General features: G+C 66.4%; 51 protein-coding genes, 4 tRNA genes and 1 pseudogene (1 of these 56 cut by a window edge). 35 read left to right on the top strand and 21 right to left on the bottom strand.

The genetic code is table 11. From position 1 onward, the window contains the following. Positions 1-44, top strand: the 3' end of a protein-coding gene (locus AC3WLF_RS26785) for an esterase/lipase family protein (protein WP_492320476.1). The gene continues 1,066 nt to the left of window position 1, outside the view; the window shows 44 of its 1,110 coding nt (coding positions 1,067-1,110); its start codon lies beyond the left edge, outside the window; it ends in the stop codon at positions 42-44. Next, positions 31-1,080: a lipase secretion chaperone gene (locus AC3WLF_RS26780; protein ID WP_492357311.1), complete on the top strand. Its 1,050-nt coding sequence runs from the start codon at positions 31-33 to the stop codon at positions 1,078-1,080. Before AC3WLF_RS26785 ends, AC3WLF_RS26780 begins: the two co-directional genes overlap by 14 nt. Positions 1,081-1,154: 74 nt before the next feature. Here the strand turns inward: AC3WLF_RS26780 and AC3WLF_RS26775 are convergent, their stop codons facing one another. Further along, on the bottom strand, positions 1,155-2,843 hold the full coding sequence (locus AC3WLF_RS26775) for an electron transfer flavoprotein-ubiquinone oxidoreductase (protein ID WP_492320478.1): 1,689 nt from the start codon (positions 2,841-2,843) through the stop codon (positions 1,155-1,157). Between the two features lie 311 nt (positions 2,844-3,154). Between AC3WLF_RS26775 and AC3WLF_RS26770 the strand changes: the two genes are divergently transcribed. The 5 genes from AC3WLF_RS26770 (at position 3,155) to AC3WLF_RS26750 (ending at position 7,646) form a co-directional block, all read left to right on the top strand. Further along, positions 3,155-3,940, top strand: a complete 786-nt coding sequence (locus tag AC3WLF_RS26770; RefSeq protein ID WP_010813116.1) for an SDR family oxidoreductase — start codon at positions 3,155-3,157, stop codon at positions 3,938-3,940. 270 nt (positions 3,941-4,210) lie between these two features. Further along, on the top strand, positions 4,211-4,813 hold the full coding sequence (locus AC3WLF_RS26765) for a TRAP transporter small permease (RefSeq protein ID WP_492320479.1): 603 nt from the start codon (positions 4,211-4,213) through the stop codon (positions 4,811-4,813). Further along, positions 4,810-6,114 carry a TRAP transporter large permease gene (locus AC3WLF_RS26760; RefSeq protein WP_492320480.1) on the top strand — a complete coding sequence of 435 codons (1,305 nt, stop codon included), beginning with the start codon at positions 4,810-4,812 and terminating at the stop codon, positions 6,112-6,114. The genes AC3WLF_RS26765 and AC3WLF_RS26760 overlap by 4 nt, the downstream gene beginning before the upstream one ends. Positions 6,115-6,163: 49 nt before the next feature. Next, entirely contained in the window at positions 6,164-7,192 is a 1,029-nt protein-coding gene (locus AC3WLF_RS26755) for a DctP family TRAP transporter solute-binding subunit (protein WP_492359052.1), read from the top strand. Positions 7,193-7,244: 52 nt separating this feature from the next. Further along, the gene (locus tag AC3WLF_RS26750) at positions 7,245-7,646 is read left to right on the top strand and encodes an acyl-CoA thioesterase (protein WP_340529975.1); all 402 of its coding nucleotides are present in this window, start codon (positions 7,245-7,247) and stop codon (positions 7,644-7,646) included. Between the two features lie 15 nt (positions 7,647-7,661). Here the strand turns inward: AC3WLF_RS26750 and AC3WLF_RS26745 are convergent, their stop codons facing one another. After that, a complete protein-coding gene (locus AC3WLF_RS26745) occupies positions 7,662-8,207 on the bottom strand; it encodes a LuxR C-terminal-related transcriptional regulator (RefSeq protein WP_018310311.1) in 546 nt (181 codons plus the stop codon). 182 nt (positions 8,208-8,389) lie between these two features. Between AC3WLF_RS26745 and AC3WLF_RS26740 the strand changes: the two genes are divergently transcribed. From AC3WLF_RS26740 to AC3WLF_RS26730, 3 genes are all read left to right on the top strand, one after another. Continuing rightward, on the top strand, positions 8,390-9,091 hold the full coding sequence (locus AC3WLF_RS26740) for a CoA transferase subunit A (protein WP_492320482.1): 702 nt from the start codon (positions 8,390-8,392) through the stop codon (positions 9,089-9,091). A gap of 11 nt (positions 9,092-9,102) precedes the next feature. Next, positions 9,103-9,741 (top strand): CoA transferase subunit B, encoded by a 639-nt coding sequence (locus tag AC3WLF_RS26735; protein WP_010813109.1) that lies wholly within the window; start codon positions 9,103-9,105, stop codon positions 9,739-9,741. A 224-nt stretch (positions 9,742-9,965) separates the two neighbouring features. Continuing rightward, positions 9,966-10,349 (top strand): putative zinc-binding protein, encoded by a 384-nt coding sequence (locus AC3WLF_RS26730; protein WP_492320483.1) that lies wholly within the window; start codon positions 9,966-9,968, stop codon positions 10,347-10,349. A 37-nt stretch (positions 10,350-10,386) separates the two neighbouring features. On the opposite strand, the gene AC3WLF_RS26725 is transcribed toward AC3WLF_RS26730, so the two are convergent. Next, on the bottom strand, positions 10,387-10,869 hold the full coding sequence (locus AC3WLF_RS26725) for a DUF411 domain-containing protein (RefSeq protein ID WP_010813108.1): 483 nt from the start codon (positions 10,867-10,869) through the stop codon (positions 10,387-10,389). 10 nt (positions 10,870-10,879) lie between these two features. Next, complete coding sequence (locus AC3WLF_RS26720) at positions 10,880-11,656, bottom strand: 3-hydroxybutyrate dehydrogenase (protein WP_492320484.1); 777 nt, start codon at positions 11,654-11,656, stop codon at positions 10,880-10,882. Positions 11,657-11,861: 205 nt separating this feature from the next. Between AC3WLF_RS26720 and phaZc the strand changes: the two genes are divergently transcribed. From phaZc to AC3WLF_RS26650, 14 genes are all read left to right on the top strand, one after another. Then, positions 11,862-12,743 (top strand): 3-hydroxybutyrate-oligomer hydrolase PhaZc, encoded by an 882-nt coding sequence (phaZc, locus tag AC3WLF_RS26715; protein WP_492320485.1) that lies wholly within the window; start codon positions 11,862-11,864, stop codon positions 12,741-12,743. A gap of 44 nt (positions 12,744-12,787) precedes the next feature. Further along, positions 12,788-13,150 (top strand): RidA family protein, encoded by a 363-nt coding sequence (locus AC3WLF_RS26710; RefSeq protein WP_010813105.1) that lies wholly within the window; start codon positions 12,788-12,790, stop codon positions 13,148-13,150. 15 nt (positions 13,151-13,165) lie between these two features. Further along, positions 13,166-15,385 (top strand): RelA/SpoT family protein, encoded by a 2,220-nt coding sequence (locus AC3WLF_RS26705; protein WP_492320486.1) that lies wholly within the window; start codon positions 13,166-13,168, stop codon positions 15,383-15,385. Between the two features lie 21 nt (positions 15,386-15,406). Further along, positions 15,407-15,483, top strand: a tRNA-Val gene (locus AC3WLF_RS26700). A gap of 361 nt (positions 15,484-15,844) precedes the next feature. Continuing rightward, positions 15,845-17,752 (top strand): threonine--tRNA ligase, encoded by a 1,908-nt coding sequence (thrS, locus tag AC3WLF_RS26695; protein ID WP_454749836.1) that lies wholly within the window; start codon positions 15,845-15,847, stop codon positions 17,750-17,752. 48 nt (positions 17,753-17,800) lie between these two features. Further along, positions 17,801-18,322 (top strand): translation initiation factor IF-3, encoded by a 522-nt coding sequence (gene infC / locus AC3WLF_RS26690; protein ID WP_078195944.1) that lies wholly within the window; start codon positions 17,801-17,803, stop codon positions 18,320-18,322. A gap of 167 nt (positions 18,323-18,489) precedes the next feature. Next, positions 18,490-18,687, top strand: a complete 198-nt coding sequence (gene rpmI, locus AC3WLF_RS26685; protein ID WP_006575466.1) for a 50S ribosomal protein L35 — start codon at positions 18,490-18,492, stop codon at positions 18,685-18,687. A gap of 28 nt (positions 18,688-18,715) precedes the next feature. After that, entirely contained in the window at positions 18,716-19,072 is a 357-nt protein-coding gene (gene rplT, locus AC3WLF_RS26680) for a 50S ribosomal protein L20 (RefSeq protein WP_008650487.1), read from the top strand. A gap of 238 nt (positions 19,073-19,310) precedes the next feature. Beyond that, a complete protein-coding gene (gene pheS, locus AC3WLF_RS26675) occupies positions 19,311-20,342 on the top strand; it encodes a phenylalanine--tRNA ligase subunit alpha (protein WP_010813101.1) in 1,032 nt (343 codons plus the stop codon). 57 nt (positions 20,343-20,399) lie between these two features. Continuing rightward, positions 20,400-22,847, top strand: a complete 2,448-nt coding sequence (gene pheT / locus AC3WLF_RS26670) for a phenylalanine--tRNA ligase subunit beta (protein WP_492359051.1) — start codon at positions 20,400-20,402, stop codon at positions 22,845-22,847. Positions 22,848-22,948: 101 nt separating this feature from the next. Then, positions 22,949-23,359 carry an integration host factor subunit alpha gene (locus AC3WLF_RS26665; protein WP_037024300.1) on the top strand — a complete coding sequence of 137 codons (411 nt, stop codon included), beginning with the start codon at positions 22,949-22,951 and terminating at the stop codon, positions 23,357-23,359. Between the two features lie 116 nt (positions 23,360-23,475). Next, positions 23,476-23,901: a MerR family transcriptional regulator gene (locus AC3WLF_RS26660; RefSeq protein WP_492320488.1), complete on the top strand. Its 426-nt coding sequence runs from the start codon at positions 23,476-23,478 to the stop codon at positions 23,899-23,901. Positions 23,902-23,956: 55 nt separating this feature from the next. Continuing rightward, positions 23,957-24,033 (top strand) — tRNA-Pro (locus AC3WLF_RS26655). A gap of 141 nt (positions 24,034-24,174) precedes the next feature. Next, the gene (locus AC3WLF_RS26650; RefSeq protein ID WP_492320489.1) at positions 24,175-24,486 is read left to right on the top strand and encodes a hypothetical protein; all 312 of its coding nucleotides are present in this window, start codon (positions 24,175-24,177) and stop codon (positions 24,484-24,486) included. Positions 24,487-25,037: 551 nt separating this feature from the next. Here AC3WLF_RS26650 and AC3WLF_RS26645 read toward each other — a convergent pair. The 4 genes and pseudogenes from AC3WLF_RS26645 to AC3WLF_RS26630 form a co-directional block, all read right to left on the bottom strand. Next, positions 25,038-25,313 (bottom strand): annotated as a pseudogene (locus AC3WLF_RS26645) (BrnA antitoxin family protein); the annotation flags it as partial. Continuing rightward, entirely contained in the window at positions 25,297-25,467 is a 171-nt protein-coding gene (locus AC3WLF_RS26640; protein ID WP_492320490.1) for a BrnT family toxin, read from the bottom strand. The gene AC3WLF_RS26640 and the pseudogene AC3WLF_RS26645, both read right to left, overlap by 17 nt. A 199-nt stretch (positions 25,468-25,666) precedes the next feature. Continuing rightward, positions 25,667-26,173 (bottom strand): cupin domain-containing protein, encoded by a 507-nt coding sequence (locus AC3WLF_RS26635; RefSeq protein ID WP_492320491.1) that lies wholly within the window; start codon positions 26,171-26,173, stop codon positions 25,667-25,669. A gap of 43 nt (positions 26,174-26,216) precedes the next feature. Then, positions 26,217-26,477, bottom strand: coding sequence for a hypothetical protein (locus tag AC3WLF_RS26630; RefSeq protein WP_492320492.1), 261 nt, complete (start codon positions 26,475-26,477; stop codon positions 26,217-26,219). Between the two features lie 304 nt (positions 26,478-26,781). Here AC3WLF_RS26630 and AC3WLF_RS26625 point away from each other — a divergent pair, with 304 nt between their 5' ends. From AC3WLF_RS26625 to AC3WLF_RS26610, 4 genes are all read left to right on the top strand, one after another. After that, positions 26,782-27,090, top strand: coding sequence for a DUF6566 family protein (locus AC3WLF_RS26625; protein WP_234788122.1), 309 nt, complete (start codon positions 26,782-26,784; stop codon positions 27,088-27,090). Positions 27,091-27,130: 40 nt separating this feature from the next. Next, positions 27,131-27,364, top strand: coding sequence for a hypothetical protein (locus AC3WLF_RS26620; protein ID WP_492320493.1), 234 nt, complete (start codon positions 27,131-27,133; stop codon positions 27,362-27,364). 91 nt (positions 27,365-27,455) lie between these two features. Beyond that, positions 27,456-27,644, top strand: a complete 189-nt coding sequence (locus tag AC3WLF_RS26615) for a hypothetical protein (RefSeq protein ID WP_492320494.1) — start codon at positions 27,456-27,458, stop codon at positions 27,642-27,644. 102 nt (positions 27,645-27,746) lie between these two features. Continuing rightward, positions 27,747-28,106 (top strand): hypothetical protein, encoded by a 360-nt coding sequence (locus tag AC3WLF_RS26610; protein ID WP_492320495.1) that lies wholly within the window; start codon positions 27,747-27,749, stop codon positions 28,104-28,106. Positions 28,107-28,123: 17 nt separating this feature from the next. Here the strand turns inward: AC3WLF_RS26610 and AC3WLF_RS26605 are convergent, their stop codons facing one another. Together AC3WLF_RS26605 and AC3WLF_RS26600 are read right to left on the bottom strand one after the other, a co-directional pair. Next, a complete protein-coding gene (locus AC3WLF_RS26605) occupies positions 28,124-32,980 on the bottom strand; it encodes an NAD-glutamate dehydrogenase (RefSeq protein WP_492320496.1) in 4,857 nt (1,618 codons plus the stop codon). A 168-nt stretch (positions 32,981-33,148) separates the two neighbouring features. Further along, a complete protein-coding gene (locus AC3WLF_RS26600) occupies positions 33,149-33,703 on the bottom strand; it encodes a MarR family transcriptional regulator (protein WP_492320497.1) in 555 nt (184 codons plus the stop codon). Positions 33,704-34,097: 394 nt separating this feature from the next. Between AC3WLF_RS26600 and scpC the strand changes: the two genes are divergently transcribed. Then, a complete protein-coding gene (scpC, locus tag AC3WLF_RS26595) occupies positions 34,098-35,615 on the top strand; it encodes a succinyl-CoA:acetate CoA-transferase ScpC (protein ID WP_492320498.1) in 1,518 nt (505 codons plus the stop codon). A gap of 81 nt (positions 35,616-35,696) precedes the next feature. On the opposite strand, the gene AC3WLF_RS26590 is transcribed toward scpC, so the two are convergent. The 3 genes from AC3WLF_RS26590 to AC3WLF_RS26580 form a co-directional block, all read right to left on the bottom strand. Then, the gene (locus tag AC3WLF_RS26590) at positions 35,697-36,056 is read right to left on the bottom strand and encodes a hypothetical protein (RefSeq protein WP_479941575.1); all 360 of its coding nucleotides are present in this window, start codon (positions 36,054-36,056) and stop codon (positions 35,697-35,699) included. Positions 36,057-36,375: 319 nt separating this feature from the next. Then, on the bottom strand, positions 36,376-37,353 hold the full coding sequence (locus tag AC3WLF_RS26585) for a tripartite tricarboxylate transporter substrate binding protein BugE (RefSeq protein WP_492320499.1): 978 nt from the start codon (positions 37,351-37,353) through the stop codon (positions 36,376-36,378). Between the two features lie 341 nt (positions 37,354-37,694). After that, a tRNA-Lys gene (locus AC3WLF_RS26580) sits at positions 37,695-37,770 on the bottom strand. A gap of 150 nt (positions 37,771-37,920) precedes the next feature. Here AC3WLF_RS26580 and AC3WLF_RS26575 point away from each other — a divergent pair. Beyond that, positions 37,921-38,829 carry a LysR family transcriptional regulator gene (locus AC3WLF_RS26575; protein WP_492320500.1) on the top strand — a complete coding sequence of 303 codons (909 nt, stop codon included), beginning with the start codon at positions 37,921-37,923 and terminating at the stop codon, positions 38,827-38,829. Between the two features lie 133 nt (positions 38,830-38,962). Continuing rightward, positions 38,963-40,351: an 8-oxoguanine deaminase gene (locus AC3WLF_RS26570; RefSeq protein ID WP_492320501.1), complete on the top strand. Its 1,389-nt coding sequence runs from the start codon at positions 38,963-38,965 to the stop codon at positions 40,349-40,351. A gap of 115 nt (positions 40,352-40,466) precedes the next feature. Here AC3WLF_RS26570 and AC3WLF_RS26565 read toward each other — a convergent pair. After that, positions 40,467-40,542 (bottom strand) — tRNA-Lys (locus AC3WLF_RS26565). 226 nt (positions 40,543-40,768) lie between these two features. On the opposite strand from AC3WLF_RS26565, the gene AC3WLF_RS26560 reads away from it, so the two are divergent. Further along, on the top strand, positions 40,769-41,032 hold the full coding sequence (locus AC3WLF_RS26560; protein ID WP_010813081.1) for a DUF1488 family protein: 264 nt from the start codon (positions 40,769-40,771) through the stop codon (positions 41,030-41,032). A 220-nt stretch (positions 41,033-41,252) separates the two neighbouring features. On the opposite strand, the gene AC3WLF_RS26555 is transcribed toward AC3WLF_RS26560, so the two are convergent. From AC3WLF_RS26555 to folD, 5 genes are all read right to left on the bottom strand, one after another. Beyond that, positions 41,253-43,043, bottom strand: coding sequence for a SulP family inorganic anion transporter (locus tag AC3WLF_RS26555; RefSeq protein ID WP_492357003.1), 1,791 nt, complete (start codon positions 43,041-43,043; stop codon positions 41,253-41,255). Between the two features lie 19 nt (positions 43,044-43,062). Beyond that, the gene (gene hpaR / locus AC3WLF_RS26550) at positions 43,063-43,581 is read right to left on the bottom strand and encodes a homoprotocatechuate degradation operon regulator HpaR (protein ID WP_492359050.1); all 519 of its coding nucleotides are present in this window, start codon (positions 43,579-43,581) and stop codon (positions 43,063-43,065) included. Between the two features lie 86 nt (positions 43,582-43,667). Further along, positions 43,668-44,498 carry an exodeoxyribonuclease III gene (gene xth, locus AC3WLF_RS26545; RefSeq protein ID WP_492320503.1) on the bottom strand — a complete coding sequence of 277 codons (831 nt, stop codon included), beginning with the start codon at positions 44,496-44,498 and terminating at the stop codon, positions 43,668-43,670. Continuing rightward, positions 44,495-46,579, bottom strand: coding sequence for a M3 family metallopeptidase (locus tag AC3WLF_RS26540; RefSeq protein WP_492320504.1), 2,085 nt, complete (start codon positions 46,577-46,579; stop codon positions 44,495-44,497). The genes xth and AC3WLF_RS26540 overlap by 4 nt, the downstream gene beginning before the upstream one ends. 103 nt (positions 46,580-46,682) lie before the next feature. Next, a complete protein-coding gene (gene folD, locus AC3WLF_RS26535) occupies positions 46,683-47,534 on the bottom strand; it encodes a bifunctional methylenetetrahydrofolate dehydrogenase/methenyltetrahydrofolate cyclohydrolase FolD (RefSeq protein ID WP_492351661.1) in 852 nt (283 codons plus the stop codon). Between the two features lie 159 nt (positions 47,535-47,693). On the opposite strand from folD, the gene AC3WLF_RS26530 reads away from it, so the two are divergent. After that, on the top strand, positions 47,694-48,374 hold the full coding sequence (locus tag AC3WLF_RS26530) for a hypothetical protein (protein WP_492320506.1): 681 nt from the start codon (positions 47,694-47,696) through the stop codon (positions 48,372-48,374). Positions 48,375-48,476: 102 nt separating this feature from the next. Here AC3WLF_RS26530 and AC3WLF_RS26525 read toward each other — a convergent pair whose 3' ends face one another. Together AC3WLF_RS26525 and AC3WLF_RS26520 are read right to left on the bottom strand one after the other, a co-directional pair. Continuing rightward, positions 48,477-49,109, bottom strand: a complete 633-nt coding sequence (locus tag AC3WLF_RS26525; RefSeq protein WP_010813074.1) for a response regulator transcription factor — start codon at positions 49,107-49,109, stop codon at positions 48,477-48,479. A 170-nt stretch (positions 49,110-49,279) separates the two neighbouring features. Beyond that, a complete protein-coding gene (locus tag AC3WLF_RS26520; protein WP_492351659.1) occupies positions 49,280-51,865 on the bottom strand; it encodes a PAS domain S-box protein in 2,586 nt (861 codons plus the stop codon). A 423-nt stretch (positions 51,866-52,288) separates the two neighbouring features. Here AC3WLF_RS26520 and aceE point away from each other — a divergent pair, with 423 nt between their 5' ends. Both aceE and AC3WLF_RS26510 read left to right on the top strand, forming a co-directional pair. Further along, on the top strand, positions 52,289-54,976 hold the full coding sequence (gene aceE, locus AC3WLF_RS26515) for a pyruvate dehydrogenase (acetyl-transferring), homodimeric type (protein WP_492351658.1): 2,688 nt from the start codon (positions 52,289-52,291) through the stop codon (positions 54,974-54,976). Between the two features lie 167 nt (positions 54,977-55,143). Continuing rightward, positions 55,144-55,810 (top strand): biotin/lipoyl-containing protein (locus tag AC3WLF_RS26510; RefSeq protein WP_492359049.1); only part of this gene is annotated, 667 nt, incomplete at its 3' end.

The following is a 55,810-nucleotide window of genomic DNA, read 5'->3' as shown; positions in this document are numbered from 1 at the left end:
TCATCCTCAGCCACGCCAACCGGCTGCGCAATGACCAGCTCTGAGCGCTCGCCGCGGCCCTGGCTGGCCTTGATGCCGGCCGGCGCGGCGGCGGCCGCGGTGTACTGGCTGACGATGCCGTCTGGCCCGGTTGCCGTGCCGCAGCGCCCGGCAGCGATCACCACCGCTGCGAGTCCTTCGGCGACATCGGCAGACGCCGGACCCGCCGGCGTGGCTGCCTTGCCATCGCTGTCCGGCGTCGACGTGCCCGCGGGCCCCGAACTCGACGCGCAAGGCAACCTGCGCCTGACGCGCGCGCTGCGCACCTACTTCGACTACTTCCTCAGCGCCCGCCACGACGCCGGCGGCGCCGACGCGCTGGACCGGCTGGTGTACGACGATATCCGCCGCCGCGTGCCGCAGCCCGCGGCAGGGCAGGCGTGGCAGCTGTGGCAGCGCTACCTGGCTTATCTTGCCGAGATTCAAGCGCTGGCGGCGCGCAAGCCGCAGGCGGATACGAACGGCACGCTGGATGCGGCACAAGTGCAGCAGCTGCGCGCGCTGCAGGCCGGGCGCAACGGCGCGCGGCAGCACCTGCTGCCGGAGGTGGCGGCAATCTGGTTCGGCGACGAGCAGGCGTATGACGATGCCATGCTGGCGCGGCTCGACATCGCGGCGCAATCCGGCCTGGATGACGCGCAGCGGCGGCAGCGGCTGGCCGAACTCGAAGCCACGCTGCCCGAGCCACTGCGTGCGGCACGGGAGGCCAGCGCGCGTCCGCAGGCGATCAGCGACACCATCGCCGGCATGCAGGCCGCCGGCCGCAGTGCGCAGGACATCGGTGCGGCGTTGGCGCAGGCCTACGGTGCCGAGGTGGCGCAGCGCTACCAGCAGCAGGCGCAAGCCGGGCAGGCCTGGCAACAGCGCTACGACGACTACGCCGCGCGGCGCGCGCAGATCGAGTCATTCCCGGGGTTGTCGGAGCAGGACCGCCGGCAGCAGCTGGATGTGCTGCGCAGCCAGGCCTTCGGCAATCCCGCCGAGGCGCTGCAGGCCGAGGTGGTCGACAAGGCGATGGCCGCGCGGCGGCAGGCACGATAGCCGCGCTGCATCGCCCAAAGAAAAACGGCACCGGGTTTCCGGTGCCGTTTTTTTCTGCCGCTGGCGCGGCAGGCTTACATCCCGACGTAGTTCGGACCGCCGCCGCCTTCCGGCGTCACCCAGACGATGTTCTGGGTCGGATCCTTTATGTCGCAGGTCTTGCAGTGCACGCAGTTCTGCGCGTTGATCTGCAGGCGCTCCTTGCCCGACGTCTCGTCCTGCACGAACTCATATACACCTGCCGGGCAGTAGCGCGACTCGGGGCCGGCGTACTTGTCCCAGTTGATGTTGACCGGAACGCTGGCGTCCTTGAGCGTCAGGTGCGCCGGCTGGTTCTCTTCATGGTTGGTGTTGCTGATGAACACCGAGCTGAGGCGGTCGAAGGTCAGCTTGCCGTCCGGCTTCGGATACTCGATCTTCTGGCACTCGGCCGCCGGCTTCAGGTACACATGGTCCGGCTTCACGCGGTGGATGGTCCACGGCGGGTTGCGGATGCCCAGCTTGGGCAGCAGCCATTGCTCGATGCCGGTCATCAACGTGGCGGTGGTGCGGCCCTTCTTGAACCACTGCTTGAAGTTCTTGGCCTGCAGCAGTTCCTTGTGCAGCCAGCTCTGCTCGAACGCGGCCGGGTAGGCGGCCAGCTCGTCGTGCTGGCGGCCGGCCTGCAGCGCGTCATAGGCGGCCTCGGCGGCCATCATGCCGGTCTTGATGGCGGCGTGGCTGCCCTTGATGCGCGAGGCGTTCAGGTAGCCGGCATCGCAGCCGACCAGCGCGCCGCCCGGGAACACGGTCTTGGGCAGCGACAGCAGGCCGCCGGCGGTGATGGCGCGCGCGCCGTAGGAGAGGCGCTTGCCGCCCTCGAAGTACTGGCGGATTTCCGGATGCGTCTTGAAGCGCTGGAATTCCTCGAACGGCGACAGCCACGGGTTGGTGTAGTCCAGGCCGACCACAAAGCCGACCGCGACCTTGTTGTCTTCCATGTGGTACAGGAACGAACCGCCGTAGGTGGCGGGGTCGAGCGGCCAGCCGGCGGTGTGCACCACCAGGCCGGGCTTGTGCTTGGCCGGGTCGATCTCCCACAGCTCCTTCAGGCCGATGCCGTAGCTCTGCGGATCCTTGCCGGCATCGAGCTTGAATTTCTCGATCAGCTGCTTGCCCAGGTGGCCGCGCGCGCCTTCGGCGAAGATGGTGTACTTGGCATGCAGTTCCATGCCCAGCTGGAAGTTGTCGGTGGGCTCGCCTTCCTTGTTGATGCCCATGTTGCCGGTGGCCACGCCCTTGACCGAGCCGTCTTCGTTGAAGAGCACTTCGGCGGCGGGGAAGCCCGGGAAGATCTCAACGCCCAGCGCCTCGGCCTGCTGGCCCAGCCAGCGCACGAAGTTCGACAGGCTGATGATGTAGTTGCCTTCGTTGTGGAAGCACTCGGGCAGCAGGGCCGGAGGCGTGCCCTTGGAGCCGGACTCGTTCAGGAACAGGAACTTGTCTTCGGTGACTGCCTGGTTCAGCGGCGCGCCCAGTTCCTTCCAGTTCGGGATCAGTTCATTGAGGGCGCGCGGGTCCATGATGGCGCCCGACAGGATGTGGGCGCCGGGCTCGGAGCCCTTTTCCAGCACGCACACGTTGACGTCGGCGCCTTTCTCCTGCGCGAGTTGCTTCAGGCGGATGGCGGTGGCCAGGCCGGCGGGGCCGCCGCCGACGATGACCACATCGTATTCCATGGCTTCGCGCGGGCCGAACTGCTCCAGGAGCTGTTGCTGATCCATTGTCTCTAACCCTCTATTTCTTTGCTGCTTGCTTGCAATTGTGGGAAATGCGGTGATCGTTTTGCCGAGAACCGGGCCAGCGCGCGGACGGGAGCCGCGGGTGGGTGAGTTGGCAGCGATTTGGGGTCCAAAGACTCCCGGATCGCGCGTTTTCCCTCTTTCCCTTTGCTGGTCAAGTTCTTAGAATCTCCGGCATTGTCCGGGACTCGCCACCCACAGGCAAGGATTTTTTTGGAACGGTCGTTCTTTTTTTTGATATGCTGCCTTCTGCTCCCGAATAGGCCGGAGGAGCTCCCGCACAAGAGGTAATCATGGGTTTGTCGATCAATCTGGAAGGCAAGGTCGCGCTGGTCACCGGCGCTTCAAGCGGGCTGGGCTCGCGTTTCGCGACGGTGCTGGCCGCCGCCGGCGCCAAGGTGGTGCTGGCCTCGCGCCGCACCGAGCGGCTCAAGGAACTGCGCGCGGCGATCGAGGCCGAGGGCGGCAGCGCCCATGTGGTGCGGCTGGACGTCACCGACCCGGACAGCATCCGCGCCGCGGTGGCGCATGCGGAGACTGAGGCCGGCTCCATCGACATCCTGGTCAACAACTCCGGCGTGTCGACCACGCAGAAGCTGACCGATGTGACCGCCGATGACTTCGATTTCGTGTTCGACACCAATACCCGCGGCGCCTTTTTCGTCGCCCAGGAAGTGGCCAAGCGCATGATCGCGCGCGCCAAGGGCGCCGAGCGCAACGGCAGCCCGCTGCCGCAGGCGCGGATCGTCAATGTCGCGTCGGTGGCGGGGCTGAAGGTGCTGTCGCAGATCGGCGTGTATTGCATGAGCAAGGCGGCCGTGGTGCACATGACCAAGGCCATGGCGCTGGAATGGGCGCGCCATGGCATCAATACCAATGCGATCTGCCCGGGCTATATCGATACCGAGATCAACCACCACCACTGGGACTCGGACGCGGGCCAGAAGCTGATCCAGATGCTGCCGCGCAAGCGCCTGGGCAAGCCGGAGGATCTCGACGGCCTGTTGCTGCTGCTGGCATCCGACCAGTCGCAATTCATCAACGGGGCTGTCATCACCGCCGACGACGGCATGGTCTGACCGCCTGATCGCTGACCCGGGGGCGCAAGGCCCCAGCTTCCCGGTTGCGCGCCAAAAGCGCCGTGGGATGGCCGGTTTGCACGCCCCAGGGCTTATCCGGTCCCCTTGGGTGCGCCGTAGTCAGCACACATCAATCATCAAAGAAAATTCGTGCGTGGCGGGCCAGTCTTGGCATAATCCGCCATGTCTGCAGATTAAGTCTTTACATACAAATAGAAAAACGCCGCGGTGGCCGCATGGCCCGAGCGGCCCGGACCGGAGGCCGGGGAGATGGAGCAACAAGAAGAGGCACGGCGCAACGCCGTGCCGCAACACGTCGTCGATTCCGCGGTGATCCCGCAGGCGGCCGACGAAGCGCAGGACGCTGATTTCCGGGTATCGCCCCGCATCGAGGACTGGATTGGCGTGATCGTGATGGTGCTGCTGGTCGGCATCACCTTCGCCAACGTGGTGGTCCGCTATTTCACCGACGAGTCGTTTGCCTGGACCGAGGAGTTCTCGGTCTTCCTGATGATCGTGCTGGCGCTGGTCGCCGGCAGCGCCGCGGTGGCGCGCGACCGTAATATCCGCATCGAATTCTTCTTCGAACGCGGCAGCGAGGCCCGCCAGCTGCGCCTGGCGTTCCTGTCGGCGCTGGCCGTGGCGGTGATGTTCATCGCGCTGGCAGTGCTGGGCGCACGCATTACCTGGGATGAGTACTCCTTCGGCGAGACCTCGCCGGGCATCGGCGTGCCGAGCTGGTGGTACTCGATCTGGCTGCCGGTGCTGTCGGCCGGCATCGCGCTGCGCGCGCTGGGGCTGGTGCTGCGCAACGTGCGCGCGCTCAAGGCGCTGCATGAAGGCAAGACCACCACGACGGAGAAGGCGCAATGACGTTCGTCGCCATCACTTTGTTCGTGGTCTTTATCGGCCTGATGCTGCTGGGCGTGCCCATCGGCGTGTCGCTGGGCCTGGGTGGCCTGGTTGCCATCGGCCTGTCCAACCTCGACACCCAGATGTTTGGCCTGCTGGCCGTGCCGCAGAACTTCTATGCGGGGCTGGCCAAGTATCCGCTGCTGGCGATCCCGATGTTCGTGCTGGTGGGGTCGATCTTCGACCGTTCCGGCGTGGCGCAGCGGCTGGTGACCTTTGCCATCGCCATCGTTGGCCGCGGCCCGGGCATGCTGCCGCTGGTGGCGATCCTGGTGGCGATGTTCCTCGGCGGCATCTCGGGCTCCGGCCCGGCCAACGCGGCCGCGGTGGGGGGCGTGATGATCGCGGCGATGTCGCGCGCCGGTTATCCGGGCTCGTACAGCGCCGCGGTGGTGGGCGCGGCAGCCGCGACCGACATCCTGATCCCGCCGTCGGTGGCCCTGATCATCTACAGCGTGCTGGTGCCCGGTGCATCGGTGCCGGCCTTGTTCGCCGCGGGCATGATCCCCGGCATCCTGGCCGGCGTGGCGCTGATCGTTCCGGCGGTGTGGCTGGCGCGCAGGCACAGCATGGGCGCGATCGAGGCCGCGCTGGCGCGCCCGCCGTTCTGGAAGAGCCTGCGCGAGGCCGCGTGGGGGCTGGTGGCGCCGTTCCTGATCCTGGGCGGCATGCGCGCCGGCTGGTTCACGCCGACCGAAGCCGCCGTGGTGGCGGTGGTCTACGGCCTCTTCGTCGGCATGGTGGTGTACCGCAGCATCGGCATGCGCGACCTGTTCACGATCTTCCAGGAGGCGGCCGAGACCTCGGCGGTGATCCTGCTGGTGGTGGCGCTGGCCGGCATCTTCGCCTATGCGCTGTCGACGCTGGGCGTGATCGACCCGCTCGCGCACGCCATCGCCAATTCCGGGCTGGGCGAGTACGGCGTGCTGGCGCTGATCGTGCTGCTGCTGATGACGGTGGGCATGTTCCTGGATGGCATCTCGATCTTCCTGATCTTCGTGCCGCTGCTGCTGCCCATTGTCAATGCCTTCCACTGGAACCCGGTGTGGTTCGGCGTGGTGCTGACGCTGAAGGTGGCGCTGGGCCAGTTCACGCCGCCGCTGGCCGTGAACCTGATGGTGTCGTGCCGGATTGCCCGGGTGCGCATGGAAGAAACCGTGCCCTGGGTGATCTGGATGCTGCTGGCGATGTTTATCGCCATGCTGATGGTGCTGGCCTATCCGCCGCTGGCGACCTGGCTGCCTGAGTACCTCGGCTACTGATGTTCCGCATTCACCAACAAGAATTGACGCTTTCCCGAGAGGAGATGAAATGAAACGTCGTGCCCTGATGCTCGCAACGGCTGCCGCCATTGCCGCTTCCGCCTTCGCCCCCGCCGGCGCAATGGCCCAGACCTACAAGTCCGAGTACAAGATGTCGCTGGTGCTCGGCCCGGCCTTCCCGTGGGGCAAGGGCGGCGAGATCTGGGCCGACCTGGTCAAGCAGCGCACCAACGGCCGCATCAATATCAAGCTGTACCCGGGCACCTCGCTGGTGGCCGGCGACCAGACCCGCGAGTTCTCGGCGATCCGCCAGGGCGTGATCGACATGGCGGTGGGCTCGACCATCAACTGGTCGCCGCAGGTCAGGGAACTGAACCTGTTCTCGCTGCCGTTCCTGATGCCCGACTACAAGGCGCTGGACGCGCTCACGCAGGGCGAAGTCGGCAAGTCGATCTTCACCACGCTGGAAAAAGCCGGCGTGGTGCCGCTGGCCTGGGGCGAGAATGGCTTCCGCGAGGTGTCCAACTCCAAGCGCGAAATCCGCAAGCCGGAAGACCTCAAGGGCATGAAGCTGCGCGTGGTCGGTTCGCCGCTGTACATCGAGACCTTCAACGCGCTGGGCGCCAACCCGACCCAGATGAGCTGGGCCGATGCGCAGCCGGCGATGGCCTCGGGCGCGGTCGACGGGCAGGAGAACCCGCAGTCGGTGTTCGCCGCCGCCAAGCTGTACACGGTGGGCCAGAAGTTCGTCACCACCTGGGGCTACGTGGCTGACCCGCTGATCTTCGTGGTCAACAAGCAGATCTGGGAAAGCTGGACCCCGGCCGACCGCGAGATCGTGAAGCAGGCCGCCATCGACGCCGGCAAGCAGGAAATCGCGCTGGCCCGCAAGGGCCTGGCCGAGCCGGGCGCGCCGGCCTGGAAGGACATGGAGGCGCACGGCGTCAAGGTTACGCACCTGACGCCGGCCGAGCATGACGCCTTCCGCAAGGCCACCGCCAAGGTCTACGACAAGTGGAAGAAGCAGATCGGCGCCGAGCTGGTGACCAAGGCTGAAGGCGCGATCGCCAAGCGCTAAGCCACGCAGAGGGCCCGCCAGACTCGGCGGGCCTGTTCTTTTGGAGGCTGTGATGAAGCACGTCTATACGGTGGTCATGCCGATCCGCTGGGGCGACATGGATGCCATGGGCCATGTCAACAACACCGTCTATTTCCAGTACCTGGAGCAGGCGCGCATCGAGTGGTTCGCGTCGCTGGGCCGTGGCGGCAAGGATGCAGGCGGGCAGGGGCCGGTCATCATCAATGCGCACATGACTTTCCTGAAGCAGCTGCGCTACCCGGGCGACATCGAGTGCCGCGTCTACGCCGGCCAGCTCGGCCGCACCAGCTTCGAAACCCGCATGGAAATCCGCCGCACCGACCTGCCCGACGTGGTCTGGGCCGAGGGCGGGGCCAAGGTGGTGTGGTGCGATTACACGCAGGAGAAGTCGGTGCCGGTGCCGGCAGAGATCCGCGCGATCATCGAGGGCTGACGCCCGCCACGGGGCTCAGTGGTTGACCAGCCGCTGCACCAGGTCCACCGAGGTACTGGCCCCGTACTTCTTCATCAGCCGCGCCCGGTAGATGTCCACCGTGCGCGGGCTGATCGCCAGCAGCTTGCCGATCTGCTTGCTGGTCTTTCCCTCCACCAGCTGCGCCGCGATCTCGCGTTCGCGCGCGGTCAGCTCGGCCGTGACCTGGCGCTTCTGCGACAGGTCCTCGAAAGTCCAGATCCCGGCGCCCAGCGGTTGCGTGCGGTCCAGCGCGCGCCCGGTGACATGGCACCAGAACAATTCCCCGCCGGCGCGCTTCATGATGCGCTCGTCCGAGTACATGCCGCGCGTGCCCATGATCGGCGCAATGCGCGCGCCGGTGCGCTCGAACTCGTCGGCGGTGGGGTAGAGCACCTGGAACGACTGGCCCAGCAGCGCTTCGCGCGTGGTGCCGAAAATGCGGCAGACCTCCTCGTTGCAGTCTTCGATCACGCGTTCGCGTGACAGCACCAGGCCCACGGGGGCGAGCTGGAAGGCGGTCTGGTAGTCGATTGCGGGCATCTGCTTATGTATTTTTACGTAATGGCGTAGCCGGCTGTGCTTGCGTATGCTGTCGGTCGGACGAGTTGCGGCGACTGTCGCCCGCCTGTTGCCGATTGTACCGTTACAATTTCCCTGCGTCGCCCGCTGCACAACCCGGTGGCGGGAAGAGCGACAGGGAACTACCGAGGAAGGAGCGAAGCATGAACAAGGTCTACGCCAGCGCCGCAGAAGCGCTTGCAGGCGTCGTCCGCGACGGCCAGACGATCGCCGTGGGCGGTTTCGGCCTGTGCGGCATCCCCGAGGCGCTGATTGCCGCGCTGCGCGACAGCGGCGCCAAGCAGCTGACCTGCATCTCCAACAACGCCGGCGTCGATGGCTTCGGCCTGGGCCTGCTGCTGGCCACGCGCCAGATCAGGAAGATGATCTCGTCCTACGTGGGCGAGAACAAGGAGTTCGAGCGCCAGTACCTGGCGGGCGAACTTGAGCTGGAATTCACGCCGCAAGGCACGCTGGCCGAGAAGCTGCGCGCCGGCGGCTCGGGCATCCCGGCCTTCTTCACCAAGACCGGTGTCGGCACCATCGTCGCCGAAGGCAAGGAAATCCGCGAATTCGACGGCCAGCAGTACGTGATGGAGCGTTCGCTGACCGCCGACGTGGCGCTGGTCAAGGCATACAAGGCTGACAGGGCCGGCAACCTGGTGTTCCGCCGCACCGCGCGCAACTTCAACCCGATGTGCGCCATGGCGGGCAAGGTCACCATCGCCGAGGTCGAGCATATCGTCGAGACCGGCGAGCTGGATCCGGATGAAATCCACCTGGCCGGCATCTTCGTGAAGCGCCTGGTGCTGAACACCACCCCCGAGAAACGCATCGAGCAGCGCACCGTGCGCGCGGCCAGCTAAGGAGACGCATCATGGCATGGACACGTGACGAAATGGCCGCGCGCGCCGCGACCGAGCTGCAGGACGGTTTCTACGTCAACCTGGGCATCGGCCTGCCGACGCTGGTGGCCAACTGGGTGCCCGAAGGCATGGAAGTGTGGCTGCAGTCCGAGAACGGACTGCTAGGCATCGGCCCGTTCCCGACCGAGGACGAAGTCGACGCCGACATGATCAACGCCGGCAAGCAGACCGTGACGACGCTGCCGGGCTCGTCGATCTTCTCGTCGGCCGACTCGTTCGCGATGATCCGCGGCGGCCACATCAACCTGGCGATCCTGGGTGCGATGCAGGTCAGCGAGAAGGGCGACCTGGCCAACTGGATGATCCCGGGCAAGATGGTCAAGGGCATGGGCGGCGCAATGGACCTGGTCGCCGGCGTCGGCCGCGTCGTGGTGCTGATGGAACACACCGCCAAGAAGAAGGACGGCACCGAGGACATCAAGATCCTGAAGGACTGCAACCTGCCGCTGACCGGCGTGGGCGTGGTCAACCGCATCATCACCGACCTGGGTGTGATCGACGTGACCGACGAAGGCCTGAAGCTGGTGGAAACGGCTCCGGGTGTCAGCCGCGAGGAAATCCAGGCCAAGACGGGCGCTCCGCTGCTGTAAGCGGGCTGAGCTCCGAAGCCTGGCAGGGCCCCTGAGGTGCGATGCGCCGCAGGGGCTTTTTTTCGGGTCGCTTCGCTTTGGAATTGCCCGGCCGGGCTACGCCAGCCGGCTGCACTCCCTAGCTCTTCCGGCGAATAGCCCGGCAACATCGCTGCGCACTAAGCTGGCTGCTCTCCGGCAAGGCGCAGACCCTGCCGCGGTCGAACCCTCACGGAAGGTGCGCCATGCCGGCTTCCCCGAACCAATCCTTGCCACTGGTCTACGCCTGCTCCGGCTGCTCCAGCGTCGCGCAACTGGCCAATGCCTGCGCGGTACGGCTCGACCGCGGCGGCCGTGCCGAAATGTCCTGCATCAGCGGCGTGGGCGGCGGCGTGCCGGCGCTGACGCGAGTGGCGCGCTCGGGGCGGCCGATCCTGGCGCTGGATGGCTGCCCGCTGGCCTGTGTCAAGGCCTGCCTGGCCAGCGTGGGCGTGGCGGCGGACCGGCACCTGGTGCTGAACCGACTCGGCGCGACCAAGCGCCAGCACGGCGCATGCACCGAGGCCGAGGAACAAGCGATCTGGGGAGAGGTAGAGGCGGCACTGGCGAGCCTGGCCGCCGCAGGCTGAAGCCCGGACGCGCCGTGGCGCGCCCGGTAGCCGCAGGTCAGCCTGCCTGCTTGTTGTAGCTGGCGAACACCGAAGCGGCGCCGTCCGCTTTTACGATCAGCACGTCGAAGGGGTCCTTGCGCGGACCCTGTTCCATGCCGGGCGAGCCGACCGGCATGCCCGGCACGGCCAGGCCGACGGCCTTGGGTTTTGCGGCCAGCAGCTTGCGGATATCCGCCGCCGGCACGTGGCCCTCGATGGCGTAGCCGCCGATATACCCGGTGTGGCAGGAGCCAAAGCGTTCCGGCATGCCGAAACGCTTGCGGTACACGCCGGTGTCCTCGACATCATGCACCGTCACGGTGAAGCCGTTGCTGCGCAGGTGCTTGACCCAATCCTCGCAGCAGCCGCACAGCGGGCTCTTGTAGACGTCGATGGCAAGCGGCTTGGCGGCTTGCGCCAGCGCGCCGGCCACCGGTGCCAGCGCCCCGGCCGAGACCGCGCCCAGCGCCAGCGCGCGCAGGAAACTGCGTCGTTGCATCGCTTGCTCCTTACTGCGCCACCCAGCCACCGTCCATGTTCCAGATCGCGCCGCGGACTTGGCGGGCTGCTTCGGACGACAGGAACACGGCCAGCGCGCCCAGCTCATCGGGCGTGACAAACTGTCCCGAGGGTTGTTTCTCCAGCACCAGCTCGCGCTTGGCCTGTTCCACCGGAATGCCCTCCTTCTGCGCGCGGGCTTCGACCTGCTTCTGCACCAGTGGCGTCAGCACCCAGCCCGGGCAGATCGCGTTGGCGGTGACGCCGGTCTGCGCGGTTTCCAGCGCGGTCACCTTGGTGAAGCCGACGATGCCGTGCTTGGCCGCCACGTAGGCGGACTTCTGCGCCGAGGCCACCAGCCCGTGGGTGGAGGCGACATTGATGATGCGGCCCCAGTCCTTCTGCTTCATGCCGGGCAGCGCCAGGCGCGTGGTGTGGAAGGCCGAGGTCAGGTTGATGGCGATGATCGCGTCCCAGCGCTCGGGCGGGAAATCCTCGATCGCGGCCACGTGCTGGATGCCGGCGTTGTTGACCAGGATGTCGGTGCCGCCGAAGTCGGACTGCGCGTAGCGCATCATGTCTTCGATCTCGGCCGCCTTGCTCATGTCAGCGCCGTGGTAGCCGACCCGGATTCCCTGGCCGGCCTGCGCGATCTCTGCCTTTGCGGCGTCCGCGTCACCAAAGCCGTTGACGATGATGTTGGCGCCCTGGGCCGCCAGCGCTTTCGCGATGCCGAGCCCGATGCCGCTGGTCGAGCCAGTCACCAGTGCGGTCTTGCCGTTGAGCATGTAAGCCTCCGTCGAGAGAAAGGGATGCCACAGAAGGGATGCCACAGGGTTGGCGGAGCGCGCCGTGGCGGTGCGCGGCCGCGCATGCGGGGCGCTGACACTGTGCTGTGGCATTGTACCCGCTGCGGCGTACAATCCAGCTTTGCTCAACCTCCGGCAGCGCCGTCTTTTTGCGGTCCGCGGTCCGGTTCGTCAGGGAGTCCAGATGTCTGCCAGTCCGCGTCTCGGTTTTGTCCAGTGCATCAGTCCGGCGGGCCTGCACCGCATGGCCTACCACGAGTGGGGCGACCCCGCCAATCCGCGCGTGCTGGTGTGCGCGCATGGGCTGACGCGCACCGGCCGCGATTTCGACGCCGTCGCCAGTGCGCTGTGCGGCGATTACCGCGTGGTCTGCCCCGATGTGGCCGGGCGCGGCCGCTCGGAATGGCTGGCCGATGCCAACGGCTACGTGGTGCCGCAGTACGTGTCCGACATGGTTACGCTGATTGCGCGGCTCAATGTGGAGAAGGTGGACTGGTTCGGCACCTCGATGGGCGGGCTGATCGGCATGGGCCTGGCGGGGCTGCCGAAATCGCCGGTGCGCAAGCTGCTGCTCAACGACGTGGGCCCGAAGCTGGCGCCGTCGGCGGTGGAACGGATCGGCGCCTACCTGGGGCTGCCGGTGCGCTTCAAGTCCTTCGAGGAAGGCCTGGCCTACCTGCAGACCATCGGCGCATCGTTCGGCCGCCATACGCCCGAGCAGTGGCGCGAGCTCAACGCCGCCATCCTGAAGCCGGTGCAGGGCACCGACGGCCTGGAATGGGGCTTGCATTACGATCCGCAACTGGCGGTGCCGTTCCGCAAGTCCACGCCCGAGGCCATTGCCGCCGGCGAGGCCGCGCTCTGGCGCAGCTTCGAGGCCATCGAAGGCCCGGTGCTGGTGGTGCGCGGTGCGCAGTCGGACCTGCTGCTGCGCGAGACCGTGGCCGAAATGGTGGCACGCGGCAAGCATGTGAGCTCGGTGGAAGTGCCCGACGTGGGCCATGCCCCGACCTTTGTCGATCCGGCGCAGATTGCGATCGCCCGGCAGTTCTTTACCGGGGCCTGATTGCATCGCATGCCGGCCTTGTTTTTATCAGTCAACGCATTGTCATGAGTAACCTTGAACTGAAGCGCGCCCACGTGGGCAAGCGGTTGTCCGAATACGCGGTCTATAACGGCGTGGTGTATCTCGCCGGTCAGGTGCCCGAGGTCGATCCCAAGGCCGATATCCGCGGCCAGACGCGCGAGGTCCTCGGCCATATCGACCGGCTGCTGGCCGAGGCCGGCAGCGACAAGACCCGCATCCTGTCGTGCCAGATCTTCCTGACCAATGTCGACCAGATCGGCGAGATGAACGAAGTCTGGGACGCCTGGGTGCCGCAAGGCAACACGCCCCCGCGCGCCACCGTCGAAGCCCGCCTGGCCAATCCCGATTACCTGATCGAAGTGGTGGTGACCGCTGCGCTCAACTGATGCAGGCGTTGTGACATGGTGACGTCCACCGACCTGACCGGTCGGGTCGCGGGCATTCCGGATGCCGAACTGGTCGAGCGCGCACTGGCCTACGTGCGCGAGCATGGTGCCGAGGTCGCGCTGCCCACCGGCGAGACCGTGCAGTCGCACGCGCAGGGCATGCTGCGCATTCTCGACGGCCTGCGCGTCGACGACGCCGCGCGCGCCGCCGCCTGCCTGTTCGGGCTGGTGGCCTTCGTGCCCGGCACCGAGGCCGAGATCGCGCCGCGCTTTGGCGACGAGGTGGCACGGCTGGTCGACGGTGTGCGGCAGCTGCTGCGCATCGGCGCCATTGCCGGCAGCCGCCCCGATGCCGAGCCCTCGAAGAACGAAGCGCAGGCGCGCCACGAGCAGGTCGAGGCGCTGCGCAAGATGCTGCTGGCGTTTGCGCAGGATATCCGCGTGGTGCTGGTGCGCCTGGCCTCGCGGCTGCAGACCCTGCGCTGGCTGGCCGAGACCAAGCAGGCGCCGCTGCCCGGCGTGGCGCGCGAAACGCTGGACATCTACGCGCCGCTGGCGAACCGCCTCGGCATCTGGCAGATGAAGTGGGAGCTGGAGGACCTGGCGTTCCGCTTCGAGCAGCCCGATACCTACAAGCGCATCGCCAAACTGCTGGACGAGAAGCGCATCGAGCGCGAAGGCTATATCGGCAGCGCCATCGAACGGCTGCAGTCCGAGCTGGCGACCGCCGGCATCCGTGCCGAGGTCAGCGGGCGGCCCAAGCATATCTACAGCATCTGGAAGAAGATGCGCGGCAAGGAGCTGGATTTTGCCGACCTGTACGATGTGCGCGCCTTCCGCGTGATCGTCGACGATATCAAGGACTGCTACACGGTGCTCGGTATCGTCCACCATATCTGGCAGCCGATCCCGCGCGAGTTCGACGACTACATCTCGCGGCCCAAGGCCAACGGCTACAAGTCGCTGCATACGGTGGTGATCGGCGATGACGGGCGCGCCTTCGAGGTGCAGATCCGCACCCACGAGATGCACCACTTCGCGGAATACGGCGTGGCCGCGCACTGGCGCTACAAGGAAGCGGGCAGCCGCGGCTATGCCGGGCAGTTCTCCGCCAGCGAGCGCTATGACGAGAAGATTGCCTGGCTGCGCCAGCTGCTGGCGTGGAAGGACGATGCCGACCACAGCGTGGCGCACGACGAATCATGGGAGCAGATCAAGCACGCCGCGATCGACGACCACATCTACGTGCTGACGCCGCAGGCGCGCGTGGTGGCGCTGCCGCAGGGCGCCACCGCGGTGGACTTTGCCTACTACCTGCACAGCGACCTCGGCCACCGCTGCCGCGGCGCGCGCGTGGACGGCACCATGGTGCCGCTGAACACGCCGCTGAAGAACGGCCAGACCGTGGAGATCATCGCGGTCAAGCAGGGCGGCCCGTCACGCGACTGGCTCAACGCGGACCTGGGCTACCTGGCCAGCAGCCGCGCGCGGGCCAAGGTGCGGGCCTGGTTCAATGCGCTCGATTCGCAGGAGACCATCGCCCAGGGCCGCGTGCTGATCGACAAGACCCTGCAGCGCGAAGGCAAGACCGCGGTCAAGCTGGAAGACCTGGCCACGCGGCTGGGCTTCAAGACGCCGGAGGACCTGTTTGCGGCAGTGGCCAAGGACGAGTTCAGCCTGCGCCACGTGGAGCACGCGCTGCGACACCCGGAGGGCGAGGTCCAGGTGCCGCTGAGCGAGGAAGACGCTGTCACCAAGAAGAGCCGCGCGACCAGCGTGGCGCGCGGCGCCAAGAGCGGCGTGCTGGTGGTGGGCGTGGATTCGCTGATGACGCAGATGTCGCGCTGCTGCAAGCCGGCGCCGCCGGACGACATCGTCGGCTTTGTCACGCGCGGGCGCGGGGTGTCGATCCATCGGCGCAGCTGCCACACCTTCCAGCAACTGGCCGGGCGCGCGCCGGAGCGGGTGATCCAGACCGAGTGGGGCCAGAAGAGCCACGCCGCGGTCTACCCGGTCGACATCCATGTCGAGGCGATCGATCGCCAGGGGCTGCTGCGCGATATCTCCGAAGTGCTGTCGCGCGAGAAGATCAACGTCACCGGCGTCAAGACGCTCTCCAGCAAGGGCGTTGCGCGCATGCAGTTCACTGCCGAAGTGTCCGAGGCCACGCAGCTGCAGCGCGCGCTGCAGTTGATCGAAGACGTGCAGGGGGTGTTGCAGGCGAAAAGAAAGTGATGCTATACTTGCGGCTTCGCTAGGCTCGTAGCTCAGCTGGTTAGAGCACCACCTTGACATGGTGGGGGTCGTTGGTTCGAGTCCAATCGAGCCTACCAACGAATTGCAGTAAAGCAGTAAAAAGAAGTGCGGCAAGTCCGATTCAACCCCATACGGAACGGAAGGGCATCATGGTTATGACACCGCGAACTACTACCGCTGGCAAGCGACAGTAGTCGAGGTGCGCCTTCGACCCGGTTGGATCGGGTTTGACAAAGAGAAACGCGGCCTTGGCCGCGTTTTTTTTCGTCTGTCGCCTGCCAGCGCCCTGATAAGCTGCCGCGTTTCCGGTGCCGCAGGGCAGGGCAGCAAAGAATAAATCGCCGGTCCCGCAGACATTCAGGGCCGGTGCCACAAGATGCAGTTTGATCCGCTCGGGCGAAGCGCAAGACGCCGCCGGCGGAATCCTGGAGAGTCGAAATGATCGCAATCACGCTGCCGGATGGGTCCCGCCGCGAGTTTCCCGGCCCGGTGACGGTTGCCGAAGTCGCGCAGAGCATTGGCGCCGGCCTGGCCAAGGCCGCGCTGGCCGGCAAGGTGGACGGCCAGCTGGTCGACACGAGTTACAAGATTGATCGCGATGCGGGGCTGGCCATCGTCACGGACAAGGACGCCGATGGCGTCGATGTGATTCGCCACTCCACGGCGCACTTGCTGGCCTATGCCGTCAAGGAGCTCTATCCGGAAGCGCAGGTGACGATCGGCCCGGTGATCGAAAACGGCTTTTACTACGACTTTGCCTACAAGCGTCCCTTCACGCCCGAAGACCTGGCCGCCATCGAGAAGAAGATGACGGAACTCGCCCGCAAGGACGAGAAGGTCGTGCGCGAAGTATGGAACCGCGACGAAGCGGTGGCGCTGTTCGAGTCGATGGGCGAAAAGTACAAGGCCGAGATCATCGCCTCGATCCCCGCCGACCAGGAAATCGGCCTGTACCGCGAAGGCAGCTTCGTCGACCTGTGCCGTGGCCCGCACGTGCCGTCCACGGGCAAGCTGAAGGTCTTCAAGCTGATGAAGGTGGCCGGCGCCTACTGGCGCGGCGACGCCAACAACGAGATGCTCCAGCGCATCTACGGCACGGCCTGGGCCAGGAAGGAAGACCAGGAAGCCTACCTGCACATGCTGGAAGAGGCCGAGAAGCGCGACCACCGCAAGCTGGGCAAGACGCTCGACCTGTTCCACCTGCAGGAAGAGGCGCCCGGCATGGTGTTCTGGCACCCGAAGGGCTGGCAGGTGTGGCAGGCCGTCGAGCAGTACATGCGCGGCCGCCTGACGGACGCCGGCTACGATGAGGTCCGCACGCCGCAGGTGATGGATCGTTCGCTTTGGGAAAAGTCCGGCCACTGGCAGAACTACAAGGAGAACATGTTCGTCACGGAGTCGGAGAAGCGCGATTACGCGATCAAGCCGATGAACTGCCCGGGCCATGTGCAGATCTTCAACCACGGCCTGCGTTCGTACCGCGACCTGCCGCTGCGCCTGGCCGAATTCGGCGCCTGCCATCGCAACGAGCCGTCGGGCGCGCTGCACGGGCTGATGCGCGTGCGCGGCTTTGTGCAGGATGATGCGCACATCTTCTGCACGGAAGAGCAGATCGTGGCGGAGGCCAAGGCCTTCAACGAACTGGCGTTCTCGGTCTACGACGACTTCGGCTTCAAGGATGTGAAGGTCAAGCTGTCGCTGCGCCCGGACCAGCGTGCCGGCTCGGACGAGATCTGGGATCACGCCGAAGAGGGCCTGCGCCTGGCGCTGCGCGCCTGCGGCGTGGATTGGGAAGAGCTGCCGGGCGAGGGCGCGTTCTACGGCCCCAAGGTCGAGTACCACATCAAGGATGCGATCGGCCGCTCGTGGCAGTGCGGCACGCTGCAGCTTGACCTGGTGCTGCCGGAGCGCCTGGATGCCGAATACGTCTCCGAGGACAACTCGCGCAAGCGCCCGGTGATGCTGCACCGGGCCATCCTGGGTTCGTTCGAGCGTTTCCTGGGCATCCTGCTGGAAAACCACGCCGGTGCGCTGCCGGCCTGGCTGGCCCCGGAGCAGGTGGTGGTCATGAATATTGCGGATTCGCAGGCGGAATACGCCGAAAGCGTCGTGCAATTGCTGCAAAAACAAGGGTTTAGGGCCAAGGCTGATTTGCGTAATGAGAAAATTACGTATAAAATCCGCGAGCATTCGCTTCAAAAGGTTCCCTACCTGCTGGTAGTGGGCGACAAGGAGCGGGATGCCAGTCAAGTGGCCGTGCGTGCCCGTGGCAACGTGGATCTGGGTGTGATGCCCGTCTCCGCGTTTGTTGAGCGTCTGCAAAACGACGTCGCCAGCAAAGCCTGATGGGTGGTGAGCACGGCTTGTTTTTTTGTCTTCTTGAGGTAACGCAACATCGCTACGGACAAAGGTCATCGCATCAACCGGGAAATCAGCGCGCCTGAGCTGCGCCTGGTAGGGGTTGATAACGAACAGCTCGGCATCGTCAAGTTCATGGACGCGCTCCGGCTGGCTGAAGATAAGGACTTGGACCTGGTCGAGATCGCGCCGAACGCGGTTCCGCCCGTCGCCCGGATCATGGATTACGGGAAGTTCAAGTACGAGGAAGCCAAGCGCGCCCACGAGGCGAAGCTGAAGCAGAAAATCATCCAGGTCAAGGAAGTCAAGTTCCGGCCGGGTACGGATGATGGCGACTACAACGTCAAGCTGCGCAACCTGAAGCGCTTCCTGGAAGACGGCGACAAGACCAAGATCACGCTGCGGTTCCGTGGTCGCGAGATGGCGCACCAGGAAATCGGCGCGCGCATGCTCGAACGCCTGAAGGCGGACCTGGAAGAAATCGGCCAGGTCGAGCAGATGCCGAAGATGGAAGGGCGCCAGATGGTGATGGTGCTCGCCCCCAAGAAGAAGAAGTAATTCCTGCGCGGTGCAGCGGCCGGGATGCCAGGCATCCCGGCGTTGCTTCGCGCGGAAGTCGCGCGTGGTCCGCAAGGGCCGCTGTGCAACAACAAGTGGATGCGGGTCTTGCAAGCGTCGGCGTGAGCCGTCCACCTGCATGCATGTCATATGAGCTGGAGTTTTTCATGCCGAAGATGAAGACGAAGAAAAGCGCCTCCAAGCGCTTTACTGCCCGTCCGAACGGTTCGTTCAAGCGTGGCCAGGCCTTCAAGCGTCACATCCTGACCAAGAAGACCACCAAGAACAAGCGTCAACTGCGCGGTACTCAGGACGTCCATGAGACGAACCTGAAGTCGGTGCGCGCGATGATGCCTTACGCATAACCCCTGACGAAAACGAAAGGAGAATTACATGCCTCGAGTAAAGCGTGGGGTCACTGCACGGGCCCGTCACAAGAAAGTCATCGATGCTGCCAAGGGTTACCGCGGCCGTCGCAATAATGTCTACCGCATCGCCAAGCAGGCGGTCATGCGTGCTGGCCAGTACGCGTACCGCGATCGCCGCAACAAGAAGCGCGTGTTCCGCGCTCTGTGGATTGCGCGTATCAATGCCGCGACGCGTGAGCATGGCATGACCTACAGCGTGTTCATGAACGGTCTGAAGAAGGCCTCGATTGAACTGGACCGCAAGGTGCTGTCGGACATGGCTATTCACGACAAGCCTGCCTTTGCCGCCATCGTCAACCAGGTGAAAGCCACCGTTGCCTGATGCCGGCTGCGGCAGCGCGTAAGCGCTGCCGGGCAAGCACCGACCGCAAGGTCGACCGCCGACCGCAAGGTCCGCTGAAACGGGGCTCCTCACCGAGCCCCGTTTTTATTTCGAATGCCGTTTCAGTTGCCGCTATCCGGTTGCCGAGACCGCATTCGAAACGAACACCGCACGTAGTGCCAACCCACGTCGGACCGGTGCGTACCGGCCCGACGCCAAAAATCCCACGACCGCCGCCATGTCTCAGGATCTGGATCAAATTGTCGCCGATGCCCAGGCCGCCTTCGCCGCTGCCAACGACAACGCCACGCTGGAAAACGAAAAGGCCCGCTTCCTGGGCAAGACCGGCGCGCTGACCGAACTGCTCAAGGGCCTCGGCAAGCTCGACCCGGAAACCCGCAAGACGGAAGGCGCCCGCATCAACCAGATCAAGCAGCAGGTTGAAGCTGCCCTGCAGGCACGCCGCCAGGCGCTGGCCGATGCGCTGATGAACGCGCGCCTGGCCGCCGAGGCCATCGACGTCACGCTGCCTGGCCGTGCGGTCAGCCGCGGCAGCCTGCACCCGGTGATGCGCACGTGGGAGCGCGTCGAGCAGATCTTCGGCTCGATCGGTTTCGATGTGGCCGACGGCCCCGAGATCGAGACCGACTGGATGAACTTCACCGCGCTGAACAATCCGGACAACCATCCGGCGCGTTCGATGCAGGACACGTTCTACGTGGATGGCCGCGACAGCGAAGACAAGCTGTTGCTGCTGCGCACGCATACCAGCCCGATGCAGGTCCGCTACGCCAAGATGCATGTCGAGAAGTACGCCGGCAAGGCGATGCCGCCGATCAAGGTGATCTGCCCGGGCCGCACCTACCGTGTCGACAGCGACGCCACGCACTCGCCGATGTTCAACCAGGTCGAAGGCCTGTGGATCGGCGAGGACGTCAGCTTTGCCGACCTGAAGGGGGTGTACACCGACTTCCTGCGCAAGTTCTTCGAGCGCGATGACATCCAGGTGCGCTTCCGCCCGTCGTACTTCCCGTTCACCGAGCCGTCGGCAGAGATCGACATGGCCTTCGGCAACGGCAAGTGGCTGGAGATCTCCGGTTCGGGCCAGGTGCATCCGAACGTGCTGCGCAACATGGGCCTCGATCCCGAGCGCTATATCGGTTTCGCGTTCGGCTCCGGCCTGGAGCGCCTGACCATGCTGCGCTATGGCATCAACGACCTGCGCCTGTTCTTCGAGGGTGACGTGCGCTTCCTGCGCCAGTTCGCCTGACGCGCCGCCGTCCCCTCGTCAACGACCACACAGAATACTTACCGGATCAGAAGCGCCATGCAATTCTCGGAATCCTGGCTTCGCACCTTCGCCAACCCTGAAAAGATCTCCACCGACGCGCTGTCGCACACGCTGACCATGGCCGGCCTGGAAGTGGAAGAGGTCGGCTCGGTCGCGCCGCCGTTCGACAAGGTGGTGGTCGCGCGCGTGCTGTCGACCGAGCGCCATCCCAACGCCGACCGCCTCAACGTGTGCCAGGTCGATGCCGGCACCGGCGAGACCCTGCAGATCGTCTGCGGCGCGCCCAACGTCAAGCCCGGCATCCTGGTGCCGTGCGCACTGGTCGGCGCCGTGTTGCCGCCGTCCGAGGATGGCGGCAAGCCGTTCGAGATCAAGATCGGCAAGCTGCGCGGCGTGGACAGCTACGGCATGCTGTGCTCGGCGCGCGAACTCAAGCTGTCGGAGGACCACGGTGGCCTGATGGTGCTGCCGGAAGACGCGCCGGTCGGCCAGGACATCCGCCAGTACCTCGACCTGGACGACCAGGTCTTTGTCATCAAGCTGACGCCGAACAAGGCTGACTGCCTGTCGATCCACGGCGTGGCGCGCGAAGTGTCGGCGCTGACCGGCGCTGCGCTGAACCTGCCGGAGATGACGCCGGTGGCGGTGACGATCCAGGACAAGCTGCCGGTCAAGGTGTCGGCGCCGGACCTGTGCGGCCGCTTCTCCGGCCGCGTGATCCGCGGCGTGAATGCGCGCGCGGCCACGCCGGCATGGATGGTGCAGCGCCTGGAGCGCTCGGGCCAGCGCAGTGTTTCCGCGCTGGTCGATATCTCGAACTACGTGATGCTGGAACTGGGCCGTCCGTCGCACGTGTTCGACCTGAGCAAGATCCACGGCGGCCTGGACGTGCGCTGGGGCCGCAAGGGCGAGAAGATCAAGCTGCTCAACGGCAATACCATCGAGGTCGACGAGCAGGTCGGCGTGATCGCCGATGACAAGGAGATCGAAAGCCTGGCCGGCATCATGGGCGGCGACAGCACCGCCGTGACGCTGGACACCACGGACATCTATCTCGAGGCCGCATTCTGGTGGCCCGCTGCGATCCAGGGCCGTGGCCGCCGCTATAACTTCTCGACCGATGCCGGACACCGCTTCGAGCGCGGTGTGGACTACGCTACCACGGTCGAGCATATCGAGCGCATCACCGCGCTGATCCTCGAGATCTGCGGCGGACAGGCCGGCCCGGTGGACGACCACGTGGTCAACCTGCCGCAGCGCAAGCCGGTCAGCCTGCGCGTGGCGCGCGCCGAGCGCGTGCTGGGCATCGAGCTGTCGCCTGCGGCCATCGCCGATGTATTCCAGCGCCTGCAGCTGCCGTTCACGCGCACCCAGGGCGCCGAGGGCGAGGTGTTTGAAGTCACGCCGCCGAGCTACCGCTTCGATATCGAGATCGAGGAAGACCTGATCGAGGAAGTGGCCCGCATCTATGGTTTCGAGCGCATCCCGGCCCGTCCGCCGATCGCCGAAAGCGAGATGCGCCCGACCAACGAGGCCCGCCGCTCCAGCCACGTGGTGCGCCATGCCGTGGCCGCGTGCGACTACCAGGAAGTCATCAACTTCGCCTTCGTCGAAGAGAAGTGGGAGCGCGACTTCGCCGCCAACGACAACCCGATCCGCCTGCTGAACCCGATCGCCAGCCAGCTGGCGGTGATGCGCTCGACGCTGATCGGCGGCCTGGTCGACAAGGTGCGCTACAACCTGAACCGCAAGGCTGCGCGCGTGCGCCTGTTCGAGGTGGGCCGCGTGTTCCATCGCGACGCCAGCGTGAAGGATGGCGGCCTGACGGTGGCCGGCTACGATCAGCCGATGATGGCCGCGGGCATTGCCTATGGCCCGGCGTTCGAAGAGCAGTGGGGCATCCCCGCGCGCAACGTCGACTTCTTCGACATCAAGGGCGATGTCGAGGCACTGTTCCATCCGCGCGTGCCGCGCTTCGAGCCGGTGTCGCACCCGGCGCTGCACCCGGGCCGCGCCGCGCGCGTGCTGCTCGACGGCAAGGCGGTGGGCGTGGTCGGCGAGCTGCATCCGCGCTGGCTGCAGGAATACGAGCTGACGCACGCCCCGGTCGTGTTCGAGCTGGCGCTTGACGCGCTGCGCGACACCGGCCTGCCGGTGTACACCGAGATCTCCAAGTTCCCGGCCGCCGTGCGCGACCTGGCCATGGTCGTGAAGCAATCGGTGCGCGTGCAGGACCTGCTCGACGCCATGCGCGCGGCACTGGAAAAGCAGGGCTACGGCCGCTACTGCCAGAGCCTGGTGCTGTTCGACGAGTTCCGTCCCAAGGGCGCTTCCGCTGCCATTGGCGCGGACGAGAAAAGCCTTGCGTTCCGGGTGACCTTGCAAGATACTGGGTCGACCCTCCAGGACGAAACCGTCGACAGCGCAGTGCGCTGCATGGTCGACGCGCTGACAGAGGCCTTCCAGGCCCGGCTGCGCGGCTGAGCCATCGCCAGTACGCAACAAGTACGCGACGGACACACGATAAACAAGGGCGCCCGGGCTTGCCCCGGGCGGATCGCCAGACACACACTTGAGCGATCGACATGAATGATCGAGACGCGAATTCCATGACCGCTGCAGCACTGGGTGAGATGAGCGACCGGCAGGCTTCCTCCCTTGACGACGCGATGCCGGATGCGCGCGCGACCGAAGTTCCCACGCTGACCAAGGCCGAACTCGCCGAGATGCTGTTCGACCAGGTGGGCCTGAACAAGCGCGAATCGAAGGATATGGTCGAGGCCTTCTTCGACGTCATCCGCGAAGCGCTGGAGCAGGGCGACAGCGTCAAGCTGTCCGGCTTCGGCAATTTCCAGTTGCGCGACAAGCCGCAGCGGCCCGGCCGCAATCCCAAGACCGGCGAAGTCATTCCAATCACCGCTCGCCGCGTGGTCACGTTCCACGCCAGCCAGAAACTCAAGGGCCTGGTGGAAGAACGCGCGGGCATCGTCGGCTGACGCGTCACCCGAACGGCGGATTGCTTCCCGAAGCCGGCATCGGTATGCTTCTGGGCGCGCACCTGGTGTGCGCCAACCGCATGGCCGGCATGGCCTGACGCTCGTCTACACACCACATGTCGGACAAATCCAGCGATCGCATCGCGTTGCCGCCGATTCCGGCCAAGCGCTACTTCACCATCGGTGAGGTGAGCGAGCTTTGCGCCGTCAAGCCGCACGTCCTGCGCTATTGGGAACAGGAGTTCACGCAACTCAAGCCCGTCAAGCGCCGCGGCAACCGCCGCTACTACCAGCACCATGAAGTCCTGCTGATCCGCCGCATCCGCGAACTGCTCTACGAACAGGGCTTCACCATCAACGGCGCGCGCAATCGCCTCGATGAAGGCCGTCATCACAGTGGGGCAGCGGCAGCGCCTGAGGCCGCAGAGGCTGGCGAAGAAAATGCGGCGGCATTGTCGGTCGACATCGGCGGCCTGCGCAATGAACTGGTCGAAGTGCAGCACCTGCTCGCGCAACTGCGGGAGATCGCGAAGCACGGATAATTTCGACGTCGGGAGCTAGTCATACGGGAAATGCTTCTGTTATAATCTTTTGCTTCGGGGCGTAGCGCAGCCTGGTAGCGTACCTGCATGGGGTGCAGGTGGTCGGAGGTTCAAATCCTCTCGCCCCGACCAGACAGAACCCGCTTGGTGAATAGCCAGGCGGGTTTTTTATTTTCTGCGTGGAAATGGCCGGCCAGTGCGGTAACGCTTTGATACAGCCGTCGCCGATGCCCGTTGCTATGCTCTGCCATCCTCCCGACCGATTCCCCACTTATGTTCCGAAAGCTCTGTGTGGCTACCCTTGCGCTCCTCTGGCTGACGGCCGCGGCTGCCGCACGCGCCGATGACCGCGGCTACCCGAGCGCATATCGTGGCGGTGAGTACCAAGAGAAATTCCGTAGCGGCCCTTGTGAAATCGAACGCGAACAGAAGCGCGATGGCGAATACAAGGAAGAGCGCAAATGCAAGGGCGGCCCGCGTGGCTATGAGCGGAAGCAGAAGTACCGCGACGGCCCTTGCCTGATCGAGCGCGAATGGAAGGACGACGGTGAATACGAAGAGAAGGTCGAATGCAAGCGTGGATAAGTGCATGACCTTTCGGCCCGCCATGCGCGGCGCTGGCTGTTACTGCGAAAAGCAGGCCCGCTTTCTACCTAACCTGTTGCAACGATAGCGATCGCTGCTGTCGTTCTTACTTTTCCTGTGGAGCTTGCGCCATATATGCGCAACGCACGCAAGCACTCGGACGCCCGGGAAGGGCAGGTCGCCGATTGCATCAGCGAGCTTGGTTGGACGCGGCCGGTGCTGGCTGACTCCGGGTAGCCCGCCAAGCTGCCCTATTGGACCGCATCCAATACTCAGGCATGGTGTGGCTCTGACATAGGCCAAAGGTCTTCTCGCTGGACCAGGGAATCGGCTTCGCTGTCGGTGAGACTGTCACTCACAAAGAACTCGCGGCGTTCGACGTTGTTTCCAATGGCACGTTCGAGGGTTACCCGACGATACGTTGCCTGATGCGCAGGGTCGTTCGCGAAGGCTGTTACCGGGCGATAGGTGAGAACGGATGACAAGGTGTTGGGGTTGTCACGGACCGTGGTTCCATGCAGTGGGCCCCCAACGTAGGTAATGTCCATGGCCTGTTGAAGCGCAACGTTCAGCGTTGCGTTCATCAGCGTCTGCCAACCTTCCCCGCTGGCGCGGAATGCATCCAGTATGTCCGCGTCATAGCGAATGCTCACCAGTTCCTTGGTGCTGGCGAGCCTGGGTCGACCGCGGCCGCGCTTGCCGAGCGGCTTCATGGCCTGCATCTCTTTCGCCGAGACCTCGTACGTGTCCGGATCCGCAGCGATGCCGCGGTTGATGGCCGCGTCCTCTTCGTCGGTCGGCACGACGATCTTAGGCTTGGTCGACATAGTTCCTTGCCTCGCGTTTGTTGGCCTTGCGCAGGCTGATGATATGCATTGCATTCCCGCGCTGGGTGAACACCACGCAATAGAGGCGCTCATCAATGACGCCGAGTGATGTCCATACAGAATAATTGTAGCTGCAAATAATGGGTGGACCCAAGATTATCTGTGCTGCAGGATATGAATCCGCATCCTGAGTGCCTGTTGGGCTATACGCGCTGCTCGACCGTTGCCAGAAAAGGCGGCGAGATACCCGGGTTCTCCCGTCATGGCGCGCCGGTACCCTGGCTTAGACTGGTCCCGCTGTACTCACCAGCCCGCCCGCACCCCGCCGCCGCGGGCTGTTTTTTGGGTGGAGGCTAGCGCGCCAGCCTGCGCAACAGCGCGTCATGTCCGCATGCCAGGCCGGCAAGCGCCGTTGCGTCGGCCAGTTCGAATTCGCTGAACTGGAAGGCTGGTGCCACGGTGCAGCCGACCAGGGCGAAGTCCATGCCATCGGCCATATCCACGCGTTCGGCGGCAAACCATTGGCCGGCGGGCACCATTGCCTGGAAGGCCGCGCCGGGATGCCGCAGCGGGTCGCCCAGGCGCTGCGTGACGATGGTGCCGTCCACGATCCGGTGCACGTCCACGGGGGAGCCTGCGTGGTAGTGCCAGAGTTCGTCGGACCGGATGCGATGCCACGCGGAATAGTCGTTGCCGCACAGCATGTAGTGGATCGCGGTGCAGGCTGCGCGTGTGCGGCCGTCCTGGCAGACGACCTGCTCTTCGCCGCGATAGGTTTCGCGGTAGTAGCCGCCTTCCGGATGCGGCTGCAGGTCGAGCGAGCGGATCAGTTGGCTGGCGGTCGGGCTGAGGTCTGGCATGTGGGCAAGCGGCGTGGCGCATCGGCGATGCGGAAGCCGTAGCTTAAAGCAGTGCGAAGCGTGCCTGGCCGGGGCCGACGAGGGTGGGGCGGCTGACCGGGTAGCGGTGACGGGTGCCCTGGGCGTCGAAGGACAGGAAATCCGGCGTCCAGCGCAGGGCCTGCAACTGGAGTGGCTCGATGCCGTCGACGAGGATGGCGCCGGCGTCCACGCAGACACTGCCGCAAGGCAGGCGCAGGGATTCGCTGTCGTCGCCGAAGTAGTAGGCCTCGAGCAGGATGGAATCGGACTGGTACAAGGGCATGGGCAGTATCCGAATACTGTATGGATGTACAGTATAGCTCTGGCCAGCGCTTCGGTCATCCCCGACGATTCTCATTTTCGTGCGCCGCCACACCCTGCGGCGCTGTGCCATTGCCGCGTGGAAGTTGGTGGCAAGCGGTGTCGGCCTGTATTGGTATAACCTGAAAGCGATGCCGGTCGCACAGCATGGTCGTGCCAGGACCGGCAGGGTCGCTGCGGGGGATGCCATGGCGAGGTGCGGGAGCAGGGCTTGCTGGTTTGGTTTGGGCGTGGTGCTGGGCGCGGCGGTGGGCGGTGCCTGCGCCATGCTGGTGCGCACGGCCGCGGAGCGGCGGGTGCTGCGCCAGCCCGATGTGCCGCTGGTGCCGTCCGATCCCACCGCGGATCAGGCGCTGACCGATACTGCCACTGACGTGGTGGAGTACGGCGGCTTCGTGATCCACGTGTATTGCCACGCGCTGGGCATGGGGCGATTCAAGGCCCTGTGCGATATCTGGGAGTCGGGCGCCGTGGTGCTGGAGGGCGGCGCGCCGCCGGCCACGCACGCCACGCCCGAAGATGCGCGCGCCGCGGCGATTTCGTGGGCGCGGCAATGGGTGCAGCACAATGGCTGAGGGCGCCGGCGCGCAATCATCGCCATGACAGGAGATGCCGATGCACGCCTGTGACCTGTGTCATCAGCTGGTGGGCGAACCGTCCAGCGTGCCGCCACACGAGCACCTGGCTGCCTCGGGCATTGCGGCCATGAGCAACCGGTGCAAGGTCGACAGCCGCTGGCGCTGCACCGGCTGCGGCGCCTGGATGTACCAGAGCACGGCATTGGGTGAGCCGCCGAATATGTGGCGAATGGGCGCGCGCCCGGTCGACTGGCCTGATAATCACGGCTGAGCAGGCATGGCCGCGCCGCCACCGGGCAGTGCGGCCATGCCCCGTATCGCGCCCGGCTCAGGCTCTCGGGCGTCTGTTTCAAGGAGATTTCATGTTTGTTTGTGGGAACCAGGCTTGCGGTGCGCGCTGGGAGCCGAATGAGGTGCAGATCCGCAATGAAGGGCAGGGTCCCGTGTTCCGTTGCCCGCAGTGCGGCGCACGCAATCACGTCCAGGCACGCATCGCGCGCGACGGCAGCACGGTCTACCGCCAGGTGGCGGCGAAGCCGGTACCGCGCTAGCCCGGATCGGCGGACGGCAAGCCATGTCACCCCACGCATGTGGGGTCAAATCCACATGGTTGCCGCCTTAAGCTTGCTCAGGCGGGACCGTTATACACAATCATGGACTTTGCCGACCTTCCTCAAGACTCTGCCTCCAATGCTGAACGCATGGGCTGGGCGAACGCTTCGCCGGAAGTGATCGCCAAGGTATTGAATTCAGCACTGGCAGCGCAGGACCTCTCAGGGTTTGCCGCGCTGCTGTCGGATATCGCGCGTGACCGCGGCCTCAAGGGCGAGCGTGCCGCGCACCAGTCGATCTACGACATGCCGTACGCCAGCCTGCTGCCCAGGCAGAAACACCTGCTTTCCGATGCCTTCGACCTGCTGGTCCTGCTCGGGCTGGAACTGCGCCCGCGTGGCGCCGGCGCCGGCATCGGTGACGATGCGGACCTCGACACGGACGCGGAAGCAGACGAATAAGCGCGGGCTGGCCAGCGCTATGCGCGTTCCAGCATGCCGATCTCGCGCACCGCGACCGACAGCATCGACAGCCCCGCAGCCCCCGAGGCGCGCTGGTCGGCCAGCATGCGCGTAAAGCGTTCCAGCGCGCCATGACGGCTGGAGCGCCAGGCATCGATCATGGCTTCGGGCGTATCCAGTTCACCCGCCTGTGACAGCACGCTGACGGTCAGTGCGCGCTTGAGCCGCCCCAGGTCTTCCAGCGTGGTGGTGCGTGCCAGCAGGTCCCAGTGCGTGTCCGATGGCAGCGCCAGCGCGCGCTCGCGCAGCCAGCTGAAGCTCAGGTGGCTGTCCAGCGCGAAATAAACCCCCGCCACCAGGTCCAGGCTGCGTTCGCATGCGGTGGCCACTTCGGCGATATCGAGCGCGGCGGCGGAGATCTCGCTGCCGGCCACGCGCACAGCCAGCGCTTCGTCGACCCCTGCATCCGTCAAGGCCCGGGTGCGCTCTGACAGTGCCGTCGCATCGGCCGGCGGCAGCAGCCGCGGCAGTTGCGGGGCCAGCCATTGCGCGGCCTGGGCAAAGCGCGCCAGGTCCTCGGCGGCCTTGCTGCCGCTGCGCAGATAGCGGATGAACCACAGGCACGCGCGCTCCAGCAGCAGCGCCACGGCCCCGAACATGCGCGCCTGCTCGGCATCGGCCACACGGTTGTCCAGCGCATCGATCTCCTGCCACAGGGTGGTCAGGCCGAAGACATCGCGTGCGATCAGGCAGGCGCGCACGATATCGGCCGGGCGTGCGTCGGTCTCTTCCATGATCCGGTGCACGAAGGTGGCGCCGATACGGTTGACCAGCATATTGGTCAGGTGCGTCGACAGGATCTCGCGCCGCAGCGGGTGGCGCTGCATCGCGTCGGCGTAACGCTGGCGCAGCGGCACCGGGAAATAGTCCGACAGCAGTCCGGCGACCAGCGTGTCTTCCGGCACGTCGGAGGCCAGCAGTTCGTCGTACAGCCACATCTTGCTGTAGGCAAGCAGCACGGCACGCTCGGGCGATGCCAGGCCTTCATCGGCCAGCTTGCGCTCGGCGATTTCTTCCTCCGAAGGCAGGAACTCCAGCGGCCGGTTGAGCCGTCCGGCGCGCTCCAGCCAGCGCACCAGGCGCGCCTCGCCGTCGAGCAGCGCGGGGCTGCTGCGCCCGGCCACGGACAGTGCCTGGGTCTGGTAGTAGTTGTCCTGCAGCACCAGCAGGCCGACCTCGTCGGTCATCTCGGCCAGCAGCTTATTGCGCTGCTTCTCGGTCATTTCGCCGTCGGCAACCACCAGCCCGAGCAGGATCTTGATATTGACCTCGTGGTCCGAGCAGTCCACCCCGGCCGAGTTGTCGATGGCGTCGGTGTTGATGCGCCCGCCCTTGCGCGCGAACTCGATGCGGCCCAGCTGGGTGAAGCCGAGATTGCCGCCTTCGCCGACCACCTTGCAGCGCAGGTCATTGCCGTTGACACGCACCGCGTCGTTGGTGCGGTCGCCGGCCTGCAGGTGGGTTTCCTGGCTGGACTTGACGTAGGTGCCGATGCCGCCGTTGTAGAGCAGGTCGACCGGCGCCATCAGGATGGCGTGGATCAGCTCGGCCGGCGACAGCGTGGCTGCCGTGACCCCCAGCACCGCCTGCACCTGCGGCGACAGCGCGATGGTCTTGGCGCTGCGCGGATAGATGCCGCCGCCGGCGGAGATCAGCGTGGCGTCGTAGTCGGCCCAGCTGGAGCGGGGCAGGCCGAACAGCCGCGTGCGCTCCTGCAGGCTCCTTGCCGTGTCCGGGTCGGGATCGAGGAAGATATGCCGGTGGTCGAAAGCCGCCACCAGCCGGATATGCGGCGACAGCAGCATGCCGTTGCCGAACACGTCGCCCGACATGTCGCCGATGCCGGCCACGGTGAAGTCCGTGGTCTGGATATCGACACCCATCTCGCGGAAATGCCGCTTGACCGATTCCCACGCACCGCGCGCGGTAATGCCCATCTTCTTGTGGTCATAGCCGACCGAGCCCCCGGACGCAAAGGCATCGCCCAGCCAGAAGCCGTATTCGGCGGAGATCGCGTTGGCGAAGTCGGAGAACGTCGCGGTGCCCTTGTCGGCGGCGACCACCAGGTAGGGGTCGTTGTCGTCGTGGCGCACCACCTCGGGTGGCGGCACCAGCTGGCCGCCGACGAGGTTGTCGGTCAGGTCCAGCAGCCCGCGCAGGAAGGTCTGGTAGCAGGCAATGCCCTCCTGCAGGAATGCATCGCGGTCGGTGGGCGGGGGCGGGCGCTTGACCACGAAGCCGCCCTTGGAGCCCACCGGAACGATCACCGTGTTCTTGACCATCTGCGCCTTCATCAGGCCCAGCACTTCAGTGCGGAAGTCCTCGCGCCGGTCTGACCAGCGCAGTCCGCCGCGGGCCACGCGCCCGCCGCGCAGGTGCACGCCCTCAACGCGCGGCGAGTAGACCCAGATCTCGAACATCGGGCGCGGCTCGGGCAGGCCGGGGACCAGCGCGGGATTGAACTTGAACGACACATACGGGCGCGGCTGGCCTTCCTCGCCGCGGTGGAAATAGTTGGTGCGCACGGTGGCGTTGATCACGCCCAGGAAGAGCCGCAGGATGCGGTCCTCATCCAGGTTGGGCACCTTGTCCAGCGCCGCGCCGATATCGGCCAGCAGCTTGTCGCAGCGCGCCTGGCGGGCGGTGTCGGTGGCGACCTCGCTGAAGGTGTCGAAGCGCGCCACGAACAGGCCGACCAGCATGGCGGCAATGGCCGCGTTGCCGGTCAGCGCGCGCTCGATATAGGCGTCACTGAAGGTCGAGCCCACCTGGCGCAGGTAGCGGGCATAGGCGCGCAGGATGGTGACGTCGCGTGCGGCCAGCTCGGCGCGCAGCACCAGGCGGTTGAAGTCATCGTTCTCGATCTCGCCGTGCCAGGCGCGCGCGAAGGCATCCTCGAACAAGGCCTTGACGCGCGCGATGTCGAATTCCGCCGCGCTGCCGCTGTCGGCAATCTCCAGCCCGAAGTCGTGCACCCATACCGGCGCGCCGCTGTCGGGTTCGATCAGGTAGGGGCGCTCTTCATCCACGCGCACGCCCAGGTGTTCCAGCATGGGCAGGCTGTGCGACAGCGCGATCGGCTCGCCGGCACGGTACACCTTGAAGCGGAACACCCCCGGCGCGGCCTCGATCGGCCGGTACAGGTTCATCGCCATGCCGTTGCCGCGCAGCGCGTGCTCCATCAGCTCGATATCGCGCACCGCGGTGCGGGCCGGGTAGTCCTCACGGTAGCCGGCGGGGAACGAGCCGCCGTAGCGCTGCAGCAGCCGGTTGCCTTGCTCTTCGCCGTGGCTTTCATGCAGGGCTTCAGCGAGATCGTCCTGCCAGCGGCGGCTGGCGTGCACGATGCGCGCCTCCAGCTCGCGCGTATCAACGTGCGGCATGGTGCCGGGCTCGCCGCGCACGGTGAGCTGGATGCGCGCCAGCGGCGACTCGGACAGCAGTGGCGTGAACTCGCAACTGGTGCCGTGGAAAGCCGCGGTCAGCAGCTTCTGGATCTTCTGGCGCAGGTCGGTGTTGTACTTGTCGCGCGGCACGAACACCAGGCACGAGACAAAGCGGTCGAAGCGGTCGCGCCGCACAAAGAGCCGGGTGCGCTGGTGTTCCTGCAGCCGCAGGATGCCGGTGGTGATGTCGAACAGTTCGTCCTCGGTGGCCTGGAACAGTTCATCGCGCGGATATTGCTCAAGGATGGTCACCATCGACTTGTACAGGTGCCCCTTGGCCAGGAAGCCCGCGCGCGCCAGGATATTGGCGCACTTGCGCCGCACCAGCGGAATTTCCGCGATCGGCGCCATATAGGCAGTCGAGGTGTACAGGCCGACAAAGCGCCGCTCGCCGAACAGCTGCCCGTTTTCATCGAGCAGCTTGACGCCGATATAGTCGAGATAGCCCGGCCGGTGCACGGTGGCGCGCGAATTGGCCTTGGTCAGGAAGATCGGCGAGGCCCCTTCGATGATCGCGGTGGCCGCGGCGGGCAGCAGCGTGAGGTCTTCGGCATCAGGCTCGCGCAGGCTTTCGCGCAGGATGCCCGCGCCCGAGCCCGGCACGCCGCGCAGGAAGTAGCGGCCGTCCTGCGACACCAGCTGGTAGTCACGCTGGCCGAGGAAGGAGAAGTGGTCATCCATCATCCAGTCCAGGAAGGCGCGCGCTTCGGCGCTTTCCGGCGAGGCCGCGTCGGGCGCCTGCGCCATCGCGGCGATGGTGGCCTGGGTGATGTCGCACATCTTCGGCCAGTCTTCCACCGCCGCGCGCACGTCGACCAGCACCTGCGCAATGGCGCTGCGCAGCGCTTCCAGCCGCGCGGCCTCGCCGCTGCGGTCGATCTCGAAATGGATAAACGATTCCAGGCGCGAACTGTCCCCGGTCTCGCCGGCGCCGCCCGGGGCGATCCGCTCGATGCCGCCGCGCGCGTCGCGCCAGACCCGGAACACGGGATGGATGGCCGAGTGCAGCGCCAGTCCCTGCCGGTTGATCTCCATCGTCACCGAGTCGACCAGGAAGGGCATGTCGTCATTGACGATCTCGACCACGGTGTGGTCCGAATGCCAGCCGTGCTCTTCCAGGTTGGGGTTGTAGACGCGGATGCGCGCACTGCCGGGGGTGAATTTCTGGGCGGTCTGCCAGTGCGCCATCACGGCGCCGTAGAGATCGTCGACGTCGCGCTGGAGCAGGTCCTCGGCGTCGGCCTGGTCGTAGTAGTGCAGCAGGAAGGGCTCGACCACGGCGAACATCGCCGCCGGCAGCCGCTCGCGCGCGAAGCTGGCCAGTTCGTCCAGCAGGTGCGCGACCTTGTCTTCGTTCTCCTGCGGCATGATCCCTCCTCGCGGTGTCGATGGGCGGCCCGCGGCATGTGCCGGGGCATGCTCATACTTTAGGAAAAAACCGCTTGCCCGGCGCAAGAAAAGTGGCGGGTATGACGATGGCGCGTGAAGAAAGGTGGGCGGCTCCCGCTGCTGCCCGCGGGACGGCTTGCGCGGCGCTCAGAGGCGCGTGGCGGCGAGGGTGGGGCAGGAGGTGGGGCGGTGCGCGACCGGCGGCAGGCCGGGGCAATGCGAGGGCGCGGCAGCCGTCTCCTGCCGGGCGGCTTCGGTGCCGGCGCGAACCTGGCGCGTGGTGTGGTCGCTCAGCGTGGTCTTCATCCGCTCCAGCAGGGTGCCCAGCGCAGCACGCTCTTGCGGACTGAACGCTGCCACCGACACGCTGTGCAGCGCGCTGAGGGCCTGCGCGGTGCGCTGCAGCCGGTTGGCTGCGCTTGCTGCAATGCGGGGCGCCTGGGTGCCGGCGTATTCGATCCAGCCGTCGCGCTGCAGTTCATCCAGCATCTTCTCGGAACGAGCGGCATCGATCGGCATCGGGCCCGTCAAGGGCGAGCCGCGCACGAACGCATCCTGGCGGATGGCCCGCAGCAGCAGCCACTGGGCGTAGTTCAGGCCAGAGGCGCACAGCGTCTGTTCCAACGCACCCTGCCAGGCGGTTACGGCATCAACCAGGGCAAGGACAACCGGCTCGCTGGGTTCGAGGGGTCTTGGCTGCATGAATGGCGTCTCCTGTTTTGGTTTGCCGCCACTGCGATGCGCTGGCATCCGTCGTGCGGGTACCAGGGGCCGGAGCATGGCCGGCCCGGGCGGCACGGACGCCGCAGCCTCTCTGGCGGGGCACGGTCGACCGATGGGCCAGACACTACCAGAATCTTTTGCCGGAATTGTGACAGGTCGGGAATGCCCTGTGGCACCACAGGAACATAGTATCCCGCACGACCCCTGGCATGGCTTTGACTATGAATAAAGCGACTGGAAGCCATGACTTTAAATCACAGTCAGAATATATGCGGCTGGCTACACTGCCTGCCGGAGACCCCGCCAACGAGCCTTCAGGCCAGCAGGGGCGCGCGGCGCGGGCACGGGCCCGGCCGCCAGACCGGAGATAAGGATGTACAAGGAACGCATTCGCCTGGCCAGGCTGCACGACAAGGTAGTCTCGGCCGACGAAGCCGCCGCGCTGATCCGCGATGGCATGACGGTTGGGATGAGCGGTTTCACGCGCGCGGGCGACTGCAAGGAAGTCCCGTTTGCGCTGGCGCGGCGCGCGGCCACCGAGCCGCTGCGCATCACCCTGATGACCGGCGCGTCGCTGGGCAATGACATCGATCGGGTATTGGCCGAGGCGGACGTGATTGCGCGCCGCCTGCCGTTCCAGTCCGACGCGACGCTGCGCCGCAAGATCAACGCAGGCGAAGTGATGTTCATCGACCAGCACCTGTCCGAGACCGTGGAGCAACTGCGCTCCGGCCAGATCGCACCGGTGGACGTTGCCGTGGTGGAAGCGGTGGCGATTACCGAGCAGGGCGGCATCATCCCCAGCACCTCGGTCGGCAACTCGGCCAGCTTCGCCATGCTGGCGCGCAAGGTGATCGTCGAGATCAACCTGAACATGCCGCTGGAGCTGGAAGGGCTGCACGACATCTACTTCCCGGTGCAGCGCCCGTACCGCCAGCCGATCCCGCTGATTGCGCCCGAGCAGCGCATTGGCCTGCCGTATATCCCCATCGATCCCGAGAAGATCGCGGCCATCGTCATCACCGCCAAGGACGATAGCCCGTCCAACGCGCTGCCGCCGGATGCCGATACCCGCAATATCGCCGGCCATCTCAACGATTTCCTGCTGCGCGAAGTCCGCGCCGGCAGGCTCTCGCCCTCGCTGCAGCCGCTGCAGGCGGGCATTGGCACCATTGCCAACGCGGTGTTGCACGGCATGGTCGATTCACCGTTCCGTGACCTGCAGATGTATTCCGAGGTGCTGCAGGACAGCACCATCGAACTTCTGGATGCGGGGCGGCTGGCGTTTGCCTCGGCCTCTTCGGTGACGCTGACGCGCGAGGTGTACCAGCGCTTCCTGTCGAACCTGGACCGCTATCGCTCGCGCCTGCTGCTGCGTCCGCAGGAGATCAGCAACCATCCTGAGATCCTGCGCCGGCTCGGGCTGATTACCATCAACACGGCGCTGGAGTGCGACATCTACGGCAACGTCAACTCCACGCATGTGGGGGGCACGCACATGATGAACGGCATCGGTGGCTCCGGCGATTTTGCGCGCAATGCGCACCTGTCGGTATTCGTGACCAAGTCGGTGGCCAAGGGCGGCGATATCTCGAGCATCGTGCCGATGGTGGCGCACGTGGACCATACCGAGCACGACGTCGACATCATCGTCACCGAGCACGGCCTGGCCGACCTGCGCGGCCTGGCGCCGCGCGAACGCGCGCGCACGGTCATCGACAACTGTGCCGACCCGCAATACCGCGAGCTGCTGGGCGACTACTTCCGGCGCGCCAGCACCCATGGCGGCCAGACCCCGCACCTGCTGGAAGAGGCGCTGTCCTGGCATGTCGGCTTCCGCGACCGCGGCACCATGCTGCCCGCGCAGCCGGCCCAGGCGATGGCTGCCTGAGCGCCGCCTCCGCCAAAAAGCAAAACAGCCCGCGCAAGCGGGCTGTTTGCCTTGGTGCCGCCGGTTGGAGGCGGGGCAGGCTTACTGCGCCTTGCCGCCCTGGCTGGCAGGCGCCTTGGCGCCGTCGGTGTACGGATCAGCCTTGCCGGCCTTGGCGCCGTCGGTGTACGGATCGAACTTGCCGGACTTGGCGCCATCCGTGTTCGGGTCGAACTTCTTGCCCGAGTTGGTCAGGTCCGACTTGGTCGATTGCTTGGCGCCATCGGTGTACGGGTCGAACTTGCCGGATTTGGCGGGGTTCTGGTTCGGGCTGGCCTTCTTGGTGTGGCTGCCACCGTAGAGATCGCCGCCTTCGGTGTAGTTCTTCTGCGCATAGACCTGCGTCGCGCCCAGCGCGGCCAGTGCTGCAACGATCAGGGTCGAAACGGTCTTCTTCAGCATCTTGCTTATCCTCGCGATTGACGGTCGCGCAGCGCCTGCGCGAATCCGGTTTTGGGGCCGAGCTTGGCCGGTGACGGCCGGGCACATGTGGCGGAACACCCGGTTAATGTACCGAGTCAGCGCTTGTCCGCAAAGTGAAAGTTTCTTCTACAAGTATTGAATACCGATGGCGTTGCCTGCGTACTGCGCCGGATCAAATGCAACGATCCTGGGACAGATGTGGGTGACTGATGGCACATTTTCAACCGGCAGCCATAAAAAAACCGGCTGCCAGGTGGCAGCCGGTCATGACCCCTCGCGGGACGGTTTCGCCGTGCGGTTATTCCAGTGTGATGTTCTGGTCGCGTGCGATCTTCTTGCGCAGGTCCAGCTCGCGCTTGATCTGGGCGGCGTACTGCGCCGGGGTGTTGCCGTCGGTGTAGGCACCGCTGTCGGCCAGGCGGCGCTTGACGTTGGGGTCCTGCAGCGCCTTGACCGCGGCATCATGCACGCGCGTGATGATTGCCGTGGGCGTGCCGGCCGGGGCCACCAGTCCGTACCAGGCCATGTTGTTCATGTCCTTCATGCCGGCTTCGGCAAAGGTCGGCACGTCTGGCAGGCCCTCGACCCGCTTGGGCGCCGCCACTGCCAGCGCGCGCAGCTTGCCGGCCTGGATATGCGGCATCGACGACGGCAGGTTGTCGAACTGCGCGTTGACCTGGCCGGCCAGCGTGTCGTTCAGCGCAGGGCCCGATCCGCGGTAGGGGATATGGACCATGTCGGTCTTGGTAATGTCCTTGAACAGCTCGCCGTCCAGGTGCGAGATGCTGCCCTTGCCGGCCGAGGCGTAGCTGTACTTGCCGGGGCTGGCCTGCAGCATCGCGACGAACTCCTTCAGGGTCTTGGCCGGCACCTTCGGGTTGACCGTCAGTACGTTCGGCACGTTGACGAGGTTGGTGATCGGCGCGAAGTCCTTGAGCGGGTCGTACGGGTTCTTGGGGTTGGTGGCGGGGTTGGTCGCCATCGTGCTGACGGTGGCGATGCCCAGCGTGTAGCCGTCCGGGGCGGACTTGGCGAGCGCGTCGGCGCCGATAGCGCCGCCACCGCCGCCGCGGTTTTCCACCACCACCGGCTGGCCCAGCTCGCGGCCGAGGCCGTCGGAGACCGCGCGCGCAACGATGTCGGTGGTGCCGCCGGCCGCGAACGGAACGATCAGGCGGATCGGCTTGTTGGGGTAGGACTGGGCCTGGGCCAGGCCGTGGGCCAGGCCAAGGGCCGCGATGCAGGCGGCTGCGCCGGCGTTGATAACTGCTTTCAAGGAGTGCCTCCGTTCTTCTTTCACTGATTCGCCAGGCGGGCTGCAGGCGTTTCTTCGGACCCAGACCTTTCGTCTGCGCCCCGCGCTGTCACGGATCCCCGCGCTGGCATGACCGGGCCGTGCCGGGATGCGGCGACGGCCGGCACCTTGCGATAGTTCCGCGATACGGAACTATGTTCCACAATGTGCGCGGATGCGATTCAACCGGGAAAGCGGGCGCAGGGGAATTGGTGAGAACCCGCGTATCAAGAAACCGGCAGCGATGCCGACCGCGCGCGCAAAGCAGCGCGGCGGAAATGAAAAAAGCCGGAAGCAAGGCTTCCGGCTTTTCCTGAATTCGCTGGTGGGGCGTGAGTGACTCGAACACTCGACCTACGGATTAAGAGTCCGCTGCTCTACCAACTGAGCTAACGCCCCAACGAAGAAAAAGATTGTAGCAAGGTATCGGATAAGACGCAATAGCCTTCGCGCAATTTTTGCGAGCCAGGCTGCACTGGCCGCTACAATGCCAGGCCACCGTGCTTATCCCGCCGCGCGGTGGTTCCGATCCACCAGCTTGCCCAGCCCATGCACGCCAGAGTCCTGCGCTATCTCGACGAGGTCGTCCGCCGCGGTTCGATCCGCAAGGCGGCCGAGCAACTGCATGTGGCGCCGACCGCGGTCAACCGCCAGATCCTGGACCTGGAGGCGGAACTGGGCGCGCCGCTGTTCGAGCGCATCAACAAGCGGCTGCGGCTGACGCCGCTGGGCGAGATGGTGCTGGCCCACGTGCGCCAGACGCTGCGCGAGCATGATGCGCTGCGCGAGCGCATCGAGGACTTCAAGGGTGCGCGCCGCGGCGAGGTCACCGTGGCGGTCACGGCCGGCCTGGCGGGCTCGCTGATGCCATCGCTGGTGCATGACTTCCGCCAGCGCTACCCGGGCATTGTGGTGCGCGTGGCCGACCTGCCGGTGGCCGACATCATCGCGGCGGTGGAGCAGGGCGACGCCGACCTGGGCCTTGGCTATGACCTGCCTGAGCTGCCCGCCTTCCGCGCGCTGGCCACCAGCGACTGGCAGATCGGCGCGGTGGTGCCGCCGGGCCATGCGCTGGCGGCCCGGCAATCGGCGCTGCTGAGCGAATGCGTCGGCTATCCGCTGATCCTGCCGGCGCCCTCGCTGTCGATCCGCGCCATCCTTGACGCGGCCTTTGCCCGCAATGCGATCGAGGTCTCGCCGGTGGCGGAGTCCACCTCGACCGCGCTGATCCGGCAACTGGTGATGCTGGGCACCGGCATCGCGCTGCTGAACCCGCTCGATGTGATGGAAGAGCGCGCCCGCCAGGCGCTGGTCTACGTGCCACTGCGCGACCGCCACCTGCAGGGCCAGACGCTGACGCTGGTGGCGCGCGCTCGCGGCCCGCTCAGCGCCGCGGCCGAGTTGATGGCCGAGCGCATCGGCGACGCGCTGGCGGTGTTGTTCGCGCAGGCGCGCTGAGCAACAGGGTGTCTCGGGTGTCCACTTTTTGTGGACAGGATGATCGGAATTCTGCGCTTGGGGGATGGCACCTCGCCACCGTAGACTGGCGGCCATCCCGTCCCCCAATTCGTTTTGCAGAAGGAATTCCGCCATGACCCTGATTGCCCTGAACGCCGACGTGCTGGTCACCATGGATGCGCAGCGCCGCGAGATCCGCGATGGCGCCCTGGTTGCCGAAGGCCCCGCCGTGCACTGGGTCGGTCCCACCTCGGAACTGCCGCCGCAGTACCGGCGCATGGTCGACGACGGCAGCGCGCAGGTGCTCGACATGCGCGGCCGCGTGGTCACGCCCGGCTTGGTCAACACCCACCACCACATGTACCAGAGCCTGACGCGTGCGGTGCCAGCGGCGCAGGACGCCGAGCTGTTCTCGTGGCTGACCAACCTGTACCTGCTGTGGTCGCACCTGACGCCGGAAATGATCGCGGTGTCGACCAAGACTGCGATGGCCGAGCTGATGCTGTCCGGGTGCACCACCTCCAGCGACCACCTCTACCTGTTCCCGAACGGCTCGCGCCTGGATGACTCGATTGCCGCGGCGCAGGAGATGGGCATGCGCTTCCACGCCGCGCGCGGCTCGATGAGCGTGGGCCGCAGCAAGGGCGGCTTGCCGCCGGACGTGGTGGTGGAAGAGGAGGCCGCCATCCTGCGCGACAGCCAGCGGCTGGTGGAGCAGTACCACGACAGTGCGCGCCACGCGATGCTGCGCGTGGTGCTGGCACCGTGCTCGCCGTTTTCGGTGTCGCGCGACCTGATGCGCGAATCGGCCAATATGGCGCGGCACTATGGCGTGTCGCTGCACACGCACCTGGCCGAGAACGACAACGACATTGCCTACTCGCGTGAGAAATTCGGCCTGACGCCGGCCCAGTATGCCGAGGACCTGGGCTGGGTCGGCCGCGATGTGTGGCATGCGCACTGCGTCAAGCTGGACGACGAGGGCGTCGCACTGTTTGCCCGCACCGGGACCGGCGTGGCGCATTGCCCGTGCTCGAACATGCGGCTGGCGTCCGGCATTGCACCGGTGCGGGCCATGCGCGATGCCGGCGTGCCGGTGGGCCTGGGCGTGGACGGCAGCGCGTCGAACGACGGCGCGCATATGCTGGGCGAGGCGCGCCAGGCCATGCTGCTGCAGCGCGTTGGCTACGGGCCGGCCGCCATGAGCGCGCGCGAGGCACTGGAGATTGCCACGCTGGGTGGTGCGCGCGTGCTCAACCGCGACGATATCGGCGCGCTGGCGCCGGGCATGTCGGCGGATTTTGTCGCCTTCGACATGTCGCAGGTCGGCTTTGCCGGCGCCGGCCATGACCCGGTGGCGGCGCTGGTGTTCTGCACGCCGGCCAATGTCGCGGCGAGCGTGATCAACGGCAGGGAAGTGGTGCGCGACGGTGCACTGCTGACGGCCGACCTGCCCAACGTGCTGCTGCGCCATCGCGCGCTGGCACGTACGCTGTTCGAGCGGGCCAGCCAGGGCGCCTGATGCACGGACTGCTGTGGCGTGGGCATGTGCCTGCGCCGCAGCGGATAAGCCAATCAAGCAAGCGCACAAAGCAAAAGGCCGGAAGCATTGCTGCTTCCGGCCTTTCTGTATTCGGTGGTGGGGCGTGAGTGACTCGAACACTCGACCTACGGATTAAGAGTCCGCTGCTCTACCAACTGAGCTAACGCCCCAACGAAGAACGAGATTTTAGCATGATTTCCGGCGCTGTCAAATGTTTGATGCACTTGCCGGAACAACCCCCGTCGTTGTGACCGGGAGGCGCACATACGCGCGGATGGAACTCGAAGGCGGCCGTGATGGTCTTCGCAATGAGCGCATTCGCATGGGCTCTCTCCATACGATTTTGCCGGAGCCATGTTAGGATGTTTCTCCACTTGCATATGGAGGGCTGCACCGATGGAAATCAAATTCCAAGAGCAAGAGCGCTACGACATCAATAATGAAGGCTTGTTGTTCCAGGCACTTGTCAATGGCGAGAAGGTGACTTGCGTGGTGACACGCGAAGCACTGTGGGAAGGCTTCAGTGCCGACCAGGTACTGTCGCTGGAAGAGGCATTCCGTGCCGGCCGCGAAACCATCGAACGCGCCGCCGTGGTGCTGATCGAGCAGGGCGCGCCCCAGCCAATCGTCGTCAAGCGCGCCCACGTGGCGCCGATCTGATGCGGATGGATGCCCCGGCCAGGCCCCGGCATGCCGCGGGCGCCCATCTGTTATCAGGTTCCCAGACGTAGGGCCGTCCGGCCTTGCGTGCCAAGCCGGCAACGCCGGCACAGGCAGATTCCCGGTTTTCCCGTTTCAGTTTCCTGGTTTTTCCTGCAGCGTACTGTTGCTGAACGCTGGTGCGCGGCCGCCGCTCATGCCGGCGTGCCGGCGCTTCAGTTCATTGTGCTGCCGGGGCTGCGGCGCCAGGCCGTGACGCGCACTCTTCAAAGATCCGCACGGTGCATTGCGCGCAGATGTCCGGCGAGAGCTCGCCGACGATCGTGTGCAGCGCCTGCCGCTTGGTCGGGAAGATATGGTCGGCCCCGAGCTTGTCGGTAAAGCCGGTCTGCGCCCAGGTCTGCAGCACCTGCGTGCGCGGGCGGTGGAAGTACAGGTCGCCGCCCAGCGCGCGCCGTTCGGCGAGCTCGTTTTCCCACATCTCGGCACCGGCCAGGTCGATGAAGTTCATGCTCTTGGTCATCGCCAGCAGGTGCGTCTGGCCGGCGTTGACCGTGCGCAGCCAGTGCAGGCGATCCGTCACGTACTGCACCGCGCCAAAATAGATCGCGCCTTCCATGCGCAGCAGCTTCAGTTGCGGGCATTCCGGCTGCGGGCGGCGCAGCTCGTCCAGCGGCGTGAAGCGCCGGCCGGGATCGTCGGCATCGGGCACCAGGCTGCGCACGGCCGGCCGCGAGGTGCGGTACAGGTAGGCCACCAGCGACAGCACGGTGCCGAGCAGCACCGCCATCTCCAGCCGGATCACCAGCGTGGCGGCGAAGGTGCCGATGGCAATGGCGAACTCCGTGCGGCTGAGCGTGAAGATGCGGCGCAGCCGCGCGGTGTCGAGCAGGCCCCACGCCACCAGCAGCAGCATCGCGGCGATCGCCGCCATCGGGATCTGTGCCAGCAGCGGGGCGCTGACGGCCACCAGCGCCACCAGCCACAGCGCCGAGAACACGCTGGCCAGCGGCGTGCGCGCGCCGGCTTCGAAGTTGGGCACCGAGCGGTTGAGCGAGCCGCACGAGATATAGCCGGAGAAGAAGCCGCCCGCGATATTGGACAGGCCCTGGCCGATGAACTCGCGGTTGGCGTCGATATGCTGGCCCGAGCGCAGCGCCACCGCCTTGGCGATCGAGATCGACTGGCCCAGCGCGACGATGGTCAGCGCCGAGGCGATGCCCAGCAGGTCTGGCAGCTTGCGCCAGTCGACATCGGGAAGGTGGAAGCGCGGCAGCGCCGACGGGATCGGCCCGACCACGTTGACATGGTGGGCGCCGCCCGCGCCGGACTGGTTCAGCAGCAGCGCCACGCCGTAGCCGGCCAGCAGCCCCAGCAGCATGAACGGCAGCCGCCGCCACAGCCGCTTGCACAGCAGCGTCACCACCAGCGTGACCGCGCCTACGGTGGCCGCGCCCCAGTTGATGGCGTCGATGTTCTCGAACAGGTGGCGCAGCACGCCGAATGCACTGGTGCCGGTCGGCACCGCCAGCCCGAACAGGTCCTTGAGCGCATACAGGCCGATCAGCGTCGCGGCGCCGCAGGTGAAACCGAGCAGCACCGACGGCGAAATAAAGTTGGCCAGCGTGCCCAGCCGCAACGTGCCCACGGCGAGCTGCATCACGCCCACCACGATGGTGACCGCCAGCGCCAGCCCGATATAGGCCGGGCTGCCGGCAAACGCAAGCGGGCTCAGCATCGCGAACAATGCCAGCGAATTGGCGTTGGTCGGCCCCGACATCACGTGCCAGCTCGAACCGAACAGCGCCGCCACGATGCACGGCACCACCGCGCTGTAGATGCCGTATTGCGGCGGCAGGCCGGCCAGCGTGGCGAAGGCCACGCCCTGCGGCAGCACCAGCACGGCGCCGAGCAGGCCGGCCACCAGGTCGGCGCGCAGCGTGGTCTTGTCGACGCGCTGGCTCCATGGGAACAGGCGCGGCAGGAGTGATCCGGGATGGGACGCGGGCATCGGCAATGAAGGGGCAGGCTCAGCCGGCCTCGCCGCCGCGCCCAGGCGGTGGCGAGGCAACGGATTCGGGCGGGGTGGATTCGGGCAGGTTCGGCCGCGGCGCCAGGCCGGCCAGCATCGCGTCGAGCGCACGGTAGACCTCGGTCAGACGCTCGGGGCCGAGCCGCTGCGCCAGCTCCTGGTAGCGTGCATCGACCAGCGGCTCCATTTGCACGATGATGGCGCGCGCCGACGGCGTCAGGCTGACCAGCTGGCGGCGCTGGTCGGTGGCAGAGCGGGTCCGTTCGACCAGCCCGGCGTCTTCCATGCCGCACAGCATGCGGGTCAGGCTGGGGCTCAGGATCAGGCAGGCTTCGGCCAGCTGGTTAGGCTCCATCGGCTCGCGCTCGTTGAGCGTGCGCATCACGCGCCATTGCTGCTCGGTGATGCCGAACTGCCGCAGGATCGGGCGAAAGCCGGCCAGCAATGTCTCGCGCGCTTGCAGCAGCAGGTGAGGAAGGTTGCGGTGGCGGAACATGGCCTGGCGGGTGTGGCTCATGCCCGCAGTGTAGCGGGCGCGGCGCCGCGCGGCGAGCGGGGCTTGTGCGGACTTGCCTGAACCCGCGCGCGGCGCCAGCGGCGCGTTCAGCTGCAACTGAGCGTGGCGACCACCGGCGTGTGGTCAGATGGCTGCTCCCACGTGCGCGGCACGCGGTCGATCACGCAGGCGCTGCAGCCGCTGGTCAATGCCGGCGACAGCAGGATGTGGTCGATGCGCAGGCCCGCATTGCGGCGGAACGCCATCATGCGGTAGTCCCACCACGAGAAGGCCTTCTCCGGCTGCTCGAACTGGCGGAACGCATCCGCCAGGCCGAGCTCCACCAGCGCGGCAAAGGCGGCGCGCTCCTGCGGCGAGACCAGGTTCTGGCCTTCCCATTTCTTGGGGTCGTGCACGTCGCGGTCTTCCGGCGCGATATTGAAGTCGCCCAGCAGCGCCAGCTTCGGGTAGCGCTTCATTTCTTCGCGCAGCCAGGCCGTCATTGCATCCAGCCACTTGAGCTTGTAGACGAACTTGTCCGAGTCCGGCGCCTGCCCGTTGGGAAAGTAGGCGCAGACCAGCCGCAGGTCGCCGTATGTGGCAGCGATCACGCGCTGCTGCGCGTCCTCGAAGCCGGGGATGTTGCGCACCACGTCGGCGGGGCCGGGCATGCTGGCGTCGCGGGCGAGGATGGCCACGCCGTTGTACGTCTTCTGCCCGGTGTAGATGCTGTGGAAGCCCGCGTTCTCCAGTTCGGCGAGCGGGTACTTGTCGTCCGGCAGCTTCAGTTCCTGCAGGCACAGCGCGTCGATCGGCGCGCCGGCCTGGTCCTGCTCGGCCAGCCATTGCAGCACCTGCGGCAGGCGCACCTTGAGCGAGTTGACGTTCCAGCTGGCAATGCGAAGCGGGCCGCTGGCGGGCAGGGCGGCCGCGCTCATGCTGCCATCCCGCCGTGGCGCAGCAGCGCGTCGATCTGCGGCGCGCGGCCGCGGAACGCGACAAACGAGTCCATCGCCGGACGGCTGCCGCCGACCGACAGGATCTCGCGCTGGTAGCGCGCACCGGTCTCGCTGTCGAGCACGCTGCCCGACAGCTGCGCGGCTTCCTCGAACGCCGCGTACACGTCGGCCGACAGCACCTCGGCCCACTTGTAGCTGTAGTAGCCCGCCGCATAGCCGCCGGCGAAGATATGGCTGAAGGTGTTCGGCCAGCGCGACAGCGGATGCTGCGGCACCACGTGCACGCGGTCGTTGATCTGGCGCGACAGGTCCAGCACCGAGGTGGCGCCGGCCGGGTCGAAGTCGGTATGCAGGTGCATATCGAACGACGAGAACACGATCTGGCGCAGCGTCATCATGCCGTTCTGGAAGTTCTTGGCGGCCAGCATGCGATCGAACAGGGCGCGCGGCAGCGGCTCGCCGGTCTCGACATGCTGCGTCATGCCGGTCAGCACTTCGTACTCCCAGCAGAAGTTCTCCATGAACTGCGACGGCAGCTCCACCGCATCCCATTCCACGCCGTTGATGCCCGACACGCCGAGCTCGCCCACCTGCGTCAGCATGTGGTGCAGGCCATGGCCGAACTCATGGAACAGGGTGATCACCTCATCGTGCGTGAACAGCGCGGGCTTGCCGCCCACCGGCGCCGAGAAGTTGCAGGTCAGGTAGGCCACCGGCGTCTGCACGCCGCCTTGCTCCAGCACCTTGCGGCCGCGCGCGTCGTCCATCCAGGCGCCGCCGCGCTTGCCTTCGCGCGCGTACAGGTCGATGTAGAACTGGGCCAGCAGCGTGCCGTCGGCGGTGGTGACGCGGAAGAAGCGCGCGTCCTTGTGCCAGGTCTGCGCCTGCTCAGGCTCGATGCGCACCGAGAACAGCTTCTGCACCACGCCGAACAGGCCCTCGAGTACCTTCGCTTCCGGGAAGTACTGCTTGACCTCTTGCTCGGAGAACGCATAGCGCTGCTGGCGCAGCTTCTCCGAGGCATAGGCGACGTCCCACGGCGCCAGTTCAGGCAGCCCCAGCTCTGCCGCGGCAAAGGCCTTCATTTCGGCCCAGTCCTTCTCGGCGTAGGGGCGCGCCTTGACGGCGAGCTCGTCGAGGAACTTCAGCACCTCGGCCGGCGATTCGGCCATCTTCGGCACCAGCGAGACTTCGCCGTAGCACTGGTAGCCCAGCATCTGCGCCTCTTCGCGGCGCAGGGCCAGCTGCTCGCGCATATTGGCGGTGTTGTCCCAGTCGGCCTGGCCCTGGCCATGCTGCGGGCCCAGTTCCGAGGCGCGCGTGACATTGGCTTCATACAGGGTCTGGCGCAGCGCGCGGTCGTCCGCGTACTGCAGCACCGGGAAGTAGGACGGGAAGTGCAGCGTGAATTTCCAGCCGGCCTTGCCATCCTTCTCGGCGGCATGGCGGGCGGCTTCCCTGGCGTCGTCGGGCAGGCCGGACAGGCGGGCCTCGTCCTCGACATGCAGCGCGTAGGCGTTGGTGGCATCCAGCACGTGGTCGGAGAAGGCCTTGGACAGCTGGGCCTGCTGCTCCTGGATCTCGGCGAAGCGCGGCTTCTTGTCTTCAGGCAGTTCGGCACCGCCCAGGCGGAAGCCGCGCAGTTCGTTTTCGATCAGCTGGTGGCGCGCCGCGCTCATGCCTGCGAACTCCGGGCTGGCAGCCAGCGCCTTGTACTTGTCATACAGCGCCAGGCTCTGGCCGAGCGAGGACCAGAACTCGGTCATGCGCGGCAGGTTCTCGGCGTGAGCCTTGCGCAGTTCGGGCGTATCGGCCACGGCGCTCAGGTGGCTGACCACGCCCCAGGCGCGGCCCAGCGGCTCGGTGGCCGCTTCCAGCGCCTGCACGGCGTTGCCCCAGTCGGCGGGCGTGGCCGGATCTTCAGCGCGGGCGACGGCCTGCTGTGCGCTTTCCAGCAGCACGTCCAGCGCCGGGCTGATGTGCTCGGGCCGGATCTCGGCAAAGCGGGGCAGGTCGGAAAAGTCCAGCAGAGGATTGGTAGCGTTGGCGGCTTGGTCCATGGAGTGTTCTCGGTTGGCTGGCCTCGATCGGGCAATCATCCCGCAGATGGGGCCGGGGCGCCGGATTTTCCAGGGCCCCGGGTGGCGTATCGTACGCGCGGCCTCAGCCGGCGGCGCGCTCGGCGGCTTCCAGTGTATTGACCAGCAGCATGGTGATGGTCATCGGGCCGACGCCGCCCGGCACCGGCGTGATGTAGCCGGCGACTTCACGCACGCCGGCAAAGTCGACGTCGCCGCACAGCTTGCCGTTGTCGTCGCGGTTCATGCCCACGTCGATCACCACCGCGCCCGGTTTGACCATGTCGGCGGTGATCAGGTCGCGTTTGCCGACCGCGGCCACCACCACATCCGCGTCGCGGGTGTGGGCGCCGATGTCGCGCGTCTTGCTGTTGCAGATGGTGACGGTGGCGCCGGCCTGCAGCAGCAGCATCGCCATCGGCTTGCCGACGATATTGGAGGCGCCCACCACCACGGCGCGGGCGCCACGCAGCGGGAACTGGACCGATTCCAGCATCTTCATGCAGCCGTAGGGCGTGCACGGGCGGAACAGCGGGGCACCGGTCATCAGCGCGCCGGCATTGGCCACATGGAAGCCGTCGACATCCTTTTCCGGGGCGATGGCTTCAAGCACCTTGTGGCTGTCGATATGCTTGGGCAGGGGCAGCTGCACCAGGATGCCGTGGATGTTCGGGTCCTGGTTCAGGGCGTCGATGCGGGCCAGTAGTTCCGCCTCCGACAGGTCGGCCGGGTAGCGGTCGAGCGAGGAATGAAAGCCGTTGTCCTGGCAGGCCTTGACCTTGTTGCGGACGTAGACCTGGCTGGCCGGGTCCTCGCCGACCAGGATCACGGCCAGGCCGGGCCGGTGGCCACGCTCGGTCAGGCGGGCGGCGCGCAGGGCGGCTTCGGAGCGGATTTGTTTGGCAAGGGCATTGCCGTCGATCAGTTGGGCAGGCATGGAGGCAGGGCGGGTTTGTGGCCGGGAGGTGGAGGTGCCGCCGCGCGCCGGAGCGCGGGTTGGGCTAAAGGCGGAATTATAAAGGTTGCGTGGGGCTTGCCGCACGGAGCTTGAGCGGGTGCAAGGCCGGGCGGGGGCAGCGCTGGTAGCATCGGCCGCATGCACACCGCGCTTCCATCCCTGCTGTCCCATCCCTTGCTGCTGTTGCTGTCCCTGGCGGGGCTGCTGTGGGCGCTGACGCGCCGGCCCTGGCAGCTGCTGCGGCGCAATGCGCTGCAGAACGCCTGGCTGGGTGCGATGGTGCTGGTGGCGCTGCTGTGGACGTTGCGCGCCACGCTGGTCGGCGGGCTGGTGATCCAGTTGCTCGGCGCCACGCTGATGGTGACGCTGTTCGGGCTGCCGCTGGCGCTGCTGTCGCTGTTCGTGGTCGACGTGGTGTCGCTGTTCGGGCTCGAATACCTGGCCGGGCATGGCTGGGCCCAGTTCGACTGGCCCTCGCTGTGGGTGCGCTACGTCTGGCTGGCGCTGCTGCCGGCGCTGATCTCCGCGGCGTTGCAGGCGATGATGCGGCGCCTGCTGCCGCGGCATCCGTTCGTCTTTATCCTCGGACACGGCTATTTCACGGCCGGGCTGGCCGCGCTGGGCGCCAGCGCGGCCGAGGCCGGCTGGCGCCACCTGACGGCACCGGGCCTGCCATGGAGCGTTGCCGATACCCTGACGGCAGCCGTCATCCTGGCCTTCGGCGAGGCCTTCCTGACCGGCATGCTGGTGGCGATTTTTGTGGTCTATCGGCCACAGTGGGTCGTCACGTTCCGGGACGAGGAATACCTGGACCGATGACGGGGCTGACGGGATGCAGGGGCGGCGCCGGACGGCGCGCGGAGAGGGCAGCCGGTGCGGCCGCGGGCCGCGCCGGGTCAGGCAGAGGCAGGCGCCAGCCGCTCAGCTGTTGCGCGACAGCGCCAGGCGCAGCAGGTCGGCGACGGTGTTGACGTTGAGCTTTTCCATGATGTTGGCGCGGTGCGCCTCCACGGTCTTGATGGAAATGCCCAGGTCATCGGCGATCTGCTTGTTCAGGCGGCCGGCAACGATGCGCTCGAGCACCTGCTGCTCGCGCGTGGTCAGCTTGCCCAGCAGGTCCTTGGCGGCGCGCTGCTCGCGTGCGGCGGAATGGTCGGTGCGGGCCTTGGTCAGCATGCGCTCGACCAGTGCGCGCAGCTCGGATTCATCGAAGGGCTTTTCGATGAAGTCGATGGCGCCGCGCTTCATCGTCGATACCGCCATCGGCACGTCGCCGTGGCCGGTGATAAAGACGATGGGAATGTCGATCTGCTCGGCCAGCATGCGCTCCTGCAGTTCCGGGCCGCTCATGCCGGGCATGCGCACGTCAAGGATCAGGCACGACACCTGGCTGGCATCGTAGGCGGCGAGGAACTGCTCGGCGCTGGTGAAGCTGCGCACCTGATAGCCATTGCCCTCCAGCAGCCAGGTCAGCGAGTCGCGCATGGCTTCATCGTCGTCGACGATGAACACGGTCTCGCCGCGGTGGGGCGTGGGGTTTGGCGTTGCGGTCATGTAGTCTCCTCGGGACAACAATTCATTGCTGCGAAGTGTAACCGGCAGCGGCCCTCTGTGGCGAGACAGGCCCCCCACATCCGTGGGGGAAACGGGGCGGGCCGGCTTTTTCTGGAATCCTTGGGCATGCCCGGGCGCGAAGGCCCCGGCAACAGGGCCTGTGCTTCGGCTTAATGCTCGGCCAGCGCCGATTGCAGCGGCAGCATGATTTTAAATGTACAGCCGATGCCGTCGGCATTGTTCTCCACCCACAGGCGGCCCTGGTGCGACTCGATGATCGAGCGGCAGATGTTCAGCCCCATGCCCATGCCGTCGGACTTGGTGCTGAAGAAGGGCTCGAACAGGCGCTCCTTGGTGGCTTCGTCCACGCCCGGGCCCTGGTCGATCACGTCGATATGGACGTTGTCGCCGATCTCGCCCGGCTCCACCCGCGCGTGCAGGCGCACCACGCCGCCGGCGTGCAGGGCGGGCAGGCCGGCCATGGCCTCGACCGCGTTCTTGAGCAGGTTCACCAGCACCTGCTCGATCAGCACCGGGTCGACATAGACCGTCAGCGGCGGGGTCGGCAGGCGGGTCAGGATGGTGACGCGGCGGCGCGTGGCCTCCAGGTCGGCCAGGCCTACCGCGTCGGCGACGATGTCGTGCAGCGCGGCCTCGCGCCGCTGCGGCTGGCTGCGCTTCACGAAGCCGCGGATGCGGCTGATGATGGTGCCGGCGCGCACCGCCTGGGCCGAGGTCTTCTCCAGCACCGGGATCAGGTCCTCCGGCGTGCTGCGGCCCGAGTGCAGCCGCGCCACCGCGCCCATGCAGTAGTTGTTGATGGCCGCCAGCGGCTGGTTCAGCTCATGCGCCAGCGACGAGGCCATCTCGCCCATGGTGGTCAGGCGGCTGGTGAACTGCAGGCGCTCTTCATGCTGGCGCGCCATTTCCTCGGCGGCCTTGCGCACGGTGATGTCGGTGGCGATCTGCATCTGCGCCAGGTGGCCGTCGACCCACTGGATATAGCGGCGGCGCACTTCGAACCATTTCTGCATGTCCGGCACGAACACTTCGCGCGCATCCGATGCGTACGGCATCAGCTCGGACGCCGGCAGGCCGGCATAGGCGTCGACATAGTCGGTGTTGTCGCTGGAGACCTGGTCCTTGTCGAGGTCGTCGCCGGCCAGCTTCAGGTGGCCCTCGGCCTCCCAGCCGAACAGCTGGCGGTAATAGCGGTTGGCAAAGAGCAGCTCCGCCTTGTCGGTGGCCAGCACCGACACCGCGGCGTCCAGGCTTTCCAGCACCGTGGTGAAGCGGTCATGCGCGGCGGCCAGTTCCTCGCGCGCGCGCTTGGGCTCGGTGATGTCCGTCATCGAGCTCATCCAGCCGGTATGGCGGCCGCGGCTGTCCACCAGCGGCGACACGTACATGCGCGCATAGAAGCTGCTGCCGTCGCGGCGCATCACGCGCATCTCGTAGCCGCCGGCGGGCGACTTGCCCTGCAGGGTCAGGTCGATCTGCTTCTGCATTTCCTGCTGGTCGTTGGGCGGCCAGTAGGGGAAGGGCGGCAGGCGCCCGACCAGGTCGTTCTCCTGCCAGCCGGTCATGCGGCAGAAGGCCGGGTTGACATAGGTGATGCGGCCGTTCAGGTCGAGCGCGCGCAGGCCGATCAGCATCGAGTTTTCCATCGCGCGCCGGAACGAGGTCTCGGCCAGCAGCGCGCGCTGCGCCTCGGAGCGGCGGCTGGTGTGGCGCCACATGCTCCACAGGCTCCACAGCAGGAAGCACGACAGCCCCACCACCAGCCACAGCAGCATGTTGTTGGGCAGGTTCGACGCCGGCGGGTAGGCATCGGCGCGCAGCGACAGCGAGTGGCCCGGCGGATCCAGCAGCACCTCGTACGACAGCGCGTTGCCCGGCACCGGCCGCAATGAGGTGCTGGCGCGGGTCTGGTTGTTCTTGTCGATCAGCGAGAAGCGGTAGCGCTCGGTCAGCTCGGGCGGCAGCAGGTGCGTCAGGATGCCGTTGATCGAGTACAGCGCGCCAAGCGTGCCGAGAAACTCGTTGTCGCGCACGATCGGCACTTCCATCAGCATGAAGCTGTCGCCGCGCTCGTTGACCAGCGGGCGCGAATAGACCACGCGCTGGGTCTCGCGCGCGGCGTCGAAGGTGTCGAGCACTTCCGGTTCGAGCGGCTGGTCCTGGTTCTCGCGCAGGCGGCTGGCGAATTCCGAGGTCGATGGCAGCGACCAGCGGCCGCGCTTGGTGGCATCGAGCCAGTTGATGAAGACGATCTCGGGGTTTTCGCGCAGGATTTCCTGCGCCGCGGTGCGGTAGGCGCCTTGCTCAAGCTGCGCGGCGGCGATGTCGCGCGCCAGCGAGGCCAGCTGGTCCTGGTTGCTCAGCAGCGACAGGCGCACGCGCTGCTGTGCCCAGGCCGCGTCGCGGTACAGGGCGTCGCGCTGCTGCTGGCGCTCGGTCTCGTGCAGGGACCACAGGATCACGCCCATGGCCACCGTGAACAGTACGATGGCAACCAGCGGGATGAACATGAACCAGCTGGTGGCCACCAGGTTGCGCCAGCGCAGCCACCACAGCCCGCGCGGTGCGGCCACGGGGGCGCCGTCGTCGGGGCCCAGCGGCTCGATCGGCCCCAGTCCGGCAGCCGGCGAAGGGGCGTGCGCGGGATCGCCTCCGGCCGCCTTGGCTGACCCCGACGCGTCGGGAGGAAGCATGGCTGCACGCAGGCTGGAAAGGAGTCGGTTGAAAAACGGCATGGGAGGGATTGACGGCTGACCGACCAGTGTACCGAGATTATTGCGGTGCGTCGCTTGGGGAAAGCGCCAATGAAAACATTGCTGCTGCGGCCGGGGCGGGCAGGCTTATGGCGCATGGCGGGCCAGCCGGGCAGTGATTCTTGGTGCGCTGCCGCATAATTCCACATTATAAAAAACGATACCGCAATTTGAAAATTTCACTTGTGCTGGACTTTGGGCTTCCATAGAATCGGTTCGACCCAAGAATGCGGGCGGCAGCCATGCGCCTGCCGCGCGGAGAAACCGGAACAGGTTTCCCGGCGGCGGCCCCGATGCAAGGCGGCATGGCGCCGGATCCGCAAGTCGGTGCGAGTCATACGTAAAGTCGTGTCCGGGCGCTGCCAGCGCGGGCGCGGATGCAAAGAATTCACCCAGGAGACAGTCATGTCCGCCGTACCAGAGCAGATTCTCGGCGCCTCGAGCGCCAACGACGCCGATCCCCAGGAAACCCATGAATGGCTCGACGCCCTGCAGGGCGTCCTGGCCGCCGAAGGTCCGGCGCGCGCCGCTTTCCTGATCGACAAGCAGATCGAATACGCACGCGTGAACGGCGTCACCCAGCCGTTCCACGCCGAGACGCAGTACATCAACACGATTCCGGTCGAGCAGCAGGCCCGCATCCCCGGCGACCAGGACATCGAGCACCGGATCCGCTCGTACACCCGCTGGAACGCCATGGCGATGGTGCTGCGCGCCAACAAGCACACCAACGTCGGCGGCCACATCTCGTCGTTCGCCTCGGCGGCCACGCTGTATGACGTCGGCTACAACCACTTCTGGCGCGCCCCGTCGGAAGCCAGCGGCGGCGACCTGGTGTTCGTGCAGGGCCACTCGGCTCCGGGCGTGTATTCGCGCGCCTTCCTGCTCGGCCGCCTGACCCAGGACCAGCTCGACAACTTCCGCCAGGAAGTGGACGGCAAGGGCATCTCGTCCTACCCGCACCCGTGGCTGATGCCGGACTTCTGGCAGTTCCCGACGGTGTCGATGGGCCTGGGCCCGATCATGGCCATCTACCAGGCCCGCTTCATGAAGTACCTGGACAGCCGCGGCCTGGCCAAGGCCGGCGACCGCAAGGTCTGGGCCTTTCTGGGCGACGGCGAGACCGACGAGCCCGAATCGCTGGGCGCGATCGGCATGGCCGGCCGCGAGAAGCTCGACAACCTGGTCTTCGTCATCAACTGCAACCTGCAGCGCCTGGACGGCCCGGTGCGCGGCAACGGCAAGATCATCCAGGAACTGGAATCCGAATTCCGCGGTGCCGGCTGGAACGTGATCAAGGTGGTGTGGGGCAGCAAGTGGGATTCGCTGCTGGCGCGCGACACCAAGGGCCTGCTGATGAAGCGCATGATGGAATGCGTCGACGGCGAGTACCAGACCATGAAGGCCAAGGACGGCGCCTACGTCCGCGAGCACTTCTTCAACACGCCTGAGCTGAAGGCGATGGTGGCCGACTGGTCCGACGACGACATCTGGCGCCTGAACCGCGGCGGCCACGATCCGCACAAGATCTACGCCGCCTACAAGTCCGCCAGCGAGCACAAGGGCCAGCCCACGCTGATCCTGGCCAAGACCATCAAGGGCTATGGCATGGGCGACGCCGGCCAGGCCATGAACGTGGCCCACCAGCAGAAGAAGATGCCGGTGGACGCGATCCGCAAGTTCCGCGACCAGTTCAACCTCCCCGTTGCCGACGACCAGCTCGAAGAGGTGCCGTACATCACCTTCCCGGAAGGTTCGAAGGAACTGGAATACATGCGCCAGGCGCGGCAGAACCTGGGCGGCTACCTGCCGGCCCGCCGCCAGAAGGCCGAAGCCCTGCCGGTCCCGCAGTTGTCCGCGTTCGACGCGCTGCTCAAGGCCACCGGCGAAGGCCGCGAAGTGTCCACCACCATGGCCTTCGTGCGGATCCTGAACACGCTGCTGAAAGACAAGCAGATCGGCAAGCACGTGGTGCCCATCGTGCCGGACGAGTCGCGCACCTTCGGCATGGAAGGCCTGTTCCGCCAGGTCGGCATCTGGAACCAGGAAGGCCAGAAGTACGTGCCGGAAGACCATGACCAGCTGATGTTCTACAAGGAATCGCAGACTGGCCAGGTGCTGCAGGAAGGCATCAACGAAGCCGGCGCCATGTGCGACTGGATCGCGGCCGCCACCTCGTACTCGACGCACGGCGTGCAGATGATCCCGTTCTACATCTACTACTCGATGTTCGGCATCCAGCGTATCGGCGACCTGTGCTGGGCCGCTGCCGACATGCGCTCGCGCGGCTTCCTGCTGGGCGGCACCGCCGGCCGCACCACGCTGAACGGCGAAGGCCTGCAGCATGAAGACGGCCACTCGCACGTGTTCCACGCCGCGATCCCGAACTGCATCTCGTACGACCCGACCTTCCAGTACGAGCTGGCGGTGGTCATGCAGGACGGCCTGCGCCGCATGTACGCCGAGCAGGAAGACGTCTACTACTACCTGACGGTGATGAACGAGAACTACGAGCATCCGGAAATGCCGGCTGGCGTGGAGCAGGACATCGTCAAGGGCATGTACCAGTTCCGCAAGGGCGTCGAGAACAGCAACGCGCCGCGCGTGCAGCTGCTGGGCTCGGGCACGATCTTCCGCGAGGTGATCGCCGCTGCTGACCTGCTCAAGAAGGACTGGGGCGTGGAGTCGGACCTGTGGGGCTGCCCGAGCTTCACCGAACTGGCCCGCGAAGGCCACGACGTCGAGCGCTTCAACCTGCTGCACCCGACCGAGACCCCGCGCGAATCGCACGTGGCCAAGAGCCTGAAGTCGGCCCGCGGCCCGGTGATCGCCTCCACCGACTACGTGCGTGCGTTTGCCGAGCAGATCCGTCCGTTCGTGCCGCGCCGCTACGTGGTGCTGGGCACCGACGGTTTCGGCCGCTCGGACACGCGCGAGAAGCTGCGCCACTTCTTTGAAGTGGACCGCTACTGGGTCACGCTGGCCGCGCTCAAGGCGCTGGCCGACGAGGGTGCGATCGGCCGCGACAAGGTTGCCGAGGCCATCAAGAAGTACAACCTCGACCCGAACAAGCCCAACCCGATGTCGGTCTGATCCGGCAGCCTGCACCAACCCCCGCAGTACGGCAACGCCGTGCCGCGGGCGCCCCGGCCAGATGCCGGACGGCGCCTTGCGGCATGGCGGCGTGACAGAAGCGGGCGGCGAAGGTAATCTCGCCGCTTGCGGATGTCGCGCGTGCCGGCCTGCCCAGGAGACACTGAATGAGTCAAGCGATTGAAATCAAGGTGCCGGATATCGGCGACTATGACGCCGTTCCCGTCATCGAAGTGCATGTGAAACCCGGCGACAGCATCAACGCGGAAGACGCGCTGGTGACGCTGGAATCGGACAAGGCCACCATGGACGTGCCCTCGCCGCAGGCCGGCGTGGTCAAGGACGTCCGCATCAAGGTGGGCGACAACGTGTCCGAAGGCTCGGTGCTGGTGATGCTGGAGGCGGCCAACGAGCCCGCCGCCACCGCACCTGCCCCTGCTGCCGCAGCACCGGCGCCGGCCGCCGCAGCCCCCGCACCGGCTCCTGCCCCCGCAGCAGCCCCAGCCGCGGCCCCGGCCGCTGGCGGTGGCGGCACCATCGAGGTCAAGGTGCCCGATATCGGCGACTACGACGCCGTGCCGGTCATCGAAGTCCACGTCAAGGCGGGCGACACCATTAACGCCGAAGACGCCGTGGTGACGCTGGAGTCCGACAAGGCCACCATGGACGTGCCGTCGCCGCAAGGCGGCGTGGTCAAGGAAGTCAAGGTCAAGGTCGGTGACAACGTCGCCGAAGGCACGCTGCTGCTGATCCTGGAAGGCGCCGCCGCAGCCGCCGCCCCGGCAGCTGCCGCCGCGGCACCGGCTCCGGCTGCCAGCGCGCCCGCACCGGCAC

This window comes from Cupriavidus sp. FW306-01-F10A, assembly GCF_058782785.1.
The sequence above is the reverse complement of the archived record's forward strand: the minus strand, read 5'-3'. Positions and strand labels throughout refer to the sequence as shown.

What these genes read in the sequence shown, in the direction of transcription:
- AC3WLF_RS26780 (WP_492357311.1), top strand. Translation starts at nt 31, where the DNA reads ATGACCAGCTCTGAGCGCTCGCCGCGGCCCTGGCTGGCCTTGATGCCG.
- AC3WLF_RS26775 (WP_492320478.1), bottom strand. Translation starts at nt 2,843, where the DNA reads ATGGATCAGCAACAGCTCCTGGAGCAGTTCGGCCCGCGCGAAGCCATG.
- AC3WLF_RS26770 (WP_010813116.1), top strand. Translation starts at nt 3,155, where the DNA reads ATGGGTTTGTCGATCAATCTGGAAGGCAAGGTCGCGCTGGTCACCGGC.
- AC3WLF_RS26765 (WP_492320479.1), top strand. Translation starts at nt 4,211, where the DNA reads ATGGAGCAACAAGAAGAGGCACGGCGCAACGCCGTGCCGCAACACGTC.
- AC3WLF_RS26760 (WP_492320480.1), top strand. Translation starts at nt 4,810, where the DNA reads ATGACGTTCGTCGCCATCACTTTGTTCGTGGTCTTTATCGGCCTGATG.
- AC3WLF_RS26755 (WP_492359052.1), top strand. Translation starts at nt 6,164, where the DNA reads ATGAAACGTCGTGCCCTGATGCTCGCAACGGCTGCCGCCATTGCCGCT.
- AC3WLF_RS26750 (WP_340529975.1), top strand. Translation starts at nt 7,245, where the DNA reads ATGAAGCACGTCTATACGGTGGTCATGCCGATCCGCTGGGGCGACATG.
- AC3WLF_RS26745 (WP_018310311.1), bottom strand. Translation starts at nt 8,207, where the DNA reads ATGCCCGCAATCGACTACCAGACCGCCTTCCAGCTCGCCCCCGTGGGC.
- AC3WLF_RS26740 (WP_492320482.1), top strand. Translation starts at nt 8,390, where the DNA reads ATGAACAAGGTCTACGCCAGCGCCGCAGAAGCGCTTGCAGGCGTCGTC.
- AC3WLF_RS26735 (WP_010813109.1), top strand. Translation starts at nt 9,103, where the DNA reads ATGGCATGGACACGTGACGAAATGGCCGCGCGCGCCGCGACCGAGCTG.
- AC3WLF_RS26730 (WP_492320483.1), top strand. Translation starts at nt 9,966, where the DNA reads ATGCCGGCTTCCCCGAACCAATCCTTGCCACTGGTCTACGCCTGCTCC.
- AC3WLF_RS26725 (WP_010813108.1), bottom strand. Translation starts at nt 10,869, where the DNA reads ATGCAACGACGCAGTTTCCTGCGCGCGCTGGCGCTGGGCGCGGTCTCG.
- AC3WLF_RS26720 (WP_492320484.1), bottom strand. Translation starts at nt 11,656, where the DNA reads ATGCTCAACGGCAAGACCGCACTGGTGACTGGCTCGACCAGCGGCATC.
- phaZc (WP_492320485.1), top strand. Translation starts at nt 11,862, where the DNA reads ATGTCTGCCAGTCCGCGTCTCGGTTTTGTCCAGTGCATCAGTCCGGCG.
- AC3WLF_RS26710 (WP_010813105.1), top strand. Translation starts at nt 12,788, where the DNA reads ATGAGTAACCTTGAACTGAAGCGCGCCCACGTGGGCAAGCGGTTGTCC.
- AC3WLF_RS26705 (WP_492320486.1), top strand. Translation starts at nt 13,166, where the DNA reads ATGGTGACGTCCACCGACCTGACCGGTCGGGTCGCGGGCATTCCGGAT.
- thrS (WP_454749836.1), top strand. Translation starts at nt 15,845, where the DNA reads ATGATCGCAATCACGCTGCCGGATGGGTCCCGCCGCGAGTTTCCCGGC.
- rpmI (WP_006575466.1), top strand. Translation starts at nt 18,490, where the DNA reads ATGCCGAAGATGAAGACGAAGAAAAGCGCCTCCAAGCGCTTTACTGCC.
- rplT (WP_008650487.1), top strand. Translation starts at nt 18,716, where the DNA reads ATGCCTCGAGTAAAGCGTGGGGTCACTGCACGGGCCCGTCACAAGAAA.
- pheS (WP_010813101.1), top strand. Translation starts at nt 19,311, where the DNA reads ATGTCTCAGGATCTGGATCAAATTGTCGCCGATGCCCAGGCCGCCTTC.
- pheT (WP_492359051.1), top strand. Translation starts at nt 20,400, where the DNA reads ATGCAATTCTCGGAATCCTGGCTTCGCACCTTCGCCAACCCTGAAAAG.
- AC3WLF_RS26665 (WP_037024300.1), top strand. Translation starts at nt 22,949, where the DNA reads ATGAATGATCGAGACGCGAATTCCATGACCGCTGCAGCACTGGGTGAG.
- AC3WLF_RS26660 (WP_492320488.1), top strand. Translation starts at nt 23,476, where the DNA reads ATGTCGGACAAATCCAGCGATCGCATCGCGTTGCCGCCGATTCCGGCC.
- AC3WLF_RS26650 (WP_492320489.1), top strand. Translation starts at nt 24,175, where the DNA reads ATGTTCCGAAAGCTCTGTGTGGCTACCCTTGCGCTCCTCTGGCTGACG.
- AC3WLF_RS26635 (WP_492320491.1), bottom strand. Translation starts at nt 26,173, where the DNA reads ATGCCAGACCTCAGCCCGACCGCCAGCCAACTGATCCGCTCGCTCGAC.
- AC3WLF_RS26630 (WP_492320492.1), bottom strand. Translation starts at nt 26,477, where the DNA reads ATGCCCTTGTACCAGTCCGATTCCATCCTGCTCGAGGCCTACTACTTC.
- AC3WLF_RS26625 (WP_234788122.1), top strand. Translation starts at nt 26,782, where the DNA reads ATGCTGGTGCGCACGGCCGCGGAGCGGCGGGTGCTGCGCCAGCCCGAT.
- AC3WLF_RS26620 (WP_492320493.1), top strand. Translation starts at nt 27,131, where the DNA reads ATGCACGCCTGTGACCTGTGTCATCAGCTGGTGGGCGAACCGTCCAGC.
- AC3WLF_RS26615 (WP_492320494.1), top strand. Translation starts at nt 27,456, where the DNA reads ATGTTTGTTTGTGGGAACCAGGCTTGCGGTGCGCGCTGGGAGCCGAAT.
- AC3WLF_RS26610 (WP_492320495.1), top strand. Translation starts at nt 27,747, where the DNA reads ATGGACTTTGCCGACCTTCCTCAAGACTCTGCCTCCAATGCTGAACGC.
- AC3WLF_RS26605 (WP_492320496.1), bottom strand. Translation starts at nt 32,980, where the DNA reads ATGCCGCAGGAGAACGAAGACAAGGTCGCGCACCTGCTGGACGAACTG.
- AC3WLF_RS26600 (WP_492320497.1), bottom strand. Translation starts at nt 33,703, where the DNA reads ATGCAGCCAAGACCCCTCGAACCCAGCGAGCCGGTTGTCCTTGCCCTG.
- scpC (WP_492320498.1), top strand. Translation starts at nt 34,098, where the DNA reads ATGTACAAGGAACGCATTCGCCTGGCCAGGCTGCACGACAAGGTAGTC.
- AC3WLF_RS26590 (WP_479941575.1), bottom strand. Translation starts at nt 36,056, where the DNA reads ATGCTGAAGAAGACCGTTTCGACCCTGATCGTTGCAGCACTGGCCGCG.
- AC3WLF_RS26575 (WP_492320500.1), top strand. Translation starts at nt 37,921, where the DNA reads ATGCACGCCAGAGTCCTGCGCTATCTCGACGAGGTCGTCCGCCGCGGT.
- AC3WLF_RS26570 (WP_492320501.1), top strand. Translation starts at nt 38,963, where the DNA reads ATGACCCTGATTGCCCTGAACGCCGACGTGCTGGTCACCATGGATGCG.
- AC3WLF_RS26560 (WP_010813081.1), top strand. Translation starts at nt 40,769, where the DNA reads ATGGAAATCAAATTCCAAGAGCAAGAGCGCTACGACATCAATAATGAA.
- AC3WLF_RS26555 (WP_492357003.1), bottom strand. Translation starts at nt 43,043, where the DNA reads ATGCCCGCGTCCCATCCCGGATCACTCCTGCCGCGCCTGTTCCCATGG.
- hpaR (WP_492359050.1), bottom strand. Translation starts at nt 43,581, where the DNA reads ATGAGCCACACCCGCCAGGCCATGTTCCGCCACCGCAACCTTCCTCAC.
- xth (WP_492320503.1), bottom strand. Translation starts at nt 44,498, where the DNA reads ATGAGCGCGGCCGCCCTGCCCGCCAGCGGCCCGCTTCGCATTGCCAGC.
- AC3WLF_RS26540 (WP_492320504.1), bottom strand. Translation starts at nt 46,579, where the DNA reads ATGGACCAAGCCGCCAACGCTACCAATCCTCTGCTGGACTTTTCCGAC.
- folD (WP_492351661.1), bottom strand. Translation starts at nt 47,534, where the DNA reads ATGCCTGCCCAACTGATCGACGGCAATGCCCTTGCCAAACAAATCCGC.
- AC3WLF_RS26530 (WP_492320506.1), top strand. Translation starts at nt 47,694, where the DNA reads ATGCACACCGCGCTTCCATCCCTGCTGTCCCATCCCTTGCTGCTGTTG.
- AC3WLF_RS26525 (WP_010813074.1), bottom strand. Translation starts at nt 49,109, where the DNA reads ATGACCGCAACGCCAAACCCCACGCCCCACCGCGGCGAGACCGTGTTC.
- AC3WLF_RS26520 (WP_492351659.1), bottom strand. Translation starts at nt 51,865, where the DNA reads ATGCCGTTTTTCAACCGACTCCTTTCCAGCCTGCGTGCAGCCATGCTT.
- aceE (WP_492351658.1), top strand. Translation starts at nt 52,289, where the DNA reads ATGTCCGCCGTACCAGAGCAGATTCTCGGCGCCTCGAGCGCCAACGAC.